This is a genomic window from Allobosea sp. Leaf344 (assembly GCF_001426225.1).
In the GTDB taxonomy this organism is placed as follows: Bacteria; Pseudomonadota; Alphaproteobacteria; order Rhizobiales; family Beijerinckiaceae; genus Allobosea.
Genome location: NZ_LMRT01000001.1, coordinates 389,028 through 445,575, shown reverse-complemented (window position 1 = coordinate 445,575; position 56,548 = coordinate 389,028). Strand labels below are relative to the sequence as shown.

The window sequence follows — 56,548 nt, the reverse complement described above, 5'->3', positions numbered from 1 at the left end:
CGCGTCGGTGACGATGTAGAAGGGTTCGCCGTCGTCTTCGAAGCGGCGCTGCACGCTGCCGGGTGCAAGGCGGTGCATCTCGACAGGCCGGCCATCGCCGGTGCGGACGACATGGGCATAGCCGGCGCCGTGAAGCAGGGCGTCGGTCGTTAGGAGTGTGCGGAGATGGCCAGCGCTGGTCCAGCCGTTGACGCGGTTGTGGGTGAGCCGATGGCCGGCATGATCCTTTGCAGCTTCCTTGCTGTCGCCTGCGTCGCGATAGAGCTTGCAGGGGAGCGTGCCGACTGTCTCGGCGATCAGGCGCGCAGCCTGAAGAACTGCGGGGACGCGGAGGGCGGTGTGAGCGCCGAGCGAAATACCGGAGACAGTCGGCAGCGTGCTGAATAGCTCTACAATAGCAGTATCAGAGAGGGGGATCGTCTTCTGATACAATCCAAAACCAAGCGATTTCGTTACGCTGCCGACAAATTCTCGGAACACAACTCGACTTTCGTGACATCAACTGACCACGAGAATCTCATATGCGGGACGGCATTGCAACAGTTTTTTGTGAAAATAATCCTATTTAATAGGAATTATCGACGCGCTTGCCGCGCCGGTGCTGCGATGGCAACCGCTTCCTTTTGTTGGTAGCCTGAGGTTCGACCACCGTGCCGAATCACCCTACCTGTTCTTTCCAATTTGAGATTATTGCTGGGATAAGAGATGATTTTCATGAATGAGGCGGAGTTACGCAGAGACGTGATTTCACTACTTTCGTCTCTCCGATTCATTTTAGATAACAGAATACGCGCGGCTCGTCTGGGTAAGGTGGAGCGTGAAAATGTAGTGCAGATTCTGTTTATGATAGAGGAGGCCAGAATAAGATTCGTTACAATAACAAGAGCATCTCAAAAAGTAACAGACGAGGAATGGCTTGAGGCCGTAAGTCATATTCAGAACTTTGTGGATAAATTTCTGCACTCTCCGCTCATCGAGCCGCAATTGTTTCAGCGAAAATTCCGGCTGGCGCCTATGCCGTCGCGAGAGCGCGAAACTCTTACGCCGTTTCTTAAATCTATACACGATGATGCTGATGTCACCGTGTCTGATGCCTTGTTGAAATTTCGGTCATATCTCGGCTTCATTTCCAGTAACCCACTCGGCGGTCAGACGTCGATGGATTTCGAAGAGATCAAGAAGATAGTTCCAGAACAGCAGATCGCACCGGTTCAATTTGAAATCGTCAATGGAAAGATCGCTGTCTCATCGAAGCCGCCGAAGTCATTGGCTGAGGATAGAGATAATATCGCGGCGTCTTTAGAATATATTCAGGGCAGCGGTCAGAGGCTTATCGAAAATTTGGCTAATTCGAACTGTGACAAGCGGCTTTTGGACACTGTCCGAGAGCTGCAGTCGCAATTGATCGAGGGGGGGAATGTTGTCAAGATAGGCTTAACCAACATGGCGTGTTCCATGATGGGGGAAAAATTCGATGCTGAACTACCAGAGGCGGTGGCCGCCATGTTTAGCTCCTATAATTCTGCGGTCTCTCTGTATGTCGCTCAGTTTCCTGAATGGGAGCAGTTCTCTCAGAAAGCAGCGCTTACTGCGCTGGATCAATCAGACGTCACAACTGTCGATGAAGCGGCTATTTCAGTTGTAAGCGAGCTCGCGAAAAACCCCGCCGTAGCAGAGCCGGAAGTCCCTGAAACAATCGAGTTTGTCAGGCAGTTCCTCAACTCTCCCGGTAAATCATCAAAGCGGGCTGCATTCGCGATGATTAGAACCATCGAGAATTTGATCTCCGTTATACTGAGACATTCAGCTGACCTTGTTAACAAGACTATAGACAAAACCAAAGAACGTCTTGCGCAAGCAGGAACGCTGGTAATCATGAGTTACCTGACGATCGCTCTCGCCGGTGCAACCGGTATCGGGCCGGCGGCGACGAAGGCAGGAGCGCCCTGGGTTCAGCAAGTTATCGAGATTGTTCAGAAGCAGATCGAAAAAGTAGGTCAAAAAGATTGACGCAATATCAATCTGCTAAGCCATCCCAGCAGCGTAGTCCGGTATTTTGTCAATCGCTACCTTACGCGCTTTAAGAGTTACATCCCCGTAGTTCTCGCCGGCTGTCCTCGCCGCATGTCCCTGTATAGCGTCCGCCGAGCGTGGATTCATGCCAACTTCAATTGCGATGGTTTTGAAGCGGTCGCGCCACCCATGGTTAGGACTTACTCGCGGGTCGATTAACTTAAGAGATCGAACCCAATCGCTCATGCGGCCGGAAACCGTGCGCCACGGCCTTGCCGAGGTTGTGCGAGGCGAGGGGCGATAGAATAGCGGGCCGGCCGCCGACCCCTTTACGAATTCGAGGAAGCCTTGCTCGATCAAGTGCGGGTGGATCGGCACGTCGCGGTATTGGCCGGTCTTCACGCTGCCGGCGTCGGACGTGATCCGCAGATAGTGGATGCCGTCCTTGACCTTCACGTCCTCCTTGCGGAGCTGCGTCATCTCGCTGATGCGCGCACCGGTGTAAGCGCATAGCCATGGCGTCCAGCGCTTCGCAGCCGTGAGGGCGGGCTGTTCGGTCGTGGCGGGATTATCCGACACCTTTGGCTTGTAGTTGGTAGCGGCCTTAAGGACGGCAATCGCTTCCTCGTCATTGTAGCCCTTCTCTCGGGCCAGGATCGGCTTCGGCACCTTAATCTTGAGCCCGACCGTCGGATTCGACGGGATGCGGCCGGTGTCGGCTGCCCATGCGAAGATGGCCTTAACAGCTCCGAAATACGAGTCGCGGATGGTCTTCGCAGCATAACGCGCGATCAGGTCATCCTTCCAATCTTGAAGCCGCTGCTTCGTGATCCGCAGGGCGTCGTCATGTTTCAGGAAGTCGCGCAGGTCCTCGAATACCGGACGCCAACGGCGCTCGGCTTCTGCGCCACGGTTCTGCGCGCGCAGCTCGCGGAAGTAGCCGTCGAATAGTGTCTTCAGCCTCACCGGGTCGGGGGCAGGCTGCGCGGGCTCTTTCTTAAGAATCGGCAGGTCAGGGGTGCCATTGAAGTTGCCCTGGTCCCGCTCTGTCTCGCGCGCGATGAGTTCAAGCTGCACCAGCGCCAGCATGCGAGCGGTCTTTTGCCATTCCGGCGTGTCGGTAATGATCTCGCGGCTTTCGCGCTCAGAGAACTTCGTGACGGCCCAACCGATCACGGCCTCGGCTTCCTCTGTCGAAGTCGAGCCAGCGGCTACACGCTTGAGGGCGGCGACATAGGCGGGGCGAGTGAATGACAGGTTCGGCCGCTTGCCGGGGATGTTCCGCACAGCGTCATCGATCGCCAGTTCCTCGCCGTAGTGGGCGTGGGCGATCTCGTCTTCGCTGAAACGACGCTTGGGGATAACACCGCCCTGAAGCTCAAGTTGGCGCTCGGCGCGGGCAAGCTCGTTCTGGAATTTTGCGATGACGGCATGCGCGCGACGCTCTGCTGCACGTCGATCGCCGCCGAGTGCTTCGGACAGTTCACGCTTGCCGATGATCGGCCGTAGCCGGACAGGCACGATGAGACGGGCTCTGAAGCGCCCATCGCGCTCGATGATATGTCGCACACTACCGGCCATTTGCGCACCATTTTTCGGTAAGCTTTGCGGTAGTGAAATGGGCATAACGGCCCAAAATCAAGCGATTTTTGCGATTTCAAGGGGTTAAGTCCGGAAGGGCTGGTGCTGCGAGAGAGGATTGAACTCTCGACCTCTCCATTACCAATGGAGTGCTCTACCACTGAGCTACCGCAGCAGGATCGTCGGCCTTGAGAAGCGTCAGCCGGTGCCGTGAGGCGGGCGGGCGCTGGGCGTCGTTCCGAAGCGGCGTCCTGATGCCACATGCCCCGCGCCGACGCAACCCGGCAAGCGTGATCCTCGTCACATCAATGTCGAGAATTCGCTAATCCGGCAGCAGCAGCCGCGGGTCGATGCGAAAAACCCGTCCGTCCCCCAGCATATGCGCGCTCAGCCCCTGGCCGAACAGCGGCGCGAAGGCACGGTCGCGCAGGTTCAGCCCGCCGGCATAGGCGCCCATCGCCGGCATGATGCAGCGCAGCGGCGACAGGGCGAAACAGCGGCGGCGCAAAGCCCGGCCGCGCAGCCGCAGCTTGGCCACCGGGTGGAGATGCCCGGCGATCTCCGGCGCTTCGGGAGAAGCGGAGGGTTCGTGGCGCAGCTGGACGCCTGCGATCTCGGCTGCCGCCGCGCTGTCGCCGCCGAGCCGCGGCAGGATGCTGCGGTCGTGATTGCCGGTGATCCAGAGCCAGTCGCGGCCCTGCTGCAGGCCGCGCAAGGCGTTCCGGCAGCCCTCCGCCAGCCGGGCCTGGCCGGGCTCGTCATGGAAGCTGTCGCCGAGCGCGATCACCCGGCGCGGCCTGTGCCGCAGCACGGCGGCGGTGAGGGCGGAGAGCGTCGCGGCGGAATCATAGGGCGGCAGGAAGACGCCGCGGCTGGCATAGGCCGAGCCCTTCTCGAGATGCAGATCGGCCACCACCAGCGTGCGCTCCTCCGGCAGCCAGAGCGCGCCGGACAGATCCGGCACCAGCGCCAGCCGGCCGAGCATGACCACGCGCTGCGCCGCGCCCGTTTCGGCCGCCGCCAGGGTCACGCCATCGCCTCCTCGATCAGCACCGCTTCCGCCTCCGCCAGAATATCGTCCGCCGCCTCGCCATAGACGGCCTCGCGCCCGATCTCGAGCATCACCGAGATGCCGAGCGGCGAAACACGCTCCAGCGGCTGATGCACGATGTGCCCGCTGATTCGTGTCAGCATCTGACCCAGTCGCTGGATGTCGAGCAAGCCTGTCGCGGCATCGGCGCGTGCGGCTTTCAGCAGCACATGCTCCGGCTCGTGCCGGCGCAGCACGTCATAGACCAGATCGGTCGACATGGTGACCTGGCGGCCGCTCTTCTCCTGGCCCGGGAAACGCCGCTCGATCAGCCCGGCGATGATCGCGCAGGCACGGAAGGTGCGCTTCATCAGCGCCGATTCCGCCAGCCACGCCTCGAGATCGTCGCCCAGCATGTCCTGGTCGAAGAGATCGCCCAGCGACAGCGCGCCGCGCGCGATCGCCGCGCTCATATCGGCGAGCGTCCAGACGGCGATGCCGTAATCATTGCAGACGAAGCCGAGCGGCTTCATCCGCGCCCGTTCGAGCCGGCGGGTCAGCAGCATGCCGAGCGTCTGGTGGGCGAGCCGCCCCTCGAAGGGATAGGCGACGAGATAGAAGCGCCCGGCCCGCGGGAAGGTCTCGACCAGGAGCTCGCCGGATTTCGGCAGGCGCGATTTCAGCCGCTGCGCATGCAGCCAGGACGCGACCTCCTCCGGTAGCGCGGCCCATTCCGCGGGATTGGCCAGGAGCCGGCGGACCCGCGCCGCCAGGAAGGTCGAAAGCGGGAATTTGCCGCCGGCATAGGAGGGGATTTTCGGGTCCGTGCCCGGCGGCGCGCGCGAGCACAGCGCCTCGTTCTCGCTGATGCCTTCGAAGCGCAGCACCTCGCCGGCGAAGATGAAGGTATCGCCCGGGGTCAGCGTTTCCGCGAAATACTCCTCCACCTCGCCGAGCACGCGCCCGCCGCGCGTCACCAGCTTGGGCTGGCCGGGTCTCGCGGCGCGCTGGCGCGAGAGGCGCACCTTCAGCATCGAGGATTCGACGATGGTGCCGACATTCATCCGGTATTGCTGGATCACCCGGGCGTGGCTGGCGCGCCAATGCCCGGCCTTGTCCTGCCGCAGCTTGGCGAAGCGCTCATAGGAGGCGAGCGCATAGCCGCCGGTGGCGACGAAATGCAGGACGGCGTCGAAATCGGCGCGGCTGAGTTCGGCATAGGGGGCGGCGGTGCAGACCTCGCGATAGAGCGAATCGGCATCGAAACCGTCGGAGCAGGCGATGCCGAGCACATGCTGGGCCAGCACGTCGAGCCCGCCGATGCGGGCCGGAGCCGTGTCCTGCGCCGCTTCCTGCACCGCCTCCAGCGCGGCCCGGCATTCCAGCAGCTCGAAGCGGTTGGAGGGCACCAGCAGCGCTTGCGACGGCTCGTCCATGCGGTGGTTGGAGCGGCCGATGCGCTGCATCAGGCGGCTCGCCCCCTTGGGCGCGCCGAGATTGACGACGAGATCGACATCGCCCCAATCGATGCCGAGATCGAGCGTCGCGGTGCAGACCACCGCCTTCAGCCGGCCCTCCGCCATCGCCGCCTCGACCTTGCGGCGCTGGGTCGCGTCGAGCGAGCCGTGATGCAGCGCGATCGGGAGGTTCTCGTCATTGATGCTCCACAGCGCCTGGAAGGCGAATTCCGCCTGCATCCGCGTGTTGACGAAGACCAGAGTGAGCTTGTGCGAGGCGATTGCCCTGTAGATGTCGCGCATCGCATGGGCCGTCGTGTGCCCCGCGATCGGCAGGCGCGTATCGGTGTCGAGAATGCCGATGCGCGGGCTGGCGCCGCCCTCGACCGTTACCAGCCCGGCCGGCGTCTCGGCGCCGCCGAGATAAAGCTGCAGATCCCGCGGCGCGCGCACGGTCGCAGAGAGGCCGACGGCGCTGACGCCGGGCGCCAGCACGCGCAGCCGGGCGAGATCGAGCGCCAGAAGATCGCCGCGTTTCGAGGTGACCAGCGCGTGCAGCTCGTCCAGGACGATGCGCCGCAGCCCGGCGAAGAAGCTCGCCGCATCGCGATGCGAGACCAGCAAGGCGAGCTGCTCGGGCGTCGTGAGCAGGATGTCGGGTGGGCGCTGGATCTGGCGCGTTCGCTTGGCGGCGGAGGTGTCGCCGGTCCGGGTTTCGACGCTGACCGGCAGCCCCATCTCGCGGATCGGCGTATCGAGATTGCGCGCGATGTCGACGGCCAGCGCCTTCAGCGGCGAGACATAGAGCGTATGCAGGCTCCGCTCCCCTTTCGCCACCCGCAGCGGCGCGCGCTCGGTCAGCTCGACCAGCGAAGGCAGGAAGCCGGCCAGGGTCTTGCCCGCCCCGGTGGGGGCGACCAGCAGGGTCGAGCGACCGGCGCGGGCTTCCGCCAGCAGTGCGAGCTGATGCGGCCGCGCCTGCCAGCCCCGGCTGGCGAACCAGTCGGAGAAGGCATCGGGCAAAGCGGGAAGGGCGGTCATCCCGCCAGAGATAGGCGGTCCATGCGCCGAGGGGAATGGCGCTGCGGAGCAGGCCTCTCGGGATCCGGTCGGCCGGCGCGCGTCGAGGACGGGCTCAGGTCGCGGCCTGCCGCCCGCCATCGGGCCGCGCCGCGACGATGAGCAGGCCGGGCACCGGCTGCCCGCGATCCTGCCGCGTGCTGGCCGGCGCGACGAGCCGCGGCATCAGGCCCGCAGCCTGCAGCGTCTCGCGCAGATAGGCCTCGCCATGCGCGAAGCGGCGGTCCGGCCCGACGACGACGCCGGCACCTGGGTGATCCTGAACCGTGAAGGCGAGCCTGCCGCCGGGGCCCAGCACCCGGGCGCTCTGGGCGAAGACCGGCAGCAGATCGCCGAGATAGACGAAGACGTCGGCCGCGACGACGAGATCGCAGGAGGCGTCGGGGCGGCTGGCGAGAAAGGCGGTGAGCCCGGCTATGGCGAGCTTGTCGTAGAGCGGCGTGCCATCGTCCCGGCGCTTGGCCCGGGCCTGCTCGACCATGCGGGGGGAGACGTCGCAACCGGCGAGGAAGCCGGTTTCGCCGCGGATCGCCGCGCCCATCAGCCCGGTCCCGCAGCCGAGATCATAGGCGGTGCCGAAGCGCAATTCCCCGCCCGCCTGCTGACGATCGCGTGCCAATGCATCCTTCAGAAGGGTCGGCGCGTTGTATCGCAGCGTCTCGACCAGATGGCTGTCGAAACGCTCCGCATAGCCATCGAACAGCACGCCGGAGAAGTTTTCCGATGTCGCCTCTTCCGCCGCCAGCGCCCCGATCCGCGCCAGATCCAGCCGCGCCCCGAAATGGTCGCCGGGATCGAGCTCGAGGCATTGCCGCCAGGCGGTTGCGGCCTCCTCATGATGCCCCAGGCTTTCCTGGGCGAGGCCGTAGAGATGCCAGGCAGCGGTGAAATGATAGGCCAGCGACAGGGTCTGGTCGAGGATCTCGACACAGGCCGCGGCATCGCCATCCTCGAAGGCGGCCCGCGCCCAGCCATAGCGGCGGTCGAGCGTGACGTCGCCCGATCCGGCGGCGTGCCGCGGCAGGGCGCTGGGAACGCTCTCGCCGATTTCCGCGCTGTCGGGCTTTTCGATCATCCCGGCCGGTCTATCTGAGCAGGATGGTGCTGGCCAGATGATGCGTCCGTCCGAATTGCTGATCCCGACGCCGGCCGGCCTGTTCTGCCCGCCGGCCGACATCCATATCGATCCCGTCCGGCCAGTGCCGCGGGCGCTGATCACCCATGGGCATTCCGACCATGCCCGCGCCGGTCACGGCTCCGTCCTGGCGACGCGGGAGACGCTGGCGATCATGGCGCTGCGCTATGGCGAGGCCTTCACCGGATCGCGGCAGGTCGCGGTGCCGGGCGAGACGACGCGCATCGGCGATGTCACGATCCGCTTCGTTCCCGCCGGCCACGTCCTCGGCTCGGCCCAGATCGTGGTGGAGTGGCGCGGGCTGCGGATCGTCGTCTCCGGCGACTACAAGCGCGAGCGCGATCCGACCTGCGCCGGTTTCGAGCCGGTGCCCTGCGACGTCTTCATCACCGAGGCGACTTTCGGGCTGCCCGTGTTTCGCCACCCGCCGGCGCATGCCGAAGTCGCCAAATTGCTGGAATCGGTCAGGCTGTTCCCGGAGCGGACGCATATCGTCGGCGCCTATTCCCTGGGCAAGGCGCAGCGCGTCATGGCCCTGATCCGGGAGGGTGGCTATGACCGCCCGCTTTATCTGCACGGCGCCATGGAGAAGCTGACGGATTTCTATCGCGAGGAAGGCGTCTCCCTGGGCGAGACCCGCAAGGTCGTCGCGGCCGAACGCAAGACACTGGGCGGCGAGATCGTGATCTGCCCGCCCAGCGCCATCCAGGATCTCTGGGCCCGGAAATTTCCCGATCCGGTCACCGCTTTCGCTTCCGGCTGGATGCGGGTGCGCGCCAGGGCGCGCCAGAAGGGTGTCGAACTGCCGCTGATCATCTCCGACCATGCCGATTGGGCCGATCTCCAGGCGACGATCCGGGAGGTGGGGGCGGGCGAGATCTGGATCACCCATGGCGAAGCCGACGCGCTGGCGCATTGGTGCGGCACGATCGGGCTCAAGGCCAAGCCGCTGCATCTCGTCGGCTATGGCGACGAGGGCGAGGCGGAGCCGGACCTGCCGGGCGGCGAGCCGGCGCGGGCCGAGGCCGTGTCATGAACCGCTTCGCCTGGCTGCTCGACCGCCTCGCCTATGAGCCGCGCCGCAACGCCAAGCTGGCGCTGATCGCGGATTATCTGCGCAGCACGCCGGATCCCGACCGCGGCCTGGCGCTCGCCGCGATGACCGGCGGCCTCGTCTTCCGCAACGCGAAGCCGGCGCTGATCCGCTCCCTGATCGCCGAACGCACCGACCCGGTCCTGTTCGCGCTGTCGTATGATTATGTCGGCGATCTCTCGGAGACGGTGGCGCTGATGTGGGGCGACGGCCAGGCGCCGGAGGCGGCCGGGGAGACGGCAACGCCCGGGCACAACCGCCCGCCGCTGACCCTGCCGGAGGTGGTGCATGGCCTGCACAATGCCGGCCGCAGCGAATTGCCGCGCCTCGTCGCGTCCTGGCTCGACCTGCTCGACGAGACCGGCCGCTGGGCGCTGCTGAAGCTGATCACCGGCAGCCTGCGCATCGGCGTCTCCGCCCGTCTCGCCAAGACGGCGGCCGCGAGCCTGGGCGGCGTCCCGGCCGACGAGGTCGAGCATGTCTGGCATGGGCTGGAGCCGCCCTATGTCGCGCTCTTTGCCTGGCTGGAGGGCCGCGGCCCGCGTCCCGAGGCGACCGACCCCGCGCCCTTCCGGCCGGTGATGCTGTCGCACCCGATCGAGGACGGCGATTTCGAGAAGCTCGATCCCGCCGCCTGCACCGCGGAATGGAAATGGGACGGCATCCGCGTCCAGGCCGTCAGCGGCTGCGACGCAGACGGCCGCCGCGTCACCCGGCTCTATTCGCGCACCGGCGAGGATATCGGCCCGGCCTTCCCCGATCTGGTCGAGGCCTTGACGCAGGACGGCGCGCTCGACGGCGAATTGCTGGTGATGCGCGAAGAGACGGTGCAGAGCTTCAACACCTTGCAGCAGCGCCTCAACCGCAAGACGGTGACCGCGAAGATGCTGGCCGAGCATCCCGCCCATATCCGCGTCTACGACCTGCTGGTCGATGGGGAGGAGGATATTCGCGGGCTGCCGCTGGAAGAGCGCCGCCAGCGCCTCACCGCCTTCCTGGAGAGGTTGGGGCCTGGACGTTTCGACCTCTCGCCGACCATCCCCTTCGCCAGCTGGGACGAGCTCGCCGCCGCCCGTGCCGACCCGGCCGCGGCGGGCGCGGGCGCCGATGCCGAGGCGGTCGAGGGCTGCATGATCAAGCGCCGCGACGCGCCCTATCTGCCCGGCCGGCCGAAAGGCTATTGGTGGAAATGGAAACGCGAGGCCCGCCTCGTCGATTGCGTACTGATGTACGCCCAGCGCGGGCATGGCAAGCGCTCCTCCTTCTACTCCGACTTCACTTTCGGTGTCTGGCGCGAAGGGGAGGCCGGGGAGGAGCTGGTGCCGGTCGGCAAGGCCTATTTCGGCTTCACGGACGAGGAGCTGGTCGAGCTCGACCGCTATGTCCGCAAGCATACGCTGAACCGTTTCGGCCCGGTCCGGGAGGTGCGGCACAGCCGCGACAGCGGCCTGGTCTTCGAGGTGGCCTTCGAGGGGCTGCAGCGCTCCACCCGCCATAAATCGGGCGTCGCGATGCGGTTCCCCCGGATCAACCGCATCCGCTGGGACAAGCCGCCCGCGGAGGCGGACCGCATTGCCGCGCTCGAACAGCTCCTGCCCGCTTCGGGCGCCTGATCTCCGTCGAGGATTGTTTCATGACCCCGATCCGCCTGGCCTGTCTCGCCGCCGCCGCGCTCCTCGCTCTGGCCATTGTCTGGGCCGGCGCGACGGCCTCTTTCAGCGCGAGCTTCTCGAAGATCACCAACGACCCCTGGGGCGTCGTCACGCTGATCGATCTGTATTGCGCCTTCCTGGTGTCGGGCATCCTGATCTGGCGCTTCGAGCCGTCGCGCCCGCTGGCGCTGCTGCTGATCGTGGCGACGCTCGGCCTCGGCAGCCTGGTGCCGTTGCTCTGGCTGGCGTTCAGGGGTCTCGGTCGTCTCGGCGCCGCGCGCCGCGCGGGCTGATCAGACGCGGCCGGGAATGCTGGCGGCGAAGGAGCCGGCCAAAAGCAGCGCCGCCGCAAAGGCGTGATAGCAGGCGAAGCGCAGGAACACGGCGCGCCGGACCGCGGCCAGCATGCGCTGCGCCAGCGGCTCGGGCGGGCGCTCCGCCTCGTCCAGCATCAGCCAGACCTCCGTGCGGCGGAAGGGCTTGCTCGGCGCGCGCTGCGCCATCAGCAGCAGCACGCTCATCACCAGCAGGGCACTATAGCCCCCGGCCTTCAGCGTCGCCGCGAGATTGGCCGAGAGCCCGATCATCAGGCACAGCGTCGCCAGCCCGGCGAATCCGCAGCCGCGGGCTGTCGAAATCTCGGCGAGCAGCCGGAGGCGGCGGTGGGAATCGTTCGACATGGACCTTGCAACCAGCAACGAGCCCAAAATGTCCCGGCGCCGCGAGCGCCGCTAAATCACCGTTTCGTGAGCGGCCCTACCGCGCCATGCCGACGAAGACCGGGATGGCCAACACCAGCAGCAGCCCGAGCCAGACCCCGAGCGAGGTCGCGTCGCTCTGCGTGCGTCCGGTGACCCTCTCGAAGATCGCGGCGCCCGCGCCGGCGACGATCAGGCAGGAGAGCGAGACCAGGAGCGAGGTGAAGTAGAACAGCAGGAGCGGCGAGGAGATGTAGAAGGTCGGCGCGATCAGGAACTTCACGATCACGAAGGCCGGATCGAAGAAGGGCGAGAAATGCATGCCGGACAGGAGCGAGGCGCCGGCGATGCCGATCAGCAGCCCGTCCTGGCGGATCAGGGTTTCGCGCTCGTCGCTCATGGCGCCACTCCAGGCACGATCGGCAACAGGCCGAGGGAACGGATGAGGAAATAGAAGGCGACCCGCAGCAGCAGCAGCCAGATGATCGCGAACAGGTTGAGCAGCGGCGGCGGCACGATGGCCGGCGTCACCAGGCGTACGCCGTGCAGGATCGGGTCGGTGATCTGCTTGAACACGCGCCAGACGACCTTGTCGCTGTCGGGCGGGAACAGCAGGGACAGGATGTAGCGGCCGAGCAGCGTGTAGATCGCCGCCGCCATCATGAGGTTGGGGATATGGTAGAGCCAGAATCCGGCTTCCTGAGCCACGCGCGAATCTCCGAAGGCGGATGAGGTGCGGCCTTGCGCCGCCGGGTGTGAATGACGAAGGGGCAGGACGCAAGTCCCGCCCCCTCGCTGCGAGGATCGGATCAGGCCGCGATCAGGCGGTCTTCTCTTCCATCAGGGTGCCGCCACGCGGACGCCGGCAGGAATCGACGAAGTCCTGCAGCTCCTTGGACGGCGCCGTCGTCATGCGCGACACGATGAACATCACCGCGAACCCGATCGGCAGGCCGAAGATCGCCGAGGAGATGTTGTTGATGTTGAACCAGCCCACCTTGGAGGCGAGCGGGTGGGTGCCGGCCACCCAGCCTTCCATGGCGTTGGGCGCGGCCATCGCCTTGGCGAGATCGACCAGCGGCGCGTTGGTGACCGGGTTGAGCAGCGAGGACATCCCGGCATAGCTCACGCCGAAGCCCGGGAAGTAGCGGGTCACGACGAGGTAGAACAGGGTCACGCCGAAGCCGGCGATGATGCCGGCGATGGCACCGGCCCGGTTCGTGCGCTTGTCCCAGATGCCCAGCACCAGCGCCGGGAAGAGCCCCGCGGCCGCCAGCGAGAACGCCCAGGACACCATGGCCAGGATGTCGGCGGGACGTTTCGAGGCCGTCCACGCCGCCGCCAGCGCCACGAGCACAAGCAGGATGCGCGAGATGACGAGGCGGCGTGCCGCAGGCGCCTTCGGATCGATCACCTTGTAGTAGATGTCGTGCGAGAGCGCGTTGGCGATGGCGAGCAGCAGCCCGTCGGCGGTCGAGAGCGCGGCCGCGAGGCCACCGGCGGCGACGAGGCCGGCGATGACATAGGGCAGGCCCGCGATTTCCGGCGTGGAGAGGACGACCACGTCGGTGTTGATGCCGAAATCCTGCAGGCGCAGCACGCCGGTATGGCCGGCGAGTGCCGAGCAGGCGGCGGTGATGGTGGCGACGCTGTCGGCGGCCTTGCCGCAGATCGTCACCAGCCCGAGCTTGCCATAGGTGAAGACCCAGGCCGGCATATCCGCGATGTTCCGGCCGATCAGGGTCGAATAGACCTCGAGCTTGGAGAACGCCGCATAGGCCGGGGCGGTGAAGTAGAGCAGGAAGATGAAGAGCAGCGACCAGGCCACCGACATGCGCGCGTCACGCACCGAGGGGGTGGTGAAGTAGCGCATCAGGACGTGCGGCAGCGAGGCCGTGCCGACCATCAGGCACAGGATCAGGGCGAAGTAATTCGCCGGGCTGTAGGAGGTGAAGGGCTGCACATGCGACTTCGCCGTCATCACCGCCTCGGTGGCGAGACCCTTGGCGACGAAGCCCTGTTCCAACGCGGTGATCTCCGCGATGGCCGCGCCATAGGTCAGCTGCGGAAGCGGCAGCCCGTATTTCTGGGCGGAGAGGATGATCACCGGGATCAGATAGGCGACGATCAGCACGATGTACTGGGCCACCTGCGTCCAGGTCACGGCGCGCATGCCGCCCAGCATCGAGCAGACCAGGATGCCGAACAGGCCGACATAGACCGCGACGACGAAGTCCATGCCGAGGAAGCGCTGGGCGATCAGGCCGGTCGCGAAGATCTGCGCCACCACATAGGTGAAGGAGCAGGCCAGCAGCACCATGACGCCGAGCATGCGCGCCGTGTTGCCGCCATAGCGGGCCGCCAGAAAGTCCGGCACGGTATAGGCGCCGAATTTCCGCAGGAACGGCGCGACCAGCACCGCGACCAGCACATAGCCGCCGGTCCAGCCGAGCACGAAGGCGAGACCGTCATAGCCCAGCAGGAAGAGCGAGCCGGCCATGCCGACGAAGGAGGCGCCGGACATCCAGTCCGCGCCCGTCGCCATGCCGTTGTAGAAGGCCGGGACCTTGCGGCCGGCGACATAATACTCCGACACCTGGACGGTGCGCGAGACGATGCCGATGAAGGCGTAGACCAGAATGGTGAAGCCGACGAACATGTAGCCGAGGATCTGGTTGGGAACCCCGACCTTCTCCAGAATGGCGATGAGGATGACGAAGGCGGCGAAGCCCCCGGTGTAGATCCCGTAGATCCTGCCGAGATTGGAGGTGAAGTCACCGCCGCTCGATTGCACTTGCGTTGTCATGATGCGATGCCCCCGCTCATTCGTCTTCAGCGAAGCCGGCGTCGCGGTCGATCCTGTCCTGCGCCTTGGCGAACCAGAACAGCATCGCCACGAAGACGATCAGCGAACCCTGCGCGGCCATGTAGAAGCCGAGCGGAAAGCCGAAGATCTTGATCGCGTTCAGCGGAACGACGAAGGCGTGGATCACGTAGCCGAAGAAGAACCACAGCCCCATCATGGTCAGCATGAGGCGGCTGGTTCTCTTCCAATGTTCGTCATCAGGTGTCGGATTCATCGATTTCGCTCCCTCAGCGCGGTTTGACGGGCCTTTTGGTCCTCGTGGCGGTTGCCGGGTCCTTCGAGCGTGTCTGGCCGTTGACTCAGCTGCCCCCATGGCAGGGTAAGCCAAGCCCGCTGTCGAAAGAATGTGAACTAAAGGCGTAGAACTCCGTGAAAACTCTTCGCGCTTTTATTGCGCTGCAACAATTACCTGGGCGAGCGCATGCCGTATCCCTGCCCCCTGACCAAGGTGCGCCTTGAGGCCGGTGCCCGATTCGAGGCACAGTGGCGGCGCTTGCGAGCGGGGACCGAAAACAATGAGCCGGCAGCCTTCGACACGGATCGTGATCGCCGACGACCACCCGCTCTTCCGCGGTGCCCTACGGCAGGCCGTATCGACGGCGCTGGAGGGCGCGGATGTCAGCGAGGTCGGCTCGCTCGAGGCGCTGACCGAGGCTCTGGACGGTGGCAGCGACGCCGATCTCGTCCTGCTGGACCTCACCATGCCGGGCGTCCAGGGGTTTTCGGGCCTGCTCTTCCTGCGCGCCGATCATCCCGAAGTGCCGGTCATCGTCGTCTCCGCCAATGACGACCCGGCGGTGATCCGCCGCTGCATCGAATTCGGCGCGCTCGGCTTCCTGCCGAAGACCACCGACGTCGCCCAGATGGGCGAGGCGATCCGCGCCGTGCTCGGCGGCGGTGTCTGGACGCCGCCCGGCATCGACCTCACCACCCCGGCCGATGCCGAGGTCACCGACATGGTGCGGCGCCTCTCGACGCTGACGCCGCAGCAGGTGCGCGTGCTGATGATGCTGTCGGAGGGGCTGCTGAACAAGCAGATCGCCTATGAGCTCGGCGTCTCCGAGGCGACGGTGAAGGCCCATGTCTCGGCGATCCTGACCAAGCTCAACGTCGACAGCCGCACCCAGGCGGTCATCGCCGCCTCCAAGATCGCCGGCACGGCCTGGGCGACCACCGGCGCATCGGCCACGGCCTAGACGGCGGGATCGCTGCCGCACTGCGCCGGGGGCGCTTCGCCGTCACCGGCCGCGCCCCGCGCTCCGGTTGCGTCAGGGCCGCCGCATTTTCCTCGCCCCGCGGATGCGATAAGGGTGCGCACGCATCTGGAGATTCTGGTCATGGCGAATGGTTCGGTGGAACGCTTTCTGGGCGGCTCGCCTCTCGGCGTGCTCGTCCGCCTGCTCTTCATCTCGCTGCTCGTCGGGGCGGCGATGGCCTTTCTCGGCCTGTCGCCGCGCGGGCTCTACGAGGCGGGAGCCCGCTTCCTGCGCTCGCTCGGCAATCTCGGCTTCGGCGCGCTCGAGGAGGTCGGCCAATGGCTGATCGGCGGCGCGCTCGTCGTCGTGCCGATCTGGCTGCTGGCCCGGCTCTTCGCCGCGCGCCGCTAGAAGCCTTCGCCGCGGGCCAGCGCCTCGGCATCGCGCCCGACCAGATCCGCCAGCTTCGCGACGCCGGCGCGGCGCACCGCGTCCACGAGCCCGGCCTTGACGGTTTTCGCGAGCCCCGGCCCGTGGAACACCATGGCCGAATAGAACTGGACCAGATCGGCACCGGCCCTGATCTTGGCGAAGGCGGCCGCCGCGGAATCGACGCCGCCGACGCCGATCAGCGGGAATTGCCGCTCGACGCGCAGGAAGCTCTGAGCCAGCAGCTGCGTCGAGGGCTTGAACAGCGGGCGGCCCGACAGCCCGCCCGCCTCGGCGCGTGACGCGCTGCGCAGGCTCGCCGGCCGCGCCACCGTGGTATTGGCGACGATCATGCCGTCTATGCCGCGGCGACGGGCGACGGCCACCATCCCGTCCAGCTCCGGCAGGCTCAGATCCGGCGCGATCTTGAGCAGCATCGGCGTGGGTTTGCCGCCCGCAGCCGCGGCCTCGTCGCGGGCGGCGAGCGCGCGCGCCACCAGATCGTCCAGCGCCGCTTCGGCCTGCAGGTCGCGTAGCCCGGGCGTATTGGGCGAGGAAACGTTGATCGTCAGGAAATCCGCCACCCCGGCCAGCCGGCGCGTCAGCGTCGCGTAATCGGCCGAACGATCGCGCGAATCCTTGTTGGCGCCGAGATTGACGCCGACGATGCCGCCCCGCGCCCGGCGCGCCGCCAGCCGCTGCGCCACCACCTCCATGCCGTCGCTGTTGAGGCCGTAGCGATTGATCACCGCCTCGTCCTCGACCAGCCTGAACACCCGCGGCCTCGCATTGCCCGGCTGAGGCAGCGGCGTCACCCCGCCGACCTCGACGAAGCCGAAGCCCAGCCCCAGCGCCCCGTCCACCGCCTCGGCATTCTTGTCGAACCCGGCGGCCAGACCGACCGGATTGGGGAAGGCCAGGCCAAAAGCCTGCGTCGCCAGCACCGGATCGTCAGGGGCCGGCGCGAGGCGCGGCGCGGCCGCCAGCGCGGCGACGCTCAACCGATGCGCCGTCTCCGCATCGAGCCGGTGGATCAAGGGCCGGGCGAGGTTGAAGATCCTGTCGATCATGCGACGTCGTCCGGAAAGACATGGCCGCCATCGGCCGCCTGCGGCAAAGGCTGGACCCAGCGCACGCAATCGAGCGCGAGCTCGCCATAGAGATGCGGGAAGAGCTGGCCGCCGCGCGAGGGCTCCTGGCGCAGCGCCTCGCCCAGCCGCCTCGCCTCGACCGCGATCAGCAGCAGGTCGCGCTGCCCGGCGAAATGGCGCGCCGCCGTCTCCCGCGCCTGCGATCCGGTCGAGAAGTGGATATAGCCATCGGCGATGTCGACGGGCGCACCGGCGAAGCGGCCGGAGGCCTCGGCCTCGCGCCAGAGAGCCTCCGGGCAGATCTTGTAGATGAGCGACATGGCAGCACTCTTCGATGGCCGATCGGGGGCTGACATAGCCCGTGCCGCACCTTAGCCGCAACCGGCCTGATCATGGCGAAATTTGGATTGCAGTCTCAGTCGATAGGGGATAAATCCTAGATCTGCCCCCGGCATCGCAAAGGCGAGGCGACCGACGTGCTGTCCCATGACCAGATCTGGAGCGCCATCGACGCGCTCGCCCAGCGCTATGGCTTCACAGCCTCCGGGCTGGCGCGCAAGGCCGGGCTCGATGCGACGACGTTCAACCGCTCCAAGCGCGTCGGCCCCGATGGCCGGGAGCGCTGGCCCTCGACCGAATCGATCGCGAAGATCCTGCTGGCGACGGGCGCCACGCTCGAGGAGTTCATGGGCGCGATGCGCAGCGGGCCGGCCCCGGCGCGTACCATTCCGCTGATCGGCTTCGCCCAGGCGGGCTCGGGCGGCTTCTTCGACGATGGCGGCTTCCCGGTCGGGTCGGGTTGGGAGGAGGTGGCCTTCCCCGGCGGCGCCGACGACAAGGCCTATGCGCTGGAAATCGCCGGCGATTCCATGCTGCCCCTGTACCGCGACGGCGATACCATCGTCGTGTCGCCCTCGGCCGCCACCCGGCGTGGCGACCGGGTCGTGGTCAAGACGCTGGAGGGGGAGGTCCTGGTCAAGCAGCTGAAGCGGCAGACGGCGCGGACGGTGGAGCTCGCTTCGCTCAACCCGGACCATCCCGATCGCATCCTCAACCTCGGCGAGATCGCATTCATGGCGAGGGTGATCTGGGCCAGCCAGTAGCGTCCGTCAGTTCCCGCTCGCCCGCCGCGCCGGCAGCGTCACCTTGAACACCGCCCCGATCTCGGAGGGTTCGAGCTCGATCGTGCCGCCATGCAGCCGCACGAGCTCGGCCGCGATGGCGAGGCCGAGCCCGGTTCCGCCGGGATTGACCGAGCCGCGAAAGGCCTGGAACAGATGCGCGCGCGCCCGCTCCGGCACACCCGGCCCGTTATCGGCGACGCGCAGCAGCAGCATGCCTTCAACCGCCTCGGCCCTGACCACCAGCACCGGCACGGCACCGGCTTCCGCCCCCGCCTGGGTCAGCGCCTGGACCGAATTGCGCATCAGGTTGAGCAGCACCCGCGCCATCTGGTCGGGATCGCAGGCGCCGACCAGCTCGGCCGGAACCTCGTTGACGAACTGGACCTGCTTGTTCTCCGGCAGGCCGAGCATCTCCGCCTGTTCGGCCACGAGCTGGCGCACCGCGACGTCGCGCAGCACCGGCGTCGCCTCCGCCGCCCGGCCATAGGCCAGCGTCGCCTGACAGAATTCGATGGCGCGGTCGAGCGTCGCGATCAGCCGGGGCGCGAAGCGGCGGATCTTGGCGTCGCGCGTCTCGACCAGCCGGTCCGACATCAGCTGCGCCGCCGCCAGCATGTTGCGCAGATCATGGTTGATCTTGCTGACCGCCAGGCCGAGCTCGGCCAGATGCTTCTTCGCGCGCAGCTCGTCGGCCAGCGTCATCTGCATGCGGGCCAGCGCCCGCTCGGCCTCGCCGATCTCGTCGGCGCGCTGCGAGGGCTCGATGATCCGGCGCGGATTTTCCGGCTCGACCTCGAACTCCATGACATTGGCCGCCAATTGCCGGATCGGTCCGACGATCATCCAGTTGAGCGCGAGGTAGACGAGCCCCGCCGTCAGCCCCGAGATCACCAGCGACAGCAGCAGGATGTTGATGGAGAAGGTGACCATGGCCCGGCGCAGAGGCGCCTCGTCCAGCACCATCTCGACGAAATCGGCGCTGCCCATCGCCTGTCCGACGACGCGGATCGGCATCTCGCTCGGCGGGCTGAGCAGGAGCTGGAGCGCTTCGCCGATGGCCGAGACCCAGCTCGGATCACGCAGATCCACCGTCCGCGACACCGCGACCGGCATCGAATCCAGGCTGAGCAGGCGCCGCGCGCCTCCCACCCGGGCCGCGATCGCCCGGGCGCCGACACCCATCAGCAGCCGCGATTCGCTGCCCTCCGGCAGGCGTTCCTGCGGCCCTCCTTCCAGCACCAGCACCGCGATCTGGGCCGCCGCGAGCCGGTCGTTCAGCCAGTTCATCCGGAAATTCGCGACCGAAGGCAGATAGATCAGCACTTCGGCCAGCATCACGAAGAGAACGGTGAGCAGCAGCAGCTTCGCCGACAAGCCCAGCCTGGTCAGCCCTCGGGGGACGCTGACGGAGAGGTTGCTGGCGGTGGGATCGGGCTGCTGCATCGCGAGAAGATCTAGAGCGATGGGTCGAGCTGGGGAGGCCGGCTTCTGAACGTGATCATGCACTCACCTTTTGCGCGATCAGGAACGCCGGTCCTGAATCCTGCTTGGCAATCCTGCGACCGCATATCATCCCGCGCTCGGCTACACATCAGAATTGAGATCGGCGGGCCGGCGCCGCTGGCGCAGTGGCATGGTCACGGCCCGGCGGATCAGCCGAAGCGGCGCAGGAAGGCGATGAGCCTGCGGATCCCCGGCTTCGCGGCGAGCGGCGCGTAGAAGGACACCGCCGCGCGTTTCGAGACCTCGGACAAGGTGGGATAGGGGAAGACGAGCCCCGCCATGTCCTTGACCGACATCCGCTTCTGGATCGCCATGCACCAGGGCACGATCAGCTCTCCGGCACCGGCGCCGACGATCGTCGCGCCGAGAATGCGGCCCTTCTTGTCCGTCACCAGCTTCACGAACCCGTCCGTCTTGCGGTCCGCTTGCGCCCGGTCGTTCTCGGCGAAGGGCCAGCGCAGCAGCGTGACCGCGCCGCGCGCGCGCGCCTCGGCTTCGGAGAGGCCGACGCTGGCCAGCTCCGGCTGGCAATAGGTCACGCGCGGGATCGCGAGCGTCTGCACCCGCACCGGCAGCCGGAACAGGGCGCTGCGCAGGACGAGCCCCGCATGATAATTCGCGACATGGGTGAATTGCAGCCCGCCGGACTGGCCGCTCGCGCAATCGCCGATCGCGAAGACCCGGCGGTTGGTGCTGCGCAGCCCCTTGTCGACGACGACGCCCTTCGCATCGCTCCTGATCCCGGCCAGCTCGAGGTCCAGCGCCTCGATATTGGGCTCGCGCCCCGCCGCCACCAGGAGATGCGTGCCCTCCAGCGTGGTCTCGTCCTCCAGCACCAGCCGCAGGCCGCCGCGCTTCGGCTCGGCCCGCGCCACCCGTGTCTGTTCGAGCACGGTCACGCCTTCGCGCAGCAGCGCCCGGCGCACCAGCCCGACGGCTTCCGCATCCTCGCGGGCCAGCAGGCTCTGCGCCTCGATCAGCGTCACCCGGCTGCCGAGCCGCGCCATCGCCTGGGACAGTTCGACGCCGACCGCGCCGCCGCCCAGCACCAGCAGCCGCTCCGGCAGTTTGGTCAGGGAAAACACGGATTCATTGGTGAGATAGGGCAGGGCGTCCAGCCCCGGGATCGGCGGGGCGGAGGGGCGGGAGCCTGTGGCGATGACGAAGCGGCGCGCCTTGATCGCCTGGTCGCCGACCATCACGGTGCTGCGGCTGACGAAGCGGGCCTCGCCCTTGATCACGGTGACGCCGAGGGCGCCGAAGCGTTCGACGGAATCATTGGGCGCGATCGCGGCGATGACCCGCTGCACATGATCATGCACCCGCGCGAAATTGATCCGGGGTTCGCCGGCCTCGATGCCGAAGGCCCCGGCCTCGCGCAGCGCCTGGGCGCGGGCCCCGGCGGCGATCAGCGCCTTGGAGGGCACGCAGCCGACATTCAGGCAGTCCCCGCCCATCCGGTCGCGCTCGACCAGCACGACGCCGACCCCGAACATCGCCGCGGCCGCCGCGACCGAAAGCCCGCCCGAGCCGGCTCCGATGATGCACAGATCGGGGGTCAGCGGTTCGGGCTTCGCCGGGCTGCCGGTCATCGCGCCTGAATCCTGCCCGCTCACGATGAGCCTCCCTGCTTCGCCGCCCGATGATTGCTGATGCGTCGCCAGATCATCGGAATCAAGGCCACGCAGCCCAGAAGCACCAAGCCGGCGATCAATTCGGGCGTCAGCAGCCGGCTCAGCTCGAGCCCGCCCCCGCAATCGGCGGCGCCGCGCGCGAGGCAGGCGGCGCGGGCTTCGGCCTGCGCCTCGATCACCGAATCGAGCCCTTTGCCCGCGAAGGACAGGGCCAGCGTTCCCGGCACGATGCCGATCAGCGTCGTCCAGCTGAAGACGGCGAGGCCGACGCCGCCGAGCGCGGCAGCCAGGTTGACCAGCCAGAACGGGAAGGCGGGGACGAGCCTGAGAAACAGCAGATACGACACCGCATCGGATTTGAAGCCCGAGAGGAGGTTCGTCAGCGCCGGCCCGGCCCGGCGCTGCAGCGCTTCGCCCAAAGCCGAGCGGGCCACCAGGAACACCCCGATCGCGCCGATCGTCGCCGCGACCACGGAGACGGCTCCGCCGAGCCAGGCCCCGAACAGAAAGCCCCCGAGCAGGGTCAGCAGCGAGGCGCCGGGAAAGGAGAGGGCGACGCTGGCGGCATAGGCGGCCGCGAAACCGAGCAGCGCCACCACGCGGTTTTCGGCCACGAAACGGCCGAGCGCGGCCCGATGCTCCACCAGGGCGTCGAGGCTGAGATAGCGATGCAGGCCGAGCGCATAGGCGAGCGCCATCGCCGCCAGCAGCAGGAGCAACGGGGCGAGGCGGCGCCAGCGCGACCTGCCCGCCGGGCTCGCGGCATCCCGCCCTCCCGCCTCTTCCGTCATCCGCCCGCTCCCCTGTGCCGCACAGGGTATAGGGCCGGGCGCGCCCGCGCGCATCGCCCCGTCACCACCTCGTGAGAAAACCGGGACGCGGCGGGTCCGGTTTCAGCGGCAGGAGAGTTGGGTCAACCAGCTCGTCAGGCTCGCGCCGTCGCGCGGCAGGGCCGGGGCGGCGTTGCGCATCCGCGCGACATCTCTGGGCGTATGGCCGAAGCGGCTCTTGAAAGCGCGGGAGAACGCGTCCTCGCTCGGAAAGCCGAGCTGGCGCGCAATCGCGCCGACGCCCCCGCGCTGCAGGGTACCCGCATTGATCATCAGGCTGGCGCGCTCCAGCCGCCGCTCGCGAATATAGTCGGATACGCCGCCCAGCGGCGAAAACAGCCGGTAGAGCACCGAACGCGACACGGCGAACCGGCGCATCAGCAGCTCCGGGCCGAGCCCGGGATCGGACAGGTGGTGGTCGATGAAGCGCCGCAGCCGCGCCGCCGACGCTGTCAGCGAGACCGGCGCATCCTGGTCTCGCAGCAGGCTGGGCGCCAGGCAGGCCGAGAGCAACGCCGCTGTGGCCTCGATCAGATCTGCGCTTCCTTGCGCCGGCAGGTCGGGAGCCGTCAGCGCCAGGCTGCGCAGATAGTCCCCCGCAATCCGGCCGAAGGCGCTGTGGCGGGGGATGACCGCGCCATGGACGCGATCGAGGCTCGCAGGGTTGAGATTCAGCAGCCCGCGCGGCAGCACGAGGTTGAAGGCGCGCATCGCCGTGGCGTGCGAGGCGAGCGGCCGCGAGAGATCGAGCACGACGATGTCGTTGGGTTCGACCCGGACCTCGGTCGCGTCGAGATCGAGCGTGGTGCTGCCACGGTCGTAAAGCTGGACGAGCAGATGATCGACGCCGACCGCACCGATCAGGCTTTCGTTGCGGGTGTAGCTCTGCGCGCTGGTGGAGACCTCTCCGACCAGGGCGACGCCGAGGTCATGCCGGTCGATCCGGCCCTGGAATGTCTCGCGATAATCGGGATCGAGCGGGCGCACGTCGAAGATGCTCGCGATGCTCTCGCGCCATTGCGCGAACTGCGCCTCACCCGGCGCATGGCCCTGCTGGTCGCCTTCCACGCCTCTGTCTCCGCCCGCCCTTCCAGTCCCGCCCAGGCGCCCCTCGGCGACGCAGCATTTCATAAATGCGGAGCCTGAAACGCGCCATATGCGTGCCGGGATTCACCGCGGGACGAAATCCCCGATGTCCGGGATCAAAGCCCGGATGCCGCTGCTTAACGCCCCCGATCCTGCTCGCTACTGACGCGCTGGCAAAAGCGGGATCGCCGCCGGGCGGGATTATGGACCATGAGACTTTCGACGAAACAGGATTCGAACGGGCGGCTGGTCGCCGCTTTGCTCGCGAGCGCGGCGATGGTGACGGTCCTCGCGGCCGCGACGCCGGCCTCTGCCTTCAGCCTCGACGATTGGCTCGACGGCCGCTTCGGCGGCACGGCCTTGCGCGTCATGCCGCAGACGGCGTTCGCGCCGCGCGCGGAGGCGAGCTTCGCCACCCCCGAATACCGGGCCGATTACGGGCTGGCCAAGATCAACGCCGCCGAGGCCTACGCCCTCGGCTACACCGGCAAGGGGGTGCTGGTCGCGGTCGTGGACACGGGGCTCGACACGAGCCTGCCGGAGTTCGCCGGGCGGATCTCGCCCTGGTCGCGCAATTTCGGTTTCGACCGCCCGATCGGCTCCAGCGACATCCGCGACATCGACTCGCACGGCACCCATGTCGCCGGCACCATCGCCGCGGCGAGGGACGGCGTCGGCATGCATGGCGTGGCCTATAATGCAGAGATCCTGGCCCTGCGGGCGATCGTCAACAACGTCGGCGGCGACACCGCCGCCGCGATCGCCTACGCCGCCGAACGCGGCGCGAAAGTGCTGAACGGCAGCTATGGTCCGGCCTATCCGAGCCGCTTCCTCCTGGATGGCCGCGTCAACCCCGATTACGAGCTGCTCCCCGCCCAGCCCTACGGCATCCTCGACACCGAAAAGGAGGTCGCGGCCATCCGAAAGGCGATGGCCGCCGACATGCTCCTCATCTTCGCCGCCGGCAATGACGGCCAGGACCAGCCGACGATCGCCAAGGATCCCTCGGGCGCGGGGTTCTACGCGTTCATACGCCCGGGCAATTACGCCGCCGGAAAATACGGATTCTTCCGCAACCGCGAGGAGATCGACGGCAAGAACCTCGATTACTCCGATCTTCAGCCCTACACGCTGGTCGTCGTCGCGGTCGACAAGGACAACCGCATCGCCTCCTTCAGCAACCGCTGCGGCGTCGCCGCGGCCTGGTGCCTGGCGGCGCCGGGTGTCGACATCGTCTCGACGATGCCGCGCGGCAGCGGCGCCGGGGGCGGCGACTACGACGCGAAGAACGGCACGTCGATGGCGGCGCCGCATGTCGCGGGCGCGGCCGCGCTGGTGCGCGAGGCGTTCCCCTTCTTCAGCGCGCCCAACGTGGCCACGACGCTCCTGACCACGGCGACCTCGCTGGGCGATCCGACGATCTATGGCTGGGGCTTGGTCAATGTCGGCAAGGCGCTGCGCGGTCCCGCCCAGTTCGCCGGCACCTTCAACGTCGATACCAGGGGCGGCTCGGGAACCTTCGCCAATGATATTTCCGGCGTCGGTCGCCTCGTGAAGCGCGGCGAGGGGCGTCTCGAACTGACCGGCGCCAACACCTATGCCGGCGGCACCGCCATTCTCGGGGGAACGCTGGCGCTCAACGGCTCGCTGACCTCGGCCGTGACGGTGGAACGCGACGGCGCCTTGCGGGGGACCGGCCGCATCGATGCCGCGCTCGCGAGCTTCGGCACGGTTCGGCCCGGCAATTCCCCGGGCACGCTCACCGTGACCGGCCCGATCGGCTTCGCCACGAGCAGCCGTCTGGCGTTCGACATCGACGGCGCGGGGACCGGGGCGGGCGCCGGGAACTATTCGCGCCTGATCGGTCTCGGCCCTTCCGCCTCCGTAACGGCCGGCGGACGCCTCGCGCCCATCCTGCGCGGGATCGACGGTTCGGCCAGCAACAGCTTCACCCCGGCGCTCGGCCAATCCTTCGCCGTGCTCGTGGCGGGCGGCGGACTTTCGGGCAGCTTCAGCGGCCTCGACCAGCCGAGCAACGGGCTGCCGCGCTTCACGCGCTTCGACGCGCTCTACCGGGCCCAAGGGCTGGATCTGGTGGTGACGCCGGCATCCTATGCCGGTCTGTCGGCGCTCGGCCTGTTCCAGAACGGCAATGCCCGCGCCGTCGGTTCAGCCATCGACGCGGCCCGCCCCGCGGCGGGGACCCGGCCCGATTCGGCGCAGCGTGAGCTGTTCGATCCGCTCTACACGACGACGCCGACTTCGCTTGCCGCGACGATAGGCAGCCTCTCCGGCCAAAGCTATGCCGATGCCATGAAGGCCCAGCTCGGCGGCAGCCGCCTGCTCGCCGGCGCGATCGACCGCCGCCTGGTCGATGCCGCTCCGGCGCAGGACATCGCCGCCGCGCCCGCGAGCGCAGCCGGTTTCTCGGCGCTGTCGGGACGCAACGACGGCGATGCGGTCAAGCCGCAGGCCGTGCGCGAGGGGCAGCTCTGGGGCGAGGCGATCTATGGCTTCGGCCGGCAGGCGAGCGACGCCGAAGCCGCGAGCCTCTCGCACGCCTCCTCAGGCGCGCTCGTCGGCGTGGAGCGGCGCTTCGGCAACGACGCGCTGCTCGGCCTGGCCGGCGGCTATCTGCGTACCCAAGGCTCTACGGGCAGCGCCGTGTTCAGCCGCTTCGCGGTCGGAAGCTACAATGCCACGGCCTATGGCGGCGCGTCTTTCGGCAATGTGACGCTCCGCGGTTCGCTCGGCGCCGCCTATGCCGACACCATCGTCGATCGCGGCGTCATGGTCGGCGCGCTGGCGCGTTCGGCCCATGGCGAGGCGTCCGGCTTCGGGCTGTCGGGCCAGTCCCTGCTGGGCTACCGCCTGCCGCTCATGGCCGGCGTCGCGCTGACGCCGGAGGCCGGGGTCAGCTTCGACAGGTTGCAGCGCGCCAGCCTGCGCGAAACCGGCGCCTCCGTCCTGGGCCTGGCCGTCTCCGGCGACACGGTGCTGGCGGCGCGCAGCCTCCTCGGCGGGCGCATGAGCCTGTCCCTGCCGTGGAGCCCGTCGCTCAGCCTCGATATGCGGGCCTATTGGGCACATGAATTCGGCGATGGAGCGATCGTCACCCGCGCCAGCCTGCTCGGCGCAGGCTTCGCTGTGCGCAGCGCCGGCGCATCGCGCGACGCGGCGGTGTTGGGCCTCAACCTGTCGGGCCCGCTGAGCGGGGCGCTGCGCCTGGCCGCCTCCTATGACGGCGAATTGCGCCAGGGCGCATCGAGCCATCGCTTTTCGCTGGGTGTCAGGGGACGCTGGTGAGGCGGTCCCGGTTCAGGCGACGTCGCGCGAGCGCTTGGGCATGAACTGCGCCATCGGCTCCGGCTTGCCGAAGAGGTAGCCCTGGGCCCGCTGCGCGCCGAGGAGCTGCACCGCGATGCGCTGCTGGTCGGTCTCGATGCCTTCGACGACGACGTTCATCGAGAGCCGGCGCGCCAGCTGGCAGACCGCCTCGATGATCGCCTTGGACGCCTCGTTGGTGTGGACGTTGCGGGTGAAGCTCTGGTCGATCTTCACCTGCGCGAAGGGGTAGGTGGAGAGATAGGCGAGCGAGGAATAGCCGGTTCCGAAATCGTCGAGCGCGAATTTCACGCCCAGCGCCCGCAACTCGTCGATCACCTCCAGCGTCACCTTGTTGTCCTCGATCAGCAGCGATTCCGTGACCTCCAGGGTCAGGCGGTGCGAGGGCAGGTTGGCGCGGATCAGCGCGTCCTTGACCGTGTTGACGATGCGCTCCGGCTCGCGGAACTGCAGCGGCGAAATATTGACCGAGACGCCGATCTGGCCGCCCCAGCTCGCGGCGTCGCGGCAGGCCTGGCGGATGGCCCAATCGCCCATCGACGCGATCAGCCCGGATTGCTCGGCGATCGGGATGAAGATGTTGGGCGGGATCATCCCGCGCAGCGGGTGGCGCCAGCGCATCAGCGCCTCGCGCGTGACGATCTCCTGCGTCTTCAGATCGATGATCGGCTGGTAGTAGAGCTCGAGCGTGCCTTCCGTGCAGGCGGTGCGCAGCTCCACCTCGATCTCGTGGCGGGCCAGCATCTCCTCGGCCATGCCGGGGTTGAAGAAGGTGTGGGTGTTGCGGCCCGCCGCTTTCGCCTTGTAGAGCGCGGTATCGGCATGGCGCAGCAGGTCGGCGGGGCCGGCGCCGTCCTCGGGCGCCATCGCGATGCCGATGCTGGCGGTGACATAGACGTTCTTGGTGTCGATCGCGAAGACCCTGGCGAGACTGTCGATCAGCCGCTGGGCGATGCCGGCCACGACGCTGCGGCTCGCCGAGGGCAGGATCAGCAGGAATTCGTCGCCGCCGAAGCGCGCCAGGACATCGCCGGGCCGCAGCACGTCGCGCAGCCGGTTGGCCGTCTCCTTCAGGACGCGGTCGCCGACATCGTGCCCCAGGCTGTCATTGACCTGCTTGAAGCCGTCGAGATCGAGATAGAGCAGGGCGAAGGCTTCCGCCGTGCGCTCGCGCCGGGAGAAGGCCTCGTTCAGCAGCCGGTTGAATTCGAAGCGGTTGGCGAGCCCGGTCAATTCGTCGAACCGCGCCATCCGTTCGATGCGCGCCTCCGTGGCCTTGCGCTCCGTCGCATCCTCCGTGAGCATCAGCACGCCGCCCTCGGCGGCCGGGGCGATGGTGATGACGAGGAGCCGGCCGACCCGGGTCTGGACTTCGCGGGTCACGGTCGATTGCGTATCCTGCACCTGCGACAGCGCCCTGGCGAGGTCGCGCCCCTGATCGGCGTCGATCACCCGCCGCTCGATCAGGAACCGCCCGATCGCCGCCATCGGCGTCCCGGTCAGCGCCAGCGGCTCGGGAATCCCGTAGAGCGCGCGGAACGGCGCGTTGCAGACCGCGAGATCGAGGCGCTTGTCGAACATCGCCAGCCCGTGGATCATCGTGTTGAGGGCGGCGTCGAGGGTCAGGTTCTGCGAGTGCAGCGCGCCGGCGAGCGCCTCCGACTGCTTCTTCGCCTCGCTGAGCGCCAGCAGGTTGCGATGCAGCGAATTGGTGATGGCGATATTGGCGGCGAGATAGAGGAAGGCGAAGTAGCCGATGTAATGGTAATAGTCGTTATGGGCCTGGATCAGCCCGAGCGCCATCGGGATGCAGAAGGTCATCAGCTGCACGGCGACGAATTTCGGGCGCCCGGCATTGCGCGAGACATAGCCGGAGGCGAGCGCGATCGTCGAGGCGACGGAGGTGATGTGCGCCGCGGGATCGTCGGTGATGCTGAGCGCGATGTAGCAGCTGTAGCCGAGCACCGCGCTGAACACGGTGGCGCCGAGGAAATACTCCCGGTCCCAGCGGCGCGTCTGGACGAAACTATCGGCGGAATGGTCGCGGCGGCGGTAGTTGATGACCGTCAGCAGGCGCAGGACCACCACCGCCAGCACGACCTGCGTCAGCTGCGCGAAGATCGGCATGCCGGTGGAAAGCCAGCAGAGATAGGGCGTCAGAACGCCGGCGATACCGCCTGGGATGATCGACCCCGGTGACGAAAACAGGGAGCTGACCAGCAGTCGGTAGGCCGGCAGGTCGTCGCCCATGCCCGCGCGGCGAAGTTCGCCATCCTCAGATCGCTTGGTAGCGTCCGCCATTCACTCCAGCCTTCACCGGGGCCTCATCGGAGCGAAAATCTGACCTGCTGCGATGAATGCCTCGGCGAAGATACATACGCATACGTAAACTTTTGGTGTGAAAACTCGCCTTCAGTGTCGAAAAACCTAGCCTGCGGCTGATCTTGCGAAGGCCATCGGCGTCGGGTCCGACATCCTCTGATAGACGCGCGCCAGCATCCGGTCCTGCGTCGCCGCGATCCGCTGCAGCTTGGAGATGGCGCTGGGGCTCAGCCTCAGCATGCAATCGGTCCAGATCTGGCCGAGATAGGCGAGCTCCTCCCGCAGATCGCCGGAGCGGCGGTTGAAGGCCGAGAACAGCGCGGTCTTCGCCGCGTGGATCGGCAGCGACTCCGCGGCGTATTTGCGCAGCCAGGCCTCGCCGGTTCCGGCGGGGACCACCGCTTCCAGCGCGCCGGCGGCCATGAAGGCGGTCGCGCTCATCTCCTCGCCCGAGAGCAGCATCGATTCCGCGGCCCGCTGGCCCATCCGGCGCGACAGGATGGCGACGGCGGTGATCGGGAAATGGTTGAACTTGATCTCGGGATAGACGAACGAGGCCTGTTCTTCCGCGATCATGACGTTGCAGGAGCGGGGCGCGTCGATGCCGCCGCCGATCGCCTTGGCATGGATGGTCGCCATGGTGATGACCAGCCCGTTCAGGCCGTTGGCGTTGAGGATCGCGCCTTCGGTCGAGAGGCGGGCATATTCGGTCAGGGCGGCGCGGTCGTTGCGGGCGAGGCAGTCGAGATAGAAGTCCAGATCGCCGCCGAGCGTGAAGAACGGACCCTGGCCGCGAAAGGCCAGAAAGCGAACCGGCGTGCGGTGATACTGGTCCGGCGCACCCCAGAGCGCGATGATCGCGCGCTGGATCTTGCCCAGGCTGTCGAGAAGCTGCAGCGTGAAGACCGGCTTGAGCTCTGGGCGGATCGTCACCCACAAAGTGCAGATTTCGCTCTCGTAAGCCAGTTCAACTTCAGGTAGAAAACCGGCCTGGTGCCGGATGGCGTCGATCACCTCGCAGGCTTCGACCGTCTGGATCGGCTGACGCTTGATGGCTGAAGCCAGGTGCTGGAGCATGCGAGCAGATCCTCTGTTGCGACGCAGCGTGGATGCCTCAGCACGGTAGGGGAAGTTAACAGACTGTAAACGAAAACTGGGCGAAATGGTTAATTTCGTTAAGTTTTATTCCCTAACGTCAGAGACTTGCCGTAGCGGGTGCATCCGGCATGCGGCGCCCGGCGGCGGCTCCGGCCGGCAGGGCGTGCTTGTTGAACGGCTCACGGGGGGCTATCGATGCGCCGCGAATTCGCCGTGATCCGGGCGTTGAAGCAGCATGTCGAGTCGATGTCGTGACCAGTACCCCTCGAGACGATGACGAAAAGCGGGCTAGGCTCGCCGCCGCGCTGCGCGAGAACCTCAAGCGCCGCAAAGCGCAGGCTCGCGCCCGTCGTGACGGGGCCGAGCCGGCGGACGAGACGGCGTCGCAGAACCAGGCCGAGACCAGCCGGTCCTGACCTCCCATTTCGCCGTGCCCCGTCTCCTGGGGTTCGGTTCAGCAGGATGAATCGATGGACAAGATCCGCATCACCGGCGGCCAGCGCCTGAATGGCAGCATCCCGATCTCCGGCGCCAAGAATGCGGCCCTGCCGTTGATGATCGCGAGCCTGCTGACGGATGAGACGCTGACCCTGGTCAATGTGCCGCGTCTGTCGGATGTCACCGCGCTCTCCCGCATCCTCTCGAACCATGGTGCCGACCGCACCGTGGCCGGCAAGCGCATCGGCCAGTCGGCCGAGAGCGGCCAGACGATCTCGCTCACCGCGCGCCAGATCGTCGACACCTGCGCGCCCTATGAACTCGTCTCCACCATGCGCGCCAGTTTCTGGGTGATCGCGCCGATCCTGGCCCGCATGGGCGAGGCGCGGATCTCGCTGCCGGGCGGCTGCGCCATCGGCACCCGCCCCGTCGACCTGCTGCTGATGGCGCTGGAAAGGCTCGGCGCCGAGATCAGGATCGAGAACGGCTATGCCCTGGCGCGCGCGCCCAAGGGCTTGAAGGGTGGCGAGATCGTCTTCCCGAAGGTGACGGTCGGCGGCACCCATACCGCGCTGATGGGCGCGGTGCTGGCGCAGGGTACCACCGTCATCGAGAATGCGGCCTGCGAGCCGGAGGTCACCGACCTCGCGGCCTGCCTGACCAAGATGGGCGCCAGGATCGAGGGCGCCGGCACGCCGCGCATCGTCGTCACCGGCGTGGCGCGCCTCGGCGGGGCGCATCACACCGTCCTGCCCGATCGGATCGAGGCCGGCACCTATGCCATGGCCGTCGCAATGACCGGCGGGGATGTGGTGCTCGAAGGGGTGACGCCCGATCTGCTGCAGGCGGCGCTCGATGCGCTGATCCGGGCCGGCGTCGACATCACGGCGACCAATGAAGGCATCAGGGTGAGGCGCAACGGCGCCGCTATCGCGGCCGTCGATATCGAGACGCAGCCCTTCCCCGGTTTCCCGACCGATCTGCAGGCCCAGTTCATGGCGCTGATGACCATGGCCAAGGGCACCTCGCGCATTCGCGAGACGATCTTCGAGAACCGCTTCATGCATGTGCAGGAACTGGCCCGGCTCGGCGCGCGGATCCGGCTGGACGGCGATGTCGCGATCGTCGAGGGCGTGCCGAAACTGACCGGGGCCCCCGTCATGGCGACCGATCTGCGCGCCTCGGTCTCGCTGGTCATCGCCGGCCTCGCCGCCGAAGGCGACACCATGATCAACCGCGTCTATCATCTCGACCGCGGTTTCGAGGCGCTCGAAGCGAAATTGTCGCGGTGCGGCGCGCTGGTCGAACGGATCAGTGGTTGACGTCGACGCAGCCGCTCTCCAGATAGCCTGCATGGCGCATGAAGAAGCCGACCCGCTGAAACTGATCGCGCTCGACGCGGATGATCTCGCGATCGTCTCCGCGCATCTGCAGGATGCGGTGCTCAAGCTGTCGGATATCGTCTATCGCCCGGCGGAGCGCCGCTTCGCGCTGGCCCTGCGCCGGTTCGACTGGCAGGGCTCGCAGAAGGGCAGCCGCCGTCGCAGGCTCGCGGCCCTGCATTTCGAGCGGGTCACGGCGGCGCGTCAGTCCCGCATCGATCCGAAGGCGGAGGGCACGGTGCTGAACCTGCTCGCCATCACCTTCGAGGAAACCGACTCCCCGGCAGGCGCGGTGACGCTGCATTTCTCGGATGGCGCGGCGATCCGGCTCGAGGTCGAATGCATCGAGGCGCAGATGAAGGATCTCGGCCCGGTCTGGGAAGCCGTCGCGACGCCCGACCATCCCGCCGCGACCTGAGCCCCGCCCGCCCTCGCCACCGGAATAGCCCGACACTTCAATCAGGACGATGCGATGCCGATCAGGCTCGATGACCGGGATGCTCGCTTCGAGCAGCAGTTCCAGGCCCTGCTCTCCGCCAAGCGCGAAGTTTCCGAGGAGGTCGACCGCATCGTCGCCGCCATCATCGGCGAGGTGCGCGAGCAGGGCGATGCGGCGCTGATCGCCTGCACCAGCCGTTTCGATCAGCTCGATCTGACGCCCGACAGGCTGCGTGTCACCGAGGCCGAGATCGACGAGGCCGTCGCCTCCTGCCCGCGCGATCTGCTCGTCGCGCTGGAGACGGCGCGCGCGCGGATCGAGGCCTATCACGCCAGGCAGAAGCCCGAGGATGCCTGGTTTAGCGATGCGCTCGGCGTCGAGAGCGGCTGGCGCTGGAGCGCGATCGAGGCCGTCGGCCTCTATGTGCCGGGCGGAACCGCGAGCTACCCCTCATCGGTGCTGATGAACGCCGTGCCGGCCAAGGTCGCGGGCGTGCCGCGCGTGGTGATGGTGGCGCCGACGCCGCGCGGCGAGACCAATCCGCTCGTCCTGGCCGCGGCGCGCCTCGCGGGCGTCGACGAGGTCTATCGGATCGGCGGGGCGCAGGCCGTGGCCGCGCTCGCCTATGGCACGCAGAGCATCGCCCCGGTCGCCAAGATCGTCGGACCCGGCAATGCCTATGTCGCCGCCGCCAAGCGCCGCGTCTTCGGGCAGGTCGGCATCGACATGATCGCGGGTCCGAGCGAGGTGCTGGTCATCGCCGACGGCACCGCCAATCCCGACTGGATCGCCGCGGATCTGCTGGCCCAGGCCGAGCATGACGTCTCCGCCCAATCGATCCTGATGACGAGCGATGCCGGGCTCGCGGAGGAGGTCGAGAAGGCGGTCGAGGCGCAGCTCGCGACGCTGCCCCGCGCCGATATCGCCGGCCGCAGCTGGCAGGATTTCGGCGCGATCCTGCTGGTGCGCGATCTCGAGGCGGCGGTGCCGCTGGTCGACCGGCTGGCGCCGGAGCATCTCGAGATCATGACCGCCGATCCCGAGCGCCTCTCCGGCCTGATCCGCAATGCCGGCGCGATCTTCCTGGGCGGCCATACGCCCGAGGCGATCGGCGACTATGTCGGCGGACCCAACCACGTCCTGCCCACGGCCCGCTCGGCGCGCTTCTCCTCGGGGCTCGGCGTCGTCGACTTCATGAAGCGGACCTCGCTGCTGAAATGCGGGCCGGACTCGCTGCGCGCTCTGGCGCCGGCCGCCGTCAAGCTGGCGGAGGCGGAGGGCTTGCAGGCGCATGGGCGTTCCGTAACCATCCGACTCAATCTCTGACGGCGGGCCGCGCGCCAGCATGCCCCCGGACAGATAGCGAGCGGAGGCGGCATGTCGCAGACCCAGTGCCTGATCGGCGTCACGCTCGACGAATCCTCGCTTGGGCGCGGCACGCCCGACCAGGAGCATGAGCGCGCCATCGCGATCTACGATCTGATCGAGCGCAACCATTTCGTGGTGCCGGGCCATGAGGGCGGGCCCTATCTCGCCCATCTCGCCGTGGTCGAGCGCCGGCTGGTCTTCGAGATCAGGCAGGCGGATGGGGCGCCGCTGGTCACCCATCACCTCTCGCTGACGCCGTTCAAGCGCATCATCAAGGATTACCAGATGGTGTGCGAAAGCTATTATGCCGCCATCCGCACCGCCACCCCCTCGCAGATCGAGGCGATCGACATGGGCCGCCGCGGGCTTCACGACGAGGCCGCCGGCATCCTGGTCGACCGTCTGGCCAGCAAGGTGGAGATCGACCACGACACCGCCAGGCGTCTCTTTACGCTGATCTACGCCCTGCACTGGAAGGGCTGAGAGTGGAGCCCAAGGCGCCCCGCAAGGTGCAGAGCGTGCTCTTCATGTGCGCGCAGAACGCGGTGCGTTCGCCGATGGCCGAGGCGATGGCCAAGCATTTCTTCGGCAAATCCGTCTATGTCCAATCCGCCGGCGCGCGCAAGGGCGAGGTCGACGGCTTCGCCCTGGCGGTGCTCGACGAGATCGGCATCGACGCGCATAAGCACCGACCCAAATCGATCGAGGAGCTGGAGGAGTGGGAGGGGCTGAATTTCGACCTGATCGTGTCGCTCTCGCCGGAGGCCCATCACAAGGCGCTGGATCTGACGCGCACCGCGGCCGCCGAGGTGGAATACTGGCCGACCGTCGATCCCACGGCCTTCCAGGGATCGCGCGAGCAGGTGCTGGACGCCTATCGTGACGTCCGCGACGGGCTGATGAAGCGGATCAAGGAGCGGCTGAAGAGCTGAGCCGGCTTTGAGCGCAGCCGAGCGGCCTCACAGAAAGCTCCGGCCGGGCCCGACCGAGCCCACGCCCAGCCAGTCGCCCAGGCTCGCGGCGATATCGGCGAAGCTGTCGCGCCGGCCGATCGCGCCCGCCGCGAGGCCGGGGCCGAAGGCCAGGATCGGCACATGTTCGCGCGTATGGTCCGTGCCCCTGAAGGTCGGGTCATTGCCATGGTCGGCGGTGATGACGGCCAGATCCCCCGGCCGCAGCCGCTTCTCGAGCGCCGGAAGTGTGCGGTCGAAGGCTTCGAGCGCGGCGGCATAGCCCGGCACGTCGCGCCGATGGCCGAATTCCGTATCGAAATCCACGAGGTTGACGAAGACGAAGCCACCCTCCGGCAAGCGCTCCAGCGCCGACAGGGCCGCCTCGAACATGGCGGCGTTTCCGAAGGCCTTGATCTCCTCCCCGGTGGCGCGATGGGCGAAGATGTCGCCGATCTTGCCGACGCTGACCACGCTCCGCCCCTGCGCCGCCAGACGGTCGAGCAGCGTCTCGCCGGGTGGCGGGATGGCGAAATCCCTGCGATTGCCGGTGCGGCTGAAACCGGTCTCGGGGCTGCCGACGAAAGGCCTCGCGATCACTCGCCCGATCCGGAGCGGATCGACCAGGCGACGCACGATCCGGCAGAGCCCATAGAGCCGCTCCAGCCCGAAATGCTGCTCATGGGCGGCGATCTGGAAGACGGAATCGACCGAGGTGTAGCAGATCGGCTTGCCGCTGCGGATGTGCTCGGCGCCGAGTTCGTCGATGATCGCCGTGCCCGAGGCATGGCGATCGCCGAGAATGCCGGGCAGCCCACCCTCGCTGACGATCCCGGCCACCAGCGCCGGCGGGAAGGCCGGCCGCGTATCCGGAAAATAGCCCCAATCGAACGGCACCGGGCAGCCGGCGATCTCCCAATGGCCGGACGGCGTGTCCTTGCCCTGGCTGATCTCGACGCCGAAGCCATGGCGCCCCTGCGGCGCCGCGGCCGGCACGATGCCCGCCAGATCCCGGCCGGTCGAGGCGCGATAGGCCTGGGCGAGACCGAGCCGCGTGAGGTTCGGCAGATACAGCGGTCCCCGGCGCAGGTTTTCGCGGTCCCCGCGCCCGTTGCGGCAGGCCTGCGCGATATGGCCGAGCGTATCCGCCCCGGCATCGCCATAGAGATCGGCGTCGGCCGCCGCGCCGCAGCCGACGGAGTCGAGCACGATGAGGATGGCGCGCGCCATGCTCACTCCTTCACGGCGACGGCGCCGATATGCTCGACATTCAGCGCCGCCGCGAGCAGCGCCCGCGTATAGGCTTCGCGCGGCGCGGCGAACAGCTCCTCCGCCGGCCCTTCCTCGACGATCCTGCCGTTCTGCATCACCAGCACCCGATGCGCCATGGCACGCACGACCTTCAGATCATGGCTGATGAAGAGGTAGCCGAGCCTTCGCCGCGCCTGCAGATCCCGCAGCAGCTCGACGATCTGCACCTGGACCGACATGTCGAGCGCCGAGGTCGGCTCGTCCAGCACGATGAAGCGGGGGTCGAGCGCCATGGCGCGGGCGATCGCAATGCGCTGGCGCTGCCCGCCCGAGAACTCATGCGGGTAGCGGTCCATCGCGGCGGGGTCGAGCCCGACATCCTGCAGCGCCCCCGCCACCACCTCGCGCCGGTCCTGATAGCTCAGCCCGCGCTTCTGCACCGTCAGCCCCTCGGCCACGATCTCGGCGACCGACATGCGCGGCGAGAGCGAGCCGTAAGGGTCCTGGAACACCACCTGCAGGTCCTTGCGGCGCGGCCGCACCTGCGCCGCGTTGAGCCCGTCGATCCGGTCGCCGAGAAAGACGATCGGCCCTTCCGAGGAGATCAGCCGCAGGATCGCCAGGCCGAGCGTCGTCTTGCCGGAGCCGGATTCGCCGACCACGCCCAGCGTCTCGCCCTCCCGCACCCGGATGGCGATGCCGTCGACCGCTTTCACATGGCCGGTCGTACGGCGCAGGAAGCCCGATTTGATCGGGAACCAGATCTTCATCGGCCCCGCCTCGAGCAGGGTCGCGGCGCCCTCCGGGATCGGGGCGGGGCGGCCTTTCGGCTCGGCGGCGAGCAGTCGCCGCGTATACTCATGCTGCGGCTGGCCGAAAATCTCCGAGACCGGGCCCTGCTCGACGATCTTGCCCTTCAGCATCACCGCCACCCGGTCCGCGATCCGCCGGACGATGCCGAGATCATGGGTGATGAACAGCATCGCCATGCCCAGCCGGGTCTGCAGCTCCTTCAGCAGCGCCAGGATCTGCGCCTGGACCGTGACGTCGAGCGCCGTGGTCGGCTCGTCCGCGATCAACAGCTCGGGCTCGTTGGCCAGCGCCATGGCGATCATCACGCGCTGGCGCTGCCCGCCCGATAATTGGTGGGGATAGGCGCCCAGCCGCGATTCCGCGTCGCGGATCCCGACCAGCGCCAGCAACTCCAGCGTCCGCGCCCGTGCCGCCTCGGCCCGCAGGCCCTTGTGCAACTCCAGGATCTCGCCGATCTGCCGCTCGATGCTGTGCAGCGGGTTGAGCGAGGTCATCGGCTCCTGGAACACCATGGTGATGTCGTTGCCGCGCACCTTGCGCATCGCATCCTCATCGGCGGCGATCAGATCCCGGCCGTGGAACAGGATCTGGCCGGACGGGTGATGGGCGGCCGGGTAGTTCAGCAGCTTGAGGATGGAGAGGGCCGAGACGGATTTGCCCGAGCCGGACTCGCCGACGATGGCGAGCGTCTCGCCCTTGGCGACATGGAAGGAGACGCCGTCGACGGCGAGCGTCTCGCGCCCACCCTGGCGGAAGGTGACGGAGAGGTTTTCGACGGAGAGGAGCGGGGAGGGGGTCACGAAAAGAGCTCGGTTCTCAAGGCGTCCAGGGCGGCAGCCGTCAACTGCACGAAGGTGAAGCGATCTGGAGACATCAGCCAAGCAGCATCCCGTTCCATGCCCCGCATCAGCTTTGCGTCTCCTGTCAGAAAATGAGTGCAGCCGAAATGGTGGGCGGTGGCTGCGTGGATGGCGTCAGGCGTCTTCAGAGATGGGATCCGGGCACGCATGATCGCAGCATGTAGCAAGATCTCCCGGTGCAGAGGCATCGTCCGGAAAAGCAGACCGTCTGGAACGAGGTTCTTCAGATACCAGTCGTGGTTCGCCCGGCTCGCCGGGTCCTCTCGATCCGACGTGCGATCGATCAGGCCTTGATTGGGTTTCGTCAAGACCTCGAGGAGTGTGAGGTCGCTCGTGATGAACGGCGTCTCGGTGCCCGAGCCTTCAGCGATGAGATCGACCAATGCGCGGCTGCCCGGCGTGGACTTTTCTCTCGCGTCGATCAGCGCGCAAGCGTCGAGGTAAAGAAGCGCCATCGATGCCGCTAGCCATCCCACTCGTCGCGAAGTTTGCGCACCCGCGCCACTGAATCATCCGGGGACGGCGCCAGTCCACGCCGATGCTCGAGCAGATCGGCGATCGCATCCGCCCGAGCCTTGCTCCTGGACCGATCCTCTTCCACTTCGATGACGATCTTCGCCGTTCGGGCCAGGCCCAGCTCCGCCCGCAAATCCTCGGGCAGCCGCTCCACCGGATAATGCTCCCTCACGATCCTGTTCATCGCATCGATCCTCGCTGCGGCGATCCTAGCACAGGCCTCACGCGAAGGTCTTGCGCGGATCGAAGGCGTCCCGGACCGCCTCGCCGATGAAGATCAGCAGCGAGAGCATCAGCGCGATCACGACGAAACCGGACAGGCCGAGCCATGGCGCCTGCAGGTTCGACTTGCCCTGCGCCAGCAACTCCCCGAGCGAGGGCGAGCCCGGCGGCAGGCCGAAGCCGAGGAAATCGAGCGAGGTCAGGGTGGTGATCGAGCCGTTGAGGATGAAGGGCAGGAAGGTCAGCGTCGCCACCATCGCGTTGGGCAGCAGGTGCTTCACCATGATGGCGCGGTTGGAGAGCCCGAGCGCGCGCGCCGCCCGCACATATTCGAAATTGCGGGCGCGCAGAAATTCTGCCCGGACGACGCCGACCAGCGCGACCCAGGAGAACAGCAGCAGGATGCCGAGCAGCACGAAGAAGCTCGGCGTGATGATCGCGGCCACGATGATCAGCAGATAGAGCGCGGGAATCGAGGTCCAGATCTCGATGAAACGCTGGAAGATGAGATCGGTCCAGCCGCCGAAATAGCCCTGGATCGCCCCCGCCGCGATGCCGACCACCGAGGAGAGCGAGGACAGGATCAGCCCGAACAGGATCGAGATGCGGAAGCCGTAGATCAGCCGCGCCACCACGTCGCGCCCCTGGTCGTCGGTGCCGAGCCAGTTCCATTCGAGATCGCGGCAACCGGTGCCGCCGCGCCGCTCGGCGACGGCGCGACATTGCTCGTCCTCGAGCATCCAGGTCGGCGGCGCCGGGGCGGGCACCGGCAGATCGAGATTATGGGTGCGGTAGCTGTAGCGGATCGGCGGCCAGATCGCCCAGCCATTCGCCTCGATCTCCTTGGCGATGACGGGGTCGCGATAATCGGTGGTGGCCAGGAAGCCGCCGAACTTCTCTTCCGGATAGGTCTTCGCGATGGGGAACAAGAACTCGCCCTTGTAGCGCACCAGCAGGGGCCGGTCATTGGCCAGGAATTCGGCGAAGAGCGACAGGACGAACAGCGTCAGGAAGATCCAGAGCGACCACCAGCCCCGGCGATTGGCCTTGAAGTTGTTGAGCCTGCGCCGATTGATCGGCGACAGTTTCAGCCAGCCCTGGCCGGGTTCGGCCGGGGCATGGGCCCGCTCGACCGGGCGCGGGGCAATGGGCGGGGCCTCGAGCAGGACTTCGCTCATCTCAGGCCTCCCGCGTGTCGAAATCGATGCGCGGATCGACCCAGGTATAGGTGAGGTCGGTGATGAGATGCACGATCAGCCCGATCAGCGAGAAGATGTAGAGATTGGCGAAGACGACCGGGTAATCCCGGTTGACGATCGCCTCGAAGGAGAGAAGCCCCAGCCCGTCCAGCGAGAAGATCGTCTCGATCAGCAGCGAGCCGGCGAAGAGCGCGCTGACGAAGGCGCCGGGAAACCCGGCGATCACGATCAGCATCGCGTTGCGGAAGACATGGCCATAGAGCACACCGCGCTCCGAAAGCCCCTTCATCCGCGCGGTCAGGACATATTGCTTGCGGATCTCATCCAGGAACGAGTTCTTGGTCAGCAGGGTCGAGGTGGCGAAGGCGCCCAGCGCCATGGCGGTGACCGGCAGGGCGATGTGCCAGAGATAGTCCACGGCCTTGCCGATCAGGCTGAGCTGCTCCCAATTGTCGGAATGCAGCCCCCTCAGCGGGAAGATCTGCCAGAAGGACCCGCCCGCGAACAGGACGATCAGCAGGATCGCGAACAGGAAGCCGGGAATGGCGTAGCCGACGATGACGACGGCGCTGGTCCAGGTATCGAAGCGCGAACCGTCCTTGACCGCCTTGCGGATGCCGAGCGGGATCGAAATGGCGTAGGACAGCAGCGTCATCCACAGGCCGAGCGAGATCGAGACCGGCAGCTTCTCCCTGATCAGCTGCAGCACCGGCGCGTCGCGGAAATAGCTGCGCCCGAAATCGAAGCGCGCATAGTCGCCGAGCATCTTCAGGAAGCGCTCATGCGCCGGCTTGTCGAAGCCGAACTGCTTTTCCAGCTCCTTGATGAAGGCCGGGTCGAGCCCCTGGGCGCCGCGATAGCTGCTGCCGGAATCGCCGCCGAGCTGCGCCCCGCTATCGCCGCCAGAGCCGCCGCCGACCCGGTCCGAGGCGTTGCCGCCCTGTCCCTGCAACTGGGCGATGACCCGCTCGACCGGGCCGCCGGGCGCGAATTGCACGATGACGAAGGAGATCAGCAGGATGCCGAACAGCGTCGGCACCATCAGCGCGATGCGCCTTGCGATATAGCTCAGCATGCGCGGGTCGCTCCAGGCTCGTGACCCGTCATTGCGAGCGCAGCGAAGCAACCCAGGGGGTGATCCACCGCGTCCCCCTGGGTTGCTTCGTCGCTGACGCTCCTCGCAACGACGGTGTAGGACCCCGTCATTGCGAGCGCAGCGAAGCAACCCAGGGGGTGGCCGACCGCGCGCCGCTGGCTTGCTTCGTCGCTATCGCTCCTCGCAATGACGGTTGAGGTCCCCGTCATTGCGAGCGTAGCGAAGCAACCCAGGGGGTGAGCGCCCACCGCCCGCCGCTGGGTTGCTTCGTCGCTGACGCTCCTCGCAATGACGGCAGGCCATGCGGGTGGCGTCGATCGCCTTGTCATGCTCACGCTTTCCCGATCCGCTTTGCCTTCTCGGCATCGTACCACCACAGCCCCGGCGCGCCCGACGAATATTTGGGCTTGGTCTGCGGGTGGTCGAACATGTTCCAATAGGCCAGCCATTCGCTGGCGTTCCACCACATCGGGATCCAGTAGCGGCCGGCCCGCAGCAGCCGGTCGAGGCATTTCGCCGCCACCACCACCTCGGCATAGCTGTCGGCCTGGCCGATGGCGTCGATCATCGCGTCGATCGCCGGGCTGGCGATGCCCCCGACATTGCGCGAGCCGCGGGTCTTGGCCGCCTGCGACCCGTAGACGATGCGCAGGGAATCGCTCGGGATGGCGCTGCCGCCCAGCGCCCGGCTGATGATGTCGAAATCGAACTCGTCCAGCCGGCGCTGATATTGCGAAGCGTCGACGATCCGCGACGTGGCGGTGATGCCGAGCCGCTTGAGATTGGCCTGGAAGGGCTGGGTGTGCGGCTGCAGCGCGCCCTGCGAATCCAGGAACTCGATCTCGAAGGGCTGGCCGTTCGGCAGCTTCAGCACATTGCCCTCGCGCTTGCAGCCGGCGGCGCGCAGCATCTCGTCGGCCCGGCGCAAGAGGGCGCGGTCGCTGCCGGAGCCGTCCGAGACCGGGGGCAGATAGGGTTCGCCGAAGACCTCCTCGGGCACCTGGCCGCGGAAGGGCTCGAGCAGCTTCAGCTCGTCCGGCGAGGGCTTGCCGACCGCCTTGGAATCCGAATTCTCGAAATAGGAGGTCATCCGGCTGAAGGACGAGAACATGATGTTCTTATTCGTCCACTCGAAATCGAAGCAGAGGCCGAGCGCCTCGCGAATCCGCGGATCCGCGAATTTCTCCCGCCGCAGATTGAAGATCCAGCCCTGGGAGCCCACGGGCTCGGTCTTCGGCAGCGCCTCCTTCTTGACCTTGCCCTCATGCAGCGCGGGAAAATCATAGCCCGTCGCCCAGATGCGCGAGGTGAACTCCTCCTGGAAGGTGATGACACCGCTCTTGAAAGCCTCGAACGCCACCTGCCGGTCGCGAAAATACTCCCAGCGCACCCGGTCGAAATTATTGGTGCCGATATTCACCGGCAGGTCCTTGCCCCAATAATCGGGCACGCGGTCGAACTCGATGAAGCGGCCCTGCTCGAAGCGCCCGACCTTATAGGGGCCGGAGCCGAGCGGCGGCTCCAGCGTCGAGGCCTCGAAATTGCGCGACGACCAGTATTTCTCCGAGAACACCGGCAGCCCGGCGACGATCAGATGCAGGTCGCGGCTGCGCTTCGGCGACAATGTCACCACGACCAGCTCCGGGCTCTCGGCCGCCACCGCGACAAGCTCGTTCAGGATCAGCCGGTAGGAGGGATGGCCCTTCGTCTTCAGCAGCAGCATCGAGAAGGCGACGTCGCCGGCCGTCACCGGCGAGCCGTCATGGAAACGCGCCTCGGGCCGCAGGCGGAAGCGGTAGGTCAGCCGGTCGGCCGAGACCGAGACGCTCTTCGCCAGCAGCCCGTAGAGCGCGCCCGGCTCGTCGCCGGAGCCGGTCATCAGCGTGTCGAAACAGGCGTCCATCCCCGCCGCACCATCGCCCTGCAGCACGAAGGTGTTGAGCGTATTGAAAGTGTCGAAGCTCTGATTGCCGCTGCCGCGCTTGATCTGCATGGTCAGCGTGCCGCCCTTGGGGGCTTTCGGATTCACATAGCCGAAATGCGGGAAATCGGCCGGCAGCCCCAATTCGCCGAAGGTCGAGAGACCATGGAGTTCGGCGCTTTCGGCGAAAGCGGGTCGAACAGATCGCGGCAAAGCGGCCGCAGCGGCCAGCAGGCCGCCGCTTTGCAGGACGCCGCGGCGTGTGGGGCGCTTCAACATCGGTCCCGTCTCCCGTGCGATTCGCGTCTCATTATGTCGCGAAGTGACCAAGACACCATGGGCAGTGCGCTGGCCTCGCGGCGGCAGCAAGGCGAGCGCATGAAAAAGCCGGGCGCAGGGGCCCGGCTGGGTCATATCGGCGTGCCGCCGGACTTCCGCCCGCGAGGGATCAGGGCTTCGGCAGCGGCTTCGGCGCATCCGCCAGCGTGTTGAGATAGGCGACGATGTCGGCGCGGGCATCGGGCTTGCCGACGCCGGCGAAGGCCATCGAGGTGCCGGGCAGATAGGCCTTGGGGTTCTTGATGAAGCCGTCGAGCTGCTCGGCCTCCCAGGCCTCGCCGGATTTGGACTTCATCGCGGCGGAATAGCCGAAGCCGGCGACGGACCCCTTCGGGCGGGCATAGACGTCGTAGAGATGCGGGCCGACCTTGTTGGCGCCGCCCTTCTCGAAGGTGTGGCAGGCCTTGCAGGCGCCGATCGCCTTCTCGCCGCGCGCCGGATCGGCCTTGGCGAGGCGCACCGCGATCGGCTCCTCGGCCGCGGCGGCCGGGCCGGCAGCCGCGGTGGTCGGCTCGTCGCTGGGCAGGTCGAAGCCGGGAACCGCCGGCTTCTTGGGCGCGAAGACGATGCCGGAGACCATGTTGAGACCCATCACCACGAGCAGCGTGGAGAGAACCGCGCCGGCAATCTTGTTGGCTTCGATATTCATCGCGTCCGAACCCTCGGGCCTGCGGGCGCGACAGCGCGGCAGGCTAGACAACGGCTTCGCCGAAGCCTGAAAAGCCCCGACACCCGCGCGTTGCTTAACCGCTTTGCGCGCTTCTTTGCAACTCGTATAAGCACCATCCGCTTTGAGACTTATTGACGCCTCCCCGCCGCTTACGCGCCGCCTTCGACGGTGGTCGCCCCTGCCATCCCCGCCGAGCTCCCTGCCGATGTCAGACCCGCTGATCCTGATCCCCGCCCGCATGAAGGCGACGCGCCTGCCCGGCAAGCCGCTGGCCGACATTCACGGCGAGCCGATGATCGTCCGCGTCTGGCGCAAGGCGGTGGCGGCCGGCATCGGCCCGGTCGCGGTCGCGACCGATTCAGCGGAGATCTGCGCGGCCGTGGAGGCCGCGGGCGGGCGCGCGGTGATGACCAGCGAGGCCCACCCCTCCGGCTCAGACCGCATCAAGGAAGCCGCCGACATTCTCGATCCCGACGGGCTTCACGACGTCATCGTCAATGTCCAGGGCGATTTCCCGACGCTCGAACCCGCGGCCATCGCCGCCTCGATCCTGCCGCTGTCGGACCCCGCGGTCGACATCGCCACTCTGGTCGGGCTGATCACGGAGGAGGAGGAGAAGACGGCGCCGAGCGTGGTCAAGCTGATCGGCAGCCCCGTCGCGCCGGGCCGGCTGCGCGCCCTGTACTTCACGCGCGCGACCGCGCCCTATGGCGAAGGGCCGCTCTACCACCACGTCGGCATCTACGCCTATCGCCGCCGCGCGCTCGACCGTTTCGTCGGCCTGCCGCAATCGACGCTGGAAAAGCGCGAGAGCCTCGAGCAGCTGCGGGCGCTGGAGGATGGCATGCGCATCGATGCGATGATCATCGACCATGTCCCGCGCGGCGTCGACACCCCGCCCGATCTCGACCGCGCCCGCGCGGTCCTCAAAACCGCCGCCGGAGCCTGAACACCATGTCCGTCATCGTATCCTACCAGGGCGAACCCGGCGCCTTCTCCTCGCAGGCGGCGCTGCAGGCCTTCCCGGATTGCCAGCTCCTGCCCTGCGCCACCTTCGAGGACGCGCTCGCCGCCGTCAGCGACGGCTCGGCCCGCTATGGCATGATCCCGATCGACAATTCGATCGCCGGCCGCGTCGCCGACATCCATCATCTCCTGCCGCGCTCGGGGCTGCACATCATCGGCGAGCATTTCCTGCCGATCCGCTTCCACCTGATGGCGGTGAAGGGCGCGACGCTGGCGACGCTGAAGACCGTGCAGAGCCATATCCACGCGCTCGGCCAATGCCGCAAGATCATCCGCAAGCTCGGGCTCAAGGCCGAGGTCGCGGCCGATACGGCGGGCTCCGCCCGGCAGGTGGCGGAAGCCGACGACCCGTCGCGCGCTGCGATCGCGCCGCATATCGCGGCCGAGGTCTACGGGCTCGAGATCCTGATGGAGGATATCGAGGACGAGAAGCACAACACCACGCGCTTCGTGATCCTCTCGAAATATCCGGAATTCGCGAGGCAGGGCACGGGCAAGATCGTCACGACGCTGATCTTCCAGGTCCGCAACCTCCCGGCCGCGCTCTACAAGGCGATGGGCGGCTTCGCCACCAACGGCGTCAACATGACCAAGCTGGAAAGCTACATGGTGGACGGGCATTTCGCGGCGACGATGTTCTATGCCGATGTCGAGGGTCACCCCGACGATCCGGCGCTGCGCCGCGCGCTCGACGAGCTCGCCTTCTTCTCCAAGGAGGTGAAGATCCTGGGGGTCTACCCGGCGCATCCGTTCCGCGAGAAGCTGGCGGAGGCGGGGGAGTAGGGGTTGGCGGCAGTTGGCGATCGGCAGTAGGCAGTAGGCAGTAGGCAGTAGGCAGTCGGCAATACAAGTCCGACTGCCGACTGCCCAATCCCGACTGCCCCCCTCACACCGCCCTCTCGCCTTCCAGCGCCCAGGCCTTCAGCAGCGTATTGGCGATCGCCATATGCGGCGGGCAGAAGAGATTGTCCGGATGCGTGCCCTCGAGCATCTGCAGCGCTTCCTGCCGGCTGAACCAGCGGCCGGCCTCGAGCTCCGTGCCGTCGAGCACGATGTCGTCGTTCAGCGCCTCGGCGAGGCAGCCGATCATCAGCGACGACGGGAAGGGCCAGGGCTGGGAGCAGAGATAGCGCACCGCGCCGGTGCGTAGTCCCGCTTCCTCCCAGGTCTCGCGGCGCACCGCGTCCTCGAAGGTCTCGCCGGGTTCGACGAAGCCGGCGATGCAGGAATACATCCCCGGCGCGAAACGCGATTGGCGGGCGAGCAGGCATTGGTCGCCGCGCGTCGCCAGCATGATCACCACCGGGTCGGTGCGCGGGAAATGCTGCGCCCCGCAGGCGGTGCATTGCCGCTTCCAGCCCGCGGCGCCGGGCTCCGTCGGGCCGCCGCATTGCGCGCAGAAGCGATGGCGGGCATGCCAGTCCAGCAGCGCCTTGCCTTCGCCGAGCGGCCCCAGCTCGTCCTTCGGCACCAGCCGCTTCAGCGCGACCGAGCGCAGATCCGTGACCAGGAGCTCCGGCCGCTCCCGCAGCTCATCGACCAGGGAGCGGTCGATCAGCCGGGCGAAACGCGGCGCGCCGGCCCCGTCGATCCCGAGAAACGCCTCTTCCAGCCCCGGGCCGAGCAGCTCGCTTTCGCCATGGCTGAACCAGACACTTTGCGTCTCACCGTCGAGCCGCTTCAGGATCGGCGTCTCTCCGGCGACCACCGCGATCCGCGTATCCGAGCGGTGGCGCAGGGCGGCCACGGCATCATGCGTGTCGCGGAGATCGGCGCGGCGGTCGAGAGGGCTGGTGGCGAAGCCGGTATAGGCCGAGCGTTCGCGGCGGCTGGAGCTGTCGGTCATGCTTCCGTCCTAGGATCAGCCGCGCCGCGGCGCAAGCGATCAGGACGCAAGGCCGCTCAGGCGCCGCTGCGCCCGCGCAGCATGTTGATGATGTCGGAGAAGTCGGCTCCGCCATCGGCCAGCGCGTTGTGCAGCCCGTAGAGCTGCGCGGCGGCGGCTCCCAGCGGCGTGCTGGCATTGACCGCCTGCGCCGCCTCCTGCGACAGCTTCATGTCCTTCAGCATCAGCGCCGAGGCGAAACCGGCCTTGTAGCCGTTATTGGCCGGGGAATTCGGCACCGGCCCGGGCACCGGGCAATAGGTGGTCAGGGACCAGCACTGGCCGGAGGAGGTCGAGGCAACGTCGTAGAGCGCCTGATGCGACAGGCCGAGCTTCTCGCCGAGAACGAAAGCCTCCGACACCGCCAGCATCGAGATGCCGAGGATCATGTTGTTGCAGATCTTGGCGGCCTGGCCGTTGCCGGCGCCGCCGCAATGCACGATCCGGCGCCCCATCCTGGCCAGGATCGGCTCGCCCAGCGCGAAGGCCTCCTCGCTGCCGCCGACCATGAAGGTCAGGCTCGCGGCCTTCGCACCGCCGACACCGCCCGAGACCGGCGCGTCGAGCGACAGGCAGCCGCGCTCGGCCGCCAGCGCATGTACCCTGCGGGCGCTGGCGACGTCGATCGTCGAGGAATCGATCAGCAGCGTGCCCGGCTTCACCGCCGGCAGGATGTCCTCCCAGACCGCGAGCACATGCTTGCCCGCCGGCAGCATCGTCACCACGATCTCGGCCTCGTCCACCGCCTGCCGAGCAGAGCCCGCGATGCCGACGCCGAGTTCGGCCGCGGCGTCCTGCGAGGCCTGCGACAGGTCGAAGGCGCGCACATCATGCCCGGCCTTGACCAGATTGCCGGCCATCGGGCCGCCCATATTGCCGAGGCCGATGAAGGCGATGACGGTCATGATGCTCTCCCCTTGCTCAGCCCGCGACGCGCCGCGGCCGCGGCGCTCACCGGCTCAATTGCCCTTGGCCCGCCCCACCAGGCCGCGCGCCACGATCATCCGCATCACCTCGTTGGTCCCCTCCAGGATCTGGTGGACGCGCAGGTCGCGGACGATCTTCTCGATGCCGTAATCGGCGAGGTAGCCATAGCCGCCATGGATCTGCAGCGCCTCATTGGCCGCTGCGAAGCCGGTATCGGTCGCGACGCGCTTCGCCATCGCGCAGAGCCGCGTCGCGTCCGGCGCCTTGGCGTCGAGTGCGGCGGCGGCCCGCCAGAGCAGGCTGCGCGCCGCTTCCAGCTCCGTCGCCATATCGGCCAGCTTGAACTGCAGCGCCTGGAAATCGGCGATCCGCGAGCCGAAGGCCTTGCGCTCCTGGGCATAGGCGAGCGCCTTGTCGAGCGCGGCCTGCGCGCCGCCGAGCGAGCAGGCGCCGATGTTGAGGCGCCCGCCATCCAGCCCCGCCATGGCGATCTTGAAGCCGATCCCCTCCGGCCCAAGCCGATTGGCCACCGGCACCCGGCAATTCTCGAAGATGACGGCGCGCGTCGGCTGGGCGTTCCAGCCCATTTTCCGCTCATTCGCGCCGAAGCTGAGCCCGGGCGTCCCCTTTTCGACGAGCAGGGTGGAGATCCCGCCGGGTCCGGGCTCGCCGGTGCGCACCATCACCACATAGAGGTCCGAGACGCCGGCGCCGGAAATGAACTGCTTCTGCCCGTCGAGCACGTAGTCATCGCCGTCGCGCACGGCTCTGGTCTTCAGCGCCGCGGCGTCCGATCCCGCGCCCGGCTCGGTCAGGCAATAGCTCGCCAGATGCTCCATCGAGCAGAGCCTGGGCAGGAAGGCGGCGCGCTGCTCGTCCGAGCCGTAGCGATCCACCATCCAGGCGCACATGTTGTGGATCGAGATATAGGCCGCCACCGTCGGGCAACCCAGCGACAGCGCCTCGAAGATCAGGGCCGCGTCGAGCCGCGACAGACCGGAGCCGCCGACATCCTCGCTGACATAGATGCCGCCCATGCCTAGCGCGGCCGCCGCCCGCATCTCCTCGACCGGGAAATGCTTCTCCTCGTCCCAGCGCGTCGCGTTCGGCGCCAGGGTCTCGGCGGCGAAGGCGGTGGCCATGTCCCGAATGGCGATCTGATCGTCGGTCAGGGAGAACATCGCCACCTCGCCGCCGTCAGTTCATCGTCGGGATGACGAAGCTGGCGCCGTCCTTGATGCCGCTCGGCCAGCGCGCCGTGACCGTCTTGGTCTTGGTGTAGAAGCGGATCGAATCCGGCCCGTGCTGGTTCAGATCGCCGAAGGAGGAGCGCTTCCAGCCGCCGAAGGTGTAATAGGCCAGCGGCACCGGGATCGGCACGTTGATGCCGACCATGCCGACCTGCACCTTCGAGGCGAAATCCCGGGCGGCATCGCCGTCCCGCGTGAAGATCGCGGTGCCATTGCCGTATTCATGGTCGTTGGTCAGGGCCAGCGCCTCGTCATAGGTCTCGGCCCGCACCACCGAGAGCACCGGTCCGAAGATCTCCTCCTTGTAGATGCGCATGTCCTTGGTGACGTTGTCGAACAGGCAGCCGCCGACATAGAAGCCATTCTCATAGCCCTGCATTTTGAAGTCGCGCCCGTCGACGACGAGGCTCGCGCCCTCCTCGATGCCGAGATCGACATAGGATCGGATCTTGTCCATCGCGGCTTTGGTCACCACCGGGCCGTAATCGGCGGAATTATCGGTGGATGGGCCAATCTTCAGGCTCTCGACGCGCGGGATCAAGCGCTTCACCAGCTCGTCCGCGGTCGCCTTGCCGACCGGGACGGCGACGGAAATCGCCATGCAGCGCTCGCCGGCCGAACCATAGCCCGCGCCGATCAGCGCATCGACCGCCTGGTCCATATCGGCGTCGGGCATGATCACCATGTGGTTCTTCGCGCCGCCGAAGCATTGCACGCGCTTCCCGGCCGCGCAGCCGCGCGCATAGATGTATTCCGCGATCGGGGTAGAGCCGACGAAGCCGACCGCCTTGATGTCCGGATCGTCCAGGATCGCGTCGACCGCTTCCTTGTCGCCATTGACGACGTTGAGGATGCCGGGCGGGCCGCCCGCCTCGATGAACAGCTCCGCCAGCCGCATCGGCACGCCGGGATCGCGCTCCGAGGGCTTGAGGATGAAGGCGTTGCCGCAGGCGATCGCGGGGCCGAGCTTCCAGAGCGGGATCATCGCCGGGAAGTTGAAGGGGGTGATGCCGGCGCAGACGCCGAGCGGCTGGCGCATCGAATAGATGTCGATGCCGGGGCCGGCGCCGTCGGTGAACTCGCCCTTCAGCAGATTGGGAATGCCGAGCGAGAACTCCACCACCTCGACGCCGCGCTGGATGTCGCCCTTGGCGTCGGCGATGGTCTTGCCGTGCTCGCGCGCCAGAAGCTCCGCCAGCTCGTCATTGTTCTGGGCGATCAGGTCGAGGAACTTCATCAGCACGCGGGCGCGGCGCTGCGGATTGACCGCCGCCCATTTCGGCTGGGCCTCGGCCGCGTTCTCGACGGCCGCACGCAATTCGGCCGGGGAGGCGAGCGCCACCTGGCCGATCACGCTGCCATCCATCGGCTGGTAGATGTCGGATGTCCGCCCCGATCTGCCGGCCACATGCTTGCCGCCGATGAAATGTCCGACCTGACGCATGGCGCGCTCCCGAGACGAGGACTGAACTGAAGATCTCCACCCCTACCATTCTCGTTTGCGCACGGCTATAGCGGTTGCGGGCGCAGGCCGGTGCGCAAACGCAAATATCGGGAGGGTGCCGTGGAGCGGTTCGACTGGGACGATCTGCGCTTCTTCCTGGCCGTCGCGCGCTCCGGCCGGCTGACGGCGGCGGCCCGCCGGCTCGGCGCCGATCACGCCACCGTCTCGCGCCGCATCTCCTCGCTGGAGGATTCGCTCAAGGCCAAGCTGTTCGAGCGCCGCCCGCAGGGCTACACCCTGACGGCACATGGCGAGCGTCTCCTGGCCAAGGCCGAGAGCATGGAGACCGAGGCGCTCGCCATCCAGAGCGATATCGGCGGGGCCGACATGGCGCTCTCCGGCACGGTCCGCATCGGCGCGCCGGACGGCTTCGGCTCGGTCTTCCTCGCGCCCAGGCTGGCGAGCCTCGCCGGCGCCTATCCCGGGCTCGAATTGCAGCTCATCGCCATGCCACGCCTGCTCTCGCTCTCCAAGCGCGAGGCCGATGTCGCGATCACGCTCGCCCCGCCGAAGGAGGGCAAGGTGGTGGCGCGAAAACTCGCGGATTATCGCCTCGGCCTCTATGCCAGCCGCGATTACCTCGCCTCGATGCCGCCGGTGCGGGCTCCGGAGGATCTCTTCGCGCATCGCATCGTCGGCTATATCGACGACCTCATCTTCACCCCCGAGCTGGATTATCTCGACGAGGTCGCCAAGGGGCTGCGGGCCCAGGTGCAGAGTTCGAGCGTGGTGGCGCAGATGAATGCGGTGGTCGCCGGGGCGGGCATCGGCGTAATCCATCATTTCATGGCGGAGGGAGAAGCGCGCCTCGTGCCGGTCCTGCCGGAGACGGTCTCGATCACCCGTTCCTTCTGGCTGCTGGTCCATGCCGATCTGAAGGATGTCGCGCGTGTCCGGGCGATCGTCGATTTCATCGTCCGCGAGGCCAGGTCGGCGCGCGCCTGCCTGATGGGCGAGCCGCGGCAGGAGCAGCGCGCGGCGGAATAGGGCAGGGCTGTCCCAGCACTTCGGCTCAGCGCTTCGGCGCGAGGCGCGGCCGGCTGCGTCCGGGCGCAGCGGGCCGTCACGGCCGCCAGGGCAGCACCGGCCCCGGCCAGCGCCGTGCCAGCGCGTCGAGCAGCAGCATCACGGCGAGGATCACCAGCGTCGCACTGAGCGCCACGGCCGCGGCCTCGCCGGCGAGGCCGGCTTCCTTCAGGCTGAACAGCACGACGCCCAGCGTCTCGGTGCCGGATGTCCAGAGCAGGGCCGAGACCGTCAGCTCGTTGAAGGCGACGAGGAACACCATCAGCCCGCTGACCAGCGCCGCCGGCGCCAGGATCGGCGCGATGACGTGGCGAAGCATCTGCCAGAGCGACGCCCCATCCAGCCGCGCCGCCTCCTCATGATGCTGCTCGAGCTGCGCCATCGCTGCCACCGGCGCCTTCAAGGCCAGCGGCAGGAAGCGTGCGACATAGGCGAAGAGGATGATGAAGGGCGTGGCGTAGAGGCTGATTCCGAGCAGCGGCAGCGGCTTGAGGAAGAGCAGGATGCAGGCGATGGCCAGCACCACGCCGGGCAGCGCGTAAGGCAGCTCGATGATGATCTCGACCATGCGCCGCCACCGGCCCATGCGCCGCTCGAGCCCATAAGCGAAGGCGATGGAGAGCAGCGCCAGCACCATGGCCGCCGTGCCGGCGAAGAGGAAGGAGTTGCGGAAGGCGCGGATCGTCACGTCCTGGCGAAACAGCACCTCCGCGAATTTCTCGAAGGTCAGGCTCTGCAGGGTCAGCGCCGCTCCCAGCGCCGGCGTCAGCGCCTCGCCGAGCAGCGCCAGCAGCGGCAGGCCGAGCTTCAGCGCCAGCAGCAGCCAGAGCAGGGCGGCGACCAGCGGCCTGGCCTTGCCGAGGCGCCAGAATGGCTGCAGCGGCCGGTCGATCTCCACCCGCCCGCCTTCGCGCCGCAGCGCCATCATCCCGGCGAGAATGCCGAGGCCGGCGACCAGCGCGACCAGCAGCGAGAGCGCCGCCGCCTCGCCGAGGCCAGCCGGGCCGAAGCTCGACAGCCGCCGGTAGATCAGCGTCGGCAGGGTGAGGTAGTTGACCGGCAGTCCGAGCAGCGCCGGAATGCCGAAATTGCCGATCCCGGCGACGAAGGCGAGCAAAGCGGCGGCCACGATCTGCGGCCGCAGCACCGGCAGCAGGATCCGGTGCAGGATGGTGGCGGGACCGGCCCCCTCCATCTCGGCCGCCTCGATCAGCGTATGCGGCACGCTGCGCAGGCCGCTCCACAGGGTGATCGCGACCAGCGGCGCATGGTGCAGCGCCATCACCAGGATGATGCCGCCGCGGCCGAGCAGCGGGTTCGGCGTGCCCGGCGGCGGTGCGAGGCCGATTGCGCCCAGGATCGCCGAATGCGGCGCCGCCAGGCTGAGGAAGGCCAGCGCCGCCACCTGCGGCGCGATCATCATCGAGAAGACGAAGGCGAAGGCGATGGCGCCCTTGCCGCGGAGATCGGTGACCGCCAGCACCAGCGCGACGCCGCCGCCGACCGCCAGCGCCCCCGCGGCCGAGAGCGCCGCCGTCTCCAGGCTGTGCAGCGTCGCGCGCCAGGCCGCGCGGCTTGCGATCTCCGCCAGCGCCGCCGCCGGCGCGAAGACGCCGCCCGGGGCGAGCGCGGCCCAGACCAGGCGCAGGAAGGGCAGGGCGCCGAGCAGGCATGCGCAGGCGACCAGCGCGATCGGCAGGCCCGACCCGGCCGGCGGGCGCCAGGCGGCCAGCCCCACCCGCCGAGGCTGCGGCCGCCACGCCGGACGCAGGGCGAGCGTCACGCCGGCATCACTCGAAGATCGCGGTGAAGCGTTTGCGCGCCGCGGTCTCGCCGGCGAGCGCCTTGGCCGCGTCGAACGGCATCAGGCTGATGGCGCTCCGGCCGGGATAGCCCGCCGGAAGGGCCACGTCCGGATGGGCGGCGACATAGCCCTGGCGCAAGGCGAGCGCCTGCCCGTCCCTGGACAGCAGGAAATCGACGAAGGCCTTGGCGGCCTGCGGATTGCGCGCGCTCTTCAGGATCGCCACCGGTTCGCTCACCGCCGACACGCCCTCGCTCGGGAAGACGAACTCCACCGGCGCGCCCTTGGCCTTTTCGCGGATCGGCATGAAGTCGACGATCATGCCATAGAGCTTCTCGCCGGTCGCGACCTGGCGCAGCACGTCGCCATTGCCACCGGCCGCGACCGCGCCGTTGCGCTGCAGCGCCTCGTAATAGCCCCAGCCCGCGGGAAGCGTGCCGGTCAGGGTGATCGCATGGATCAGCGCCGCGCCGGAGTTCAGCGGGCTCGGCATGACCAGCTGGTTTTTGGCCTCCGGCTTCGTCAGATCGCTCCAGCTCGTCGGCTTCAGCGGCGCCCTGGCGTTGTAGACGATGCCGGTGGTGATCAGCTTGGTGGCGAACCACGTCTTCTGCGGGTCGTGCAGCCCCGCCGGGTAGGCCGAGACATCCGCCTGCTCATGGGCCAGCAGCCGCCCCTCCGTCTTCAGCCCTTCCATCGTCATCGAATCGGCGATGAGCAGCAGGTCGGGCTGCGGCGAGCCGGCCTCGAACTCGGCCCGCAGCTTCGCCATGATCCGCGGCGTTCCGTCGCGCACGAAGCTGATCTCGACCTTGGGATGGGCCTGCCTGAACGCGTCGATCGTCTGCTGCGCATCGGTATTGGGCTGGCTGGTATAGAGCACGAGCTTGCCCTCGGCCGCGGTCGCGGCCTGTCCGAACATCAGCAAAGCCCCTGCGAAGGCTGCGAACACGATGTTGACGCGCATCGGGATTCTCCTGGACGGCCTGACACGGGCCTGCGCCCTGGGCGCCGCGGTTAGCGGGCTTGCATGACAGCATGGTGACCTGTCTTGGAGAGGCTGCGGCGCGCTGTCCACCCCGCCCGCATGATTTTCGCCATGCCTGCTTTTCTCGCAGCGGACCGTCTTGTTTGTTGCTGCCCACTTCGACTAGTGTCCCCAGCAAGGCGTTCTTAAAATGCCGGTTTTAAACGGTTTAATTGGGAGGTTTTCGATGAAGTCACTGCGTCACCTGGTTACCACGGCGGCTCTCGCCGCCCTGACGACGGGCTGGGTCGCCCCGGCCATGGCCCAGGAATCGATCACGGTCTGGTTCACCAAGGGCTTCTACAAGGGCGAGGACGATGCGCTGCTCGCCGTCGTCGACAAGTTCCAGAAGGCGACCAACGTCAAGGTCGACCTCTCGCTCTACGCCACCGAGGATTGCGTGACCAAGTCGGTCGGCGCGGTCGAGGCCGGTACGCCGCCGGATGTCGGCTTCTGCACCACCTATGATTTCCGCACTACCGGCAAATGGGCCTTCGAGGGCAAGCTCGAGGACGTCAGCGACGTTCTGGAGCCGCTGAAGGCGCAGATCCAGCCGCAGGCGCTGGCCACCACCTTCCTGATGAACGACAAGACCAAGAAGAAGGCCTATTACGCCTTCCCGGTCCAGCAGCAGATGATGCACATCACCTACTGGAAGGACATGCTGGAAGAGGCCGGCTTCAAGGAAAGCGACATTCCCAAGGGTTGGAACGGCTATTGGGACTTCTGGTGCGACAAGGTCCAGGCCGGGCTGCGCGCCAAGGGCAAGCGGATCTACGCCGTCGGCCATCCCATGGGCGTCGCCGCCTCCGACACCTTCTACTCCTTCCTGACCTTCGCCAACGCCTATGGCGCGCAGGTGGTGGATGAGGACGGCAAGATCGTGCTCGATCAGCCGAAGAACAAGGCGGCCATGATCGAGGCCGTGAAGTCCTACGCCAACATCCTGCAGCGCGGCTGCACGCCGCCCTCCTCGGTGAACTGGCTCGACCCCGACAACAACGTCGCCTTCCACAACAAGACGACGGTGATGACGCATAACGCGACCATCTCGATCGCGGCCAAGCATCTCGACGACATGAACAACCCCGCGCTCACCCAGGAGCAGCGCGATCAGGCCAAGAAGAACTATTACGACAACATCCGTACCGCCGAATTCCCGAACAAGCCGGACGGCAGCAAGATGACCAATCTCGCCGCGGTGAAGACCGCGGTGGTCTTCGCCGAGGGCAAGAACAAGAAGCGCGGCAAGGAATTCATGGCCTTCATGATGAAGGACGAGAATCTGCGTCCCTTCGTCGAGGGCTCCGTCGGCCGCTGGTTCCCCACCACGGTGGAGGCCGCCAAGGCGCCGTTCTGGACGGGTGACGATCCGCACCGCAAGATCGTCCAGAAGCAGTATACGGACGGGACGGTCCCCTTCCAGTTCGTGTACAACTACAAGTTCACGGCCGTGAACGCCGAGAACGTCTGGGCCAAGGCCGTCAACCGGGTGGTGCAGGACAAGATCGCGCCCGAGGCCGCGGTGGACGAGATGATCGCCCGCATCAAGCAGATCGCCGGCTGAGCCAGCGATCACGCGCCGAAACTGAGGCATCCCGCCGCCCTTGCGGCCGCGGGATGCCGACCCGTCTGAAAGTGGCGGCGACGCCAGGGAGTTGAGCGATGACAGCGACCACCATGGCCGCGCCACTGGCCCCGCCCAGCGCGGCGACATCCGGCCATACCCGCGACAGGGCGCTGTGGGGCGCCGTCATGCTGGCGCCTTACGTCCTCGTCTTCGCGGTGATGGTCGTCTACCCCGTGGCCTATGGGCTGTGGATCGGCCTCGATCTCAACGCCTATCGCAGGCTCTTCGCCGATCCGATCTTCCTGCGCACGGTGCTGAACACGATCATCTTCGTCTTCGTCGCCGTGAATTTGAAATTCCTGATCGCCCTGGCGCTGTCGGGCTTCTTCGTCGCCCAGCGCGCCTGGGTCCGCTTCGTCCTGGTGCTCTTCATCCTGCCCTGGGCGGTGCCGTCGATCCCGACCATCCTGTCCTTCCGGGTGATGCTCAACCCCGAGACGGGGATGGTGAATTCGCAGCTGTTCCAATGGTTCGGCATCGTCGAGGGCCCGGGCTGGCTCACCGATCCGACGCTCGCCTTCCTCTGCTCGATCATGGTGCATATCTGGAAGTCGCTGCCCTTCTGGACGCTGATCCTCGTTACCGGCCGCCTGGCCATCGCGCAGGATCTCTACGAGGCGGCGAGCGTCGACGGCGCCAGCCGCTGGCAGCAATTCCGCTTCATCACCTGGCCCTCGCTGGCGACGCTCTACGTCACCTCGACCATGCTTTCGATGATCTGGACGCTGGGCGACTTCAACAG

Annotated in this window: 51 protein-coding genes and 1 tRNA gene (2 of these 52 only partly in view); 19 read left to right on the top strand and 33 right to left on the bottom strand. The window is 67.4% G+C overall.

What is annotated here, in order from left to right; translation table 11 throughout:
* Window positions 1–432 carry the 5' portion of a phage portal protein gene (locus tag ASG72_RS02035; RefSeq protein ID WP_244488663.1) on the bottom strand. The gene continues 759 nt to the left of window position 1, outside the view, so only the first 432 of its 1,191 coding nucleotides appear in the window; its start codon is at window positions 430–432; its stop codon lies off the left edge, out of view.
* 282 nt (window positions 433–714) lie between these two features.
* On the opposite strand from ASG72_RS02035, the gene ASG72_RS20515 reads away from it, so the two are divergent.
* A complete protein-coding gene (locus tag ASG72_RS20515) occupies window positions 715–2,010 on the top strand; it encodes a hypothetical protein (RefSeq protein ID WP_156395748.1) in 1,296 nt (431 codons plus the stop codon).
* Window positions 2,011–2,025: 15 nt separating this feature from the next.
* Here ASG72_RS20515 and ASG72_RS02030 read toward each other — a convergent pair whose 3' ends face one another.
* From ASG72_RS02030 to ASG72_RS02005, 5 genes are all read right to left on the bottom strand, one after another.
* A complete protein-coding gene (locus tag ASG72_RS02030) occupies window positions 2,026–3,582 on the bottom strand; it encodes a DUF6538 domain-containing protein (RefSeq protein WP_162246175.1) in 1,557 nt (518 codons plus the stop codon).
* A gap of 112 nt (window positions 3,583–3,694) precedes the next feature.
* Window positions 3,695–3,769: transfer RNA gene (locus ASG72_RS02020), tRNA-Thr, on the bottom strand.
* Between the two features lie 147 nt (window positions 3,770–3,916).
* Window positions 3,917–4,624, bottom strand: coding sequence for a ligase-associated DNA damage response endonuclease PdeM (pdeM, locus tag ASG72_RS02015; protein ID WP_244488662.1), 708 nt, complete (start codon window positions 4,622–4,624; stop codon window positions 3,917–3,919).
* Window positions 4,621–7,122, bottom strand: a complete 2,502-nt coding sequence (locus tag ASG72_RS02010) for a ligase-associated DNA damage response DEXH box helicase (RefSeq protein ID WP_056708225.1) — start codon at window positions 7,120–7,122, stop codon at window positions 4,621–4,623. Before ASG72_RS02010 ends, pdeM begins: the two co-directional genes overlap by 4 nt.
* Window positions 7,123–7,216: 94 nt before the next feature.
* On the bottom strand, window positions 7,217–8,236 hold the full coding sequence (locus ASG72_RS02005; RefSeq protein ID WP_056708222.1) for a methyltransferase: 1,020 nt from the start codon (window positions 8,234–8,236) through the stop codon (window positions 7,217–7,219).
* Between the two features lie 37 nt (window positions 8,237–8,273).
* On the opposite strand from ASG72_RS02005, the gene ASG72_RS02000 reads away from it, so the two are divergent.
* The 3 genes from ASG72_RS02000 to ASG72_RS01990 are packed head-to-tail and all read left to right on the top strand — an operon-like array spanning window position 8,274 to window position 11,334.
* Window positions 8,274–9,332, top strand: a complete 1,059-nt coding sequence (locus ASG72_RS02000) for a ligase-associated DNA damage response exonuclease (RefSeq protein ID WP_056708219.1) — start codon at window positions 8,274–8,276, stop codon at window positions 9,330–9,332.
* On the top strand, window positions 9,329–11,002 hold the full coding sequence (locus ASG72_RS01995) for a cisplatin damage response ATP-dependent DNA ligase (RefSeq protein WP_056708216.1): 1,674 nt from the start codon (window positions 9,329–9,331) through the stop codon (window positions 11,000–11,002). Before ASG72_RS02000 ends, ASG72_RS01995 begins: the two co-directional genes overlap by 4 nt.
* 20 nt (window positions 11,003–11,022) lie before the next feature.
* Entirely contained in the window at window positions 11,023–11,334 is a 312-nt protein-coding gene (locus ASG72_RS01990; RefSeq protein WP_056708212.1) for a hypothetical protein, read from the top strand.
* Here ASG72_RS01990 and ASG72_RS01985 read toward each other — a convergent pair whose 3' ends face one another.
* The 5 genes from ASG72_RS01985 to ASG72_RS01965 form a co-directional block, all read right to left on the bottom strand.
* Window positions 11,335–11,721, bottom strand: coding sequence for a hypothetical protein (locus ASG72_RS01985; RefSeq protein WP_056708209.1), 387 nt, complete (start codon window positions 11,719–11,721; stop codon window positions 11,335–11,337).
* 76 nt (window positions 11,722–11,797) lie between these two features.
* Window positions 11,798–12,139 carry a hypothetical protein gene (locus tag ASG72_RS01980; RefSeq protein WP_056708193.1) on the bottom strand — a complete coding sequence of 114 codons (342 nt, stop codon included), beginning with the start codon at window positions 12,137–12,139 and terminating at the stop codon, window positions 11,798–11,800.
* Entirely contained in the window at window positions 12,136–12,447 is a 312-nt protein-coding gene (locus ASG72_RS01975) for a hypothetical protein (RefSeq protein WP_056708192.1), read from the bottom strand. Before ASG72_RS01975 ends, ASG72_RS01980 begins: the two co-directional genes overlap by 4 nt.
* A 112-nt stretch (window positions 12,448–12,559) precedes the next feature.
* Window positions 12,560–14,545 (bottom strand): sodium:solute symporter family protein, encoded by a 1,986-nt coding sequence (locus ASG72_RS01970; RefSeq protein WP_056708191.1) that lies wholly within the window; start codon window positions 14,543–14,545, stop codon window positions 12,560–12,562.
* A 16-nt stretch (window positions 14,546–14,561) separates the two neighbouring features.
* Entirely contained in the window at window positions 14,562–14,819 is a 258-nt protein-coding gene (locus ASG72_RS01965) for a DUF4212 domain-containing protein (RefSeq protein ID WP_082540003.1), read from the bottom strand.
* 301 nt (window positions 14,820–15,120) lie between these two features.
* On the opposite strand from ASG72_RS01965, the gene ASG72_RS01960 reads away from it, so the two are divergent.
* Together ASG72_RS01960 and ASG72_RS01955 are read left to right on the top strand one after the other, a co-directional pair.
* Complete coding sequence (locus ASG72_RS01960; RefSeq protein ID WP_056708186.1) at window positions 15,121–15,801, top strand: response regulator transcription factor; 681 nt, start codon at window positions 15,121–15,123, stop codon at window positions 15,799–15,801.
* Window positions 15,802–15,915: 114 nt separating this feature from the next.
* Complete coding sequence (locus tag ASG72_RS01955) at window positions 15,916–16,212, top strand: DUF6460 domain-containing protein (protein ID WP_244488661.1); 297 nt, start codon at window positions 15,916–15,918, stop codon at window positions 16,210–16,212.
* Here ASG72_RS01955 and ASG72_RS01950 read toward each other — a convergent pair.
* Both ASG72_RS01950 and ASG72_RS01945 read right to left on the bottom strand, forming a co-directional pair.
* Window positions 16,209–17,300, bottom strand: coding sequence for a quinone-dependent dihydroorotate dehydrogenase (locus ASG72_RS01950; protein WP_056708183.1), 1,092 nt, complete (start codon window positions 17,298–17,300; stop codon window positions 16,209–16,211). The two genes, ASG72_RS01955 and ASG72_RS01950, sit on opposite strands and share 4 nt — an antisense overlap.
* A complete protein-coding gene (locus ASG72_RS01945) occupies window positions 17,297–17,641 on the bottom strand; it encodes a DUF952 domain-containing protein (protein WP_056708180.1) in 345 nt (114 codons plus the stop codon). The genes ASG72_RS01950 and ASG72_RS01945 overlap by 4 nt, the downstream gene beginning before the upstream one ends.
* Before the next feature lie 156 nt (window positions 17,642–17,797).
* Between ASG72_RS01945 and ASG72_RS01940 the strand changes: the two genes are divergently transcribed.
* Window positions 17,798–18,424: a helix-turn-helix transcriptional regulator gene (locus ASG72_RS01940; protein ID WP_056708179.1), complete on the top strand. Its 627-nt coding sequence runs from the start codon at window positions 17,798–17,800 to the stop codon at window positions 18,422–18,424.
* Window positions 18,425–18,430: 6 nt separating this feature from the next.
* Here ASG72_RS01940 and ASG72_RS01935 read toward each other — a convergent pair whose 3' ends face one another.
* The 4 genes from ASG72_RS01935 to ASG72_RS01920 all read right to left on the bottom strand — a co-directional run bounded on the left by ASG72_RS01935 (window position 18,431) and on the right by ASG72_RS01920 (window position 23,480).
* Window positions 18,431–19,888, bottom strand: coding sequence for a HAMP domain-containing sensor histidine kinase (locus ASG72_RS01935; protein ID WP_056708176.1), 1,458 nt, complete (start codon window positions 19,886–19,888; stop codon window positions 18,431–18,433).
* A 209-nt stretch (window positions 19,889–20,097) separates the two neighbouring features.
* Window positions 20,098–21,540 (bottom strand): FAD-dependent oxidoreductase, encoded by a 1,443-nt coding sequence (locus tag ASG72_RS01930; protein WP_056708173.1) that lies wholly within the window; start codon window positions 21,538–21,540, stop codon window positions 20,098–20,100.
* A gap of 20 nt (window positions 21,541–21,560) precedes the next feature.
* Window positions 21,561–22,373, bottom strand: a complete 813-nt coding sequence (locus ASG72_RS01925; RefSeq protein ID WP_082540002.1) for a VTT domain-containing protein — start codon at window positions 22,371–22,373, stop codon at window positions 21,561–21,563.
* Between the two features lie 102 nt (window positions 22,374–22,475).
* The gene (locus ASG72_RS01920; protein ID WP_056708168.1) at window positions 22,476–23,480 is read right to left on the bottom strand and encodes a helix-turn-helix domain-containing protein; all 1,005 of its coding nucleotides are present in this window, start codon (window positions 23,478–23,480) and stop codon (window positions 22,476–22,478) included.
* Between the two features lie 228 nt (window positions 23,481–23,708).
* On the opposite strand from ASG72_RS01920, the gene ASG72_RS01915 reads away from it, so the two are divergent.
* On the top strand, window positions 23,709–26,804 hold the full coding sequence (locus tag ASG72_RS01915) for a S8 family serine peptidase (RefSeq protein WP_056708166.1): 3,096 nt from the start codon (window positions 23,709–23,711) through the stop codon (window positions 26,802–26,804).
* 12 nt (window positions 26,805–26,816) lie between these two features.
* Here the strand turns inward: ASG72_RS01915 and ASG72_RS01910 are convergent, their stop codons facing one another.
* Entirely contained in the window at window positions 26,817–29,144 is a 2,328-nt protein-coding gene (locus ASG72_RS01910) for an EAL domain-containing protein (RefSeq protein ID WP_082540000.1), read from the bottom strand.
* A gap of 126 nt (window positions 29,145–29,270) precedes the next feature.
* Window positions 29,271–30,242, bottom strand: coding sequence for an enoyl-CoA hydratase-related protein (locus tag ASG72_RS01905; protein ID WP_056708161.1), 972 nt, complete (start codon window positions 30,240–30,242; stop codon window positions 29,271–29,273).
* Between the two features lie 272 nt (window positions 30,243–30,514).
* On the opposite strand from ASG72_RS01905, the gene ASG72_RS21080 reads away from it, so the two are divergent.
* From ASG72_RS21080 to ASG72_RS01880, 6 genes are read left to right on the top strand one after another with little or no spacing between them, the layout of a single operon-like run.
* The gene (locus tag ASG72_RS21080; RefSeq protein ID WP_200939872.1) at window positions 30,515–30,679 is read left to right on the top strand and encodes a hypothetical protein; all 165 of its coding nucleotides are present in this window, start codon (window positions 30,515–30,517) and stop codon (window positions 30,677–30,679) included.
* Between the two features lie 54 nt (window positions 30,680–30,733).
* Window positions 30,734–32,023 carry a UDP-N-acetylglucosamine 1-carboxyvinyltransferase gene (murA, locus tag ASG72_RS01900; RefSeq protein WP_056708157.1) on the top strand — a complete coding sequence of 430 codons (1,290 nt, stop codon included), beginning with the start codon at window positions 30,734–30,736 and terminating at the stop codon, window positions 32,021–32,023.
* A gap of 31 nt (window positions 32,024–32,054) precedes the next feature.
* Window positions 32,055–32,501, top strand: a complete 447-nt coding sequence (locus ASG72_RS01895; RefSeq protein WP_056708154.1) for a DUF2948 family protein — start codon at window positions 32,055–32,057, stop codon at window positions 32,499–32,501.
* A 54-nt stretch (window positions 32,502–32,555) separates the two neighbouring features.
* Window positions 32,556–33,848 (top strand): histidinol dehydrogenase, encoded by a 1,293-nt coding sequence (gene hisD, locus ASG72_RS01890; RefSeq protein ID WP_056708152.1) that lies wholly within the window; start codon window positions 32,556–32,558, stop codon window positions 33,846–33,848.
* Between the two features lie 51 nt (window positions 33,849–33,899).
* Window positions 33,900–34,373: a UPF0262 family protein gene (locus ASG72_RS01885; RefSeq protein WP_056708149.1), complete on the top strand. Its 474-nt coding sequence runs from the start codon at window positions 33,900–33,902 to the stop codon at window positions 34,371–34,373.
* A 44-nt stretch (window positions 34,374–34,417) separates the two neighbouring features.
* Window positions 34,418–34,822, top strand: a complete 405-nt coding sequence (locus ASG72_RS01880; RefSeq protein ID WP_082540108.1) for a low molecular weight phosphatase family protein — start codon at window positions 34,418–34,420, stop codon at window positions 34,820–34,822.
* Between the two features lie 27 nt (window positions 34,823–34,849).
* Here ASG72_RS01880 and ASG72_RS01875 read toward each other — a convergent pair whose 3' ends face one another.
* The 8 genes from ASG72_RS01875 to ASG72_RS01835 form a co-directional block, all read right to left on the bottom strand.
* Window positions 34,850–36,070: a phosphopentomutase gene (locus tag ASG72_RS01875; RefSeq protein ID WP_056708147.1), complete on the bottom strand. Its 1,221-nt coding sequence runs from the start codon at window positions 36,068–36,070 to the stop codon at window positions 34,850–34,852.
* 2 nt (window positions 36,071–36,072) lie between these two features.
* A complete protein-coding gene (locus tag ASG72_RS01870) occupies window positions 36,073–37,704 on the bottom strand; it encodes an ABC transporter ATP-binding protein (RefSeq protein ID WP_056708146.1) in 1,632 nt (543 codons plus the stop codon).
* Window positions 37,701–38,219: a PIN domain-containing protein gene (locus ASG72_RS01865; RefSeq protein WP_056708145.1), complete on the bottom strand. Its 519-nt coding sequence runs from the start codon at window positions 38,217–38,219 to the stop codon at window positions 37,701–37,703. The genes ASG72_RS01870 and ASG72_RS01865 overlap by 4 nt, the downstream gene beginning before the upstream one ends.
* 8 nt (window positions 38,220–38,227) lie before the next feature.
* Window positions 38,228–38,464: a hypothetical protein gene (locus tag ASG72_RS01860; protein WP_056708144.1), complete on the bottom strand. Its 237-nt coding sequence runs from the start codon at window positions 38,462–38,464 to the stop codon at window positions 38,228–38,230.
* Window positions 38,465–38,501: 37 nt separating this feature from the next.
* Window positions 38,502–39,680, bottom strand: coding sequence for an ABC transporter permease (locus tag ASG72_RS01855; protein WP_082539999.1), 1,179 nt, complete (start codon window positions 39,678–39,680; stop codon window positions 38,502–38,504).
* 1 nt (window position 39,681) lies between these two features.
* Window positions 39,682–40,776 carry a microcin C ABC transporter permease YejB gene (locus ASG72_RS01850; RefSeq protein ID WP_056708131.1) on the bottom strand — a complete coding sequence of 365 codons (1,095 nt, stop codon included), beginning with the start codon at window positions 40,774–40,776 and terminating at the stop codon, window positions 39,682–39,684.
* 352 nt (window positions 40,777–41,128) lie between these two features.
* On the bottom strand, window positions 41,129–42,997 hold the full coding sequence (locus ASG72_RS01840) for an extracellular solute-binding protein (protein WP_056708128.1): 1,869 nt from the start codon (window positions 42,995–42,997) through the stop codon (window positions 41,129–41,131).
* A 169-nt stretch (window positions 42,998–43,166) separates the two neighbouring features.
* Window positions 43,167–43,706 (bottom strand): cytochrome c family protein, encoded by a 540-nt coding sequence (locus ASG72_RS01835; RefSeq protein ID WP_056708126.1) that lies wholly within the window; start codon window positions 43,704–43,706, stop codon window positions 43,167–43,169.
* A 226-nt stretch (window positions 43,707–43,932) separates the two neighbouring features.
* On the opposite strand from ASG72_RS01835, the gene ASG72_RS01830 reads away from it, so the two are divergent.
* Window positions 43,933–44,676 carry a 3-deoxy-manno-octulosonate cytidylyltransferase gene (locus ASG72_RS01830; protein ID WP_056708123.1) on the top strand — a complete coding sequence of 248 codons (744 nt, stop codon included), beginning with the start codon at window positions 43,933–43,935 and terminating at the stop codon, window positions 44,674–44,676.
* 5 nt (window positions 44,677–44,681) lie between these two features.
* Entirely contained in the window at window positions 44,682–45,536 is an 855-nt protein-coding gene (locus ASG72_RS01825; protein WP_056708120.1) for a prephenate dehydratase, read from the top strand.
* Window positions 45,537–45,639: 103 nt separating this feature from the next.
* Here ASG72_RS01825 and nudC read toward each other — a convergent pair whose 3' ends face one another.
* From nudC to ASG72_RS01805, 4 genes are read right to left on the bottom strand one after another with little or no spacing between them, the layout of a single operon-like run.
* Entirely contained in the window at window positions 45,640–46,599 is a 960-nt protein-coding gene (gene nudC, locus ASG72_RS01820; RefSeq protein WP_056708117.1) for an NAD(+) diphosphatase, read from the bottom strand.
* Between the two features lie 56 nt (window positions 46,600–46,655).
* Window positions 46,656–47,543, bottom strand: coding sequence for a 3-hydroxyisobutyrate dehydrogenase (gene mmsB / locus ASG72_RS01815; RefSeq protein ID WP_056708116.1), 888 nt, complete (start codon window positions 47,541–47,543; stop codon window positions 46,656–46,658).
* Window positions 47,544–47,597: 54 nt separating this feature from the next.
* Window positions 47,598–48,746 (bottom strand): isobutyryl-CoA dehydrogenase, encoded by a 1,149-nt coding sequence (locus tag ASG72_RS01810; RefSeq protein ID WP_056708115.1) that lies wholly within the window; start codon window positions 48,744–48,746, stop codon window positions 47,598–47,600.
* Between the two features lie 16 nt (window positions 48,747–48,762).
* Complete coding sequence (locus ASG72_RS01805) at window positions 48,763–50,259, bottom strand: CoA-acylating methylmalonate-semialdehyde dehydrogenase (protein ID WP_056708112.1); 1,497 nt, start codon at window positions 50,257–50,259, stop codon at window positions 48,763–48,765.
* 120 nt (window positions 50,260–50,379) lie between these two features.
* On the opposite strand from ASG72_RS01805, the gene ASG72_RS01800 reads away from it, so the two are divergent.
* Entirely contained in the window at window positions 50,380–51,306 is a 927-nt protein-coding gene (locus tag ASG72_RS01800; protein ID WP_082540107.1) for a LysR family transcriptional regulator, read from the top strand.
* Window positions 51,307–51,382: 76 nt separating this feature from the next.
* Here the strand turns inward: ASG72_RS01800 and ASG72_RS01795 are convergent, their stop codons facing one another.
* Both ASG72_RS01795 and ASG72_RS01790 read right to left on the bottom strand, forming a co-directional pair.
* Window positions 51,383–53,128 carry an ABC transporter permease subunit gene (locus tag ASG72_RS01795; protein ID WP_244488660.1) on the bottom strand — a complete coding sequence of 582 codons (1,746 nt, stop codon included), beginning with the start codon at window positions 53,126–53,128 and terminating at the stop codon, window positions 51,383–51,385.
* A 7-nt stretch (window positions 53,129–53,135) separates the two neighbouring features.
* On the bottom strand, window positions 53,136–54,116 hold the full coding sequence (locus ASG72_RS01790; RefSeq protein ID WP_056708110.1) for an ABC transporter substrate-binding protein: 981 nt from the start codon (window positions 54,114–54,116) through the stop codon (window positions 53,136–53,138).
* 247 nt (window positions 54,117–54,363) lie between these two features.
* Between ASG72_RS01790 and ASG72_RS01785 the strand changes: the two genes are divergently transcribed.
* The gene (locus ASG72_RS01785) at window positions 54,364–55,743 is read left to right on the top strand and encodes an ABC transporter substrate-binding protein (RefSeq protein WP_056708109.1); all 1,380 of its coding nucleotides are present in this window, start codon (window positions 54,364–54,366) and stop codon (window positions 55,741–55,743) included.
* A gap of 113 nt (window positions 55,744–55,856) precedes the next feature.
* Window positions 55,857–56,548, top strand: the 5' portion of a protein-coding gene (locus ASG72_RS01780; protein ID WP_200939896.1) for a sugar ABC transporter permease. 184 nt of this gene lie beyond the right edge of the window; only the first 692 of its 876 coding nucleotides appear in the window; it begins with the start codon at window positions 55,857–55,859; the stop codon falls past the right edge of the window.

What these genes read in the sequence shown, in the direction of transcription:
- nudC (WP_056708117.1), bottom strand. Translation starts at nt 46,599, where the DNA reads ATGACCGACAGCTCCAGCCGCCGCGAACGCTCGGCCTATACCGGCTTC.
- hisD (WP_056708152.1), top strand. Translation starts at nt 32,556, where the DNA reads ATGCCGATCAGGCTCGATGACCGGGATGCTCGCTTCGAGCAGCAGTTC.
- ASG72_RS01970 (WP_056708191.1), bottom strand. Translation starts at nt 14,545, where the DNA reads ATGACAACGCAAGTGCAATCGAGCGGCGGTGACTTCACCTCCAATCTC.
- ASG72_RS01950 (WP_056708183.1), bottom strand. Translation starts at nt 17,300, where the DNA reads ATGATCGACAGGATCTTCAACCTCGCCCGGCCCTTGATCCACCGGCTC.
- ASG72_RS01865 (WP_056708145.1), bottom strand. Translation starts at nt 38,219, where the DNA reads ATGGCGCTTCTTTACCTCGACGCTTGCGCGCTGATCGACGCGAGAGAA.
- ASG72_RS01875 (WP_056708147.1), bottom strand. Translation starts at nt 36,070, where the DNA reads ATGGCGCGCGCCATCCTCATCGTGCTCGACTCCGTCGGCTGCGGCGCG.
- ASG72_RS01895 (WP_056708154.1), top strand. Translation starts at nt 32,055, where the DNA reads ATGGCGCATGAAGAAGCCGACCCGCTGAAACTGATCGCGCTCGACGCG.
- ASG72_RS01910 (WP_082540000.1), bottom strand. Translation starts at nt 29,144, where the DNA reads ATGGCGGACGCTACCAAGCGATCTGAGGATGGCGAACTTCGCCGCGCG.
- murA (WP_056708157.1), top strand. Translation starts at nt 30,734, where the DNA reads ATGGACAAGATCCGCATCACCGGCGGCCAGCGCCTGAATGGCAGCATC.
- ASG72_RS01860 (WP_056708144.1), bottom strand. Translation starts at nt 38,464, where the DNA reads ATGAACAGGATCGTGAGGGAGCATTATCCGGTGGAGCGGCTGCCCGAG.
- ASG72_RS01995 (WP_056708216.1), top strand. Translation starts at nt 9,329, where the DNA reads ATGAACCGCTTCGCCTGGCTGCTCGACCGCCTCGCCTATGAGCCGCGC.
- ASG72_RS01960 (WP_056708186.1), top strand. Translation starts at nt 15,121, where the DNA reads ATGAGCCGGCAGCCTTCGACACGGATCGTGATCGCCGACGACCACCCG.
- ASG72_RS01805 (WP_056708112.1), bottom strand. Translation starts at nt 50,259, where the DNA reads ATGCGTCAGGTCGGACATTTCATCGGCGGCAAGCATGTGGCCGGCAGA.
- ASG72_RS01980 (WP_056708193.1), bottom strand. Translation starts at nt 12,139, where the DNA reads ATGAGCGACGAGCGCGAAACCCTGATCCGCCAGGACGGGCTGCTGATC.
- ASG72_RS02000 (WP_056708219.1), top strand. Translation starts at nt 8,274, where the DNA reads ATGATGCGTCCGTCCGAATTGCTGATCCCGACGCCGGCCGGCCTGTTC.
- ASG72_RS01915 (WP_056708166.1), top strand. Translation starts at nt 23,709, where the DNA reads ATGAGACTTTCGACGAAACAGGATTCGAACGGGCGGCTGGTCGCCGCT.
- ASG72_RS01925 (WP_082540002.1), bottom strand. Translation starts at nt 22,373, where the DNA reads ATGACGGAAGAGGCGGGAGGGCGGGATGCCGCGAGCCCGGCGGGCAGG.
- ASG72_RS01935 (WP_056708176.1), bottom strand. Translation starts at nt 19,888, where the DNA reads ATGCAGCAGCCCGATCCCACCGCCAGCAACCTCTCCGTCAGCGTCCCC.
- ASG72_RS01790 (WP_056708110.1), bottom strand. Translation starts at nt 54,116, where the DNA reads ATGCGCGTCAACATCGTGTTCGCAGCCTTCGCAGGGGCTTTGCTGATG.
- ASG72_RS01855 (WP_082539999.1), bottom strand. Translation starts at nt 39,680, where the DNA reads ATGAGCGAAGTCCTGCTCGAGGCCCCGCCCATTGCCCCGCGCCCGGTC.
- ASG72_RS20515 (WP_156395748.1), top strand. Translation starts at nt 715, where the DNA reads ATGAATGAGGCGGAGTTACGCAGAGACGTGATTTCACTACTTTCGTCT.
- ASG72_RS01850 (WP_056708131.1), bottom strand. Translation starts at nt 40,776, where the DNA reads ATGCTGAGCTATATCGCAAGGCGCATCGCGCTGATGGTGCCGACGCTG.
- ASG72_RS01785 (WP_056708109.1), top strand. Translation starts at nt 54,364, where the DNA reads ATGAAGTCACTGCGTCACCTGGTTACCACGGCGGCTCTCGCCGCCCTG.
- ASG72_RS01990 (WP_056708212.1), top strand. Translation starts at nt 11,023, where the DNA reads ATGACCCCGATCCGCCTGGCCTGTCTCGCCGCCGCCGCGCTCCTCGCT.
- ASG72_RS01830 (WP_056708123.1), top strand. Translation starts at nt 43,933, where the DNA reads ATGTCAGACCCGCTGATCCTGATCCCCGCCCGCATGAAGGCGACGCGC.
- ASG72_RS01885 (WP_056708149.1), top strand. Translation starts at nt 33,900, where the DNA reads ATGTCGCAGACCCAGTGCCTGATCGGCGTCACGCTCGACGAATCCTCG.
- ASG72_RS02005 (WP_056708222.1), bottom strand. Translation starts at nt 8,236, where the DNA reads ATGATCGAAAAGCCCGACAGCGCGGAAATCGGCGAGAGCGTTCCCAGC.
- ASG72_RS01930 (WP_056708173.1), bottom strand. Translation starts at nt 21,540, where the DNA reads ATGACCGGCAGCCCGGCGAAGCCCGAACCGCTGACCCCCGATCTGTGC.
- ASG72_RS01905 (WP_056708161.1), bottom strand. Translation starts at nt 30,242, where the DNA reads ATGCTCCAGCACCTGGCTTCAGCCATCAAGCGTCAGCCGATCCAGACG.
- ASG72_RS01985 (WP_056708209.1), bottom strand. Translation starts at nt 11,721, where the DNA reads ATGTCGAACGATTCCCACCGCCGCCTCCGGCTGCTCGCCGAGATTTCG.
- ASG72_RS02010 (WP_056708225.1), bottom strand. Translation starts at nt 7,122, where the DNA reads ATGACCGCCCTTCCCGCTTTGCCCGATGCCTTCTCCGACTGGTTCGCC.
- ASG72_RS01810 (WP_056708115.1), bottom strand. Translation starts at nt 48,746, where the DNA reads ATGTTCTCCCTGACCGACGATCAGATCGCCATTCGGGACATGGCCACC.
- ASG72_RS01835 (WP_056708126.1), bottom strand. Translation starts at nt 43,706, where the DNA reads ATGAATATCGAAGCCAACAAGATTGCCGGCGCGGTTCTCTCCACGCTG.
- ASG72_RS01840 (WP_056708128.1), bottom strand. Translation starts at nt 42,997, where the DNA reads ATGTTGAAGCGCCCCACACGCCGCGGCGTCCTGCAAAGCGGCGGCCTG.
- ASG72_RS01965 (WP_082540003.1), bottom strand. Translation starts at nt 14,819, where the DNA reads ATGAATCCGACACCTGATGACGAACATTGGAAGAGAACCAGCCGCCTC.
- ASG72_RS01945 (WP_056708180.1), bottom strand. Translation starts at nt 17,641, where the DNA reads ATGTCGCTCATCTACAAGATCTGCCCGGAGGCTCTCTGGCGCGAGGCC.
- ASG72_RS01825 (WP_056708120.1), top strand. Translation starts at nt 44,682, where the DNA reads ATGTCCGTCATCGTATCCTACCAGGGCGAACCCGGCGCCTTCTCCTCG.
- ASG72_RS01880 (WP_082540108.1), top strand. Translation starts at nt 34,418, where the DNA reads ATGTGCGCGCAGAACGCGGTGCGTTCGCCGATGGCCGAGGCGATGGCC.
- mmsB (WP_056708116.1), bottom strand. Translation starts at nt 47,543, where the DNA reads ATGACCGTCATCGCCTTCATCGGCCTCGGCAATATGGGCGGCCCGATG.